The organism is Mesobacillus sp. LC4, from assembly GCF_053543455.1.
In genome coordinates this window covers 861,947-919,617 of sequence record NZ_JBGCUB010000001.1, presented here as the reverse complement: position 1 = coordinate 919,617, position 57,671 = coordinate 861,947, and the positions used below count along the sequence as shown (strand labels likewise).

Genomic DNA, 57,671 nt, shown 5'->3' with positions numbered 1-57,671 from the left:
CAGATTTATTAATCGATGCTTCAGGGGCTGCCGCACTCCATAACCAATGGCTGCGGGACTCAGGATACAGCATTCCTCCCAAAACAGAAGTTAAGGTGGATTTATTTTATGCCAGTATGGTGTATAAAGGATTCTCTTCTGGATCAATGGATTGGCACAGTCTTCTCGCTTACCCTAATCCTCCCGAGACTAATCGCGGCGGGACGATTTCCCCTATTGAAGGGAATCGTATGTTGATAACCCTGATCGGCTATGGTACCAAGGATGTCCCTAATGATGCAGACAGTTTTATGCGATATGCAAAAACACTTGAACACCCTGATTTATATGAGGTGATAAAAAACGAACTACCATACTCGCAGAAAATAGAGGTCTATCGGTTCCCTGCCCTTCGCCGTTACCATATAGAGAAACTTAAGGATTTTCCTTCTGGCTTGCTTGTGATGGGTGATGCTGTTTGTCGGATTGATCCTGTTTTTGCACAGGGAATGAGCCTTGCTGCAATGGAAGCTAAGGCATTGAAGGAGCTATTAATGAAGGAGACAACCAAGAAACAGTTAACAAAAAGCTACCATAAAAAGGTCGGCAATATCCTTGAAATCCCCTGGCTAATTGCCTTAACAGAAGACTTTCGTTTCCGAACGACCGAAGGAAGAAAACCAATAGGTCTTTCGATGTTGCAATGGTTTGTAAAGAAAGTCGTGGCGGCAAGCTCTCATAATGAGGATGTTTACACTCAGTTCATCCAGGTTCTGCATCTAAAAAAGCATCCAATACACCTTGCGAGACCCGATATTCTTGCTAAAGTATTTAGAGCTTTAAAGTGATGTGAAAGGACCCTAGACTAAGCAGATAAGGTGGGGGTCCTCCCAGACTAAATTTTTCCGTTTTACATCAATGATATTGAGAAATTCTGCTTTTAGAAATTTGAAGGATTTCCCAAACCTTTTATGTCCTTTTACGCCCAAATGTATGTTACCATGAGGGAATAAGGAAATTCACCAGGGCTATTCGACTTTTCTTAGTCACCCCTTTTAGGGAAGGAGAGAAGAAATGGAGAAGATTAGTGTTTTCCTGGATGACTACCGCAAACCACCTGAGGGCTATGTATTGGCAGAAACGATTGATGAATGCCTCTATCTGTTGAAAAACTATGACATCGACCACCTTTCACTGGATCATGATCTGACCAGCCATGTAAGAAATGGCTTAATGCTTGTAGAAATTATGATTCAAAAACAATTGTATGCCAATCGGATCACTATCCACTCGGCAAACTCAACGGGTGGCAAAGCAATGTATAATAGTTTCAAACAAGCCCAACATGACTACCTTATGCCTCAGTCTATAACTATTCACTTACGCCCCCTGCCCCTAAATCCCTTTACTTCACGGATGTTGTCTATTTATAAAAAATAAATATTCTTTAGGCTAGTTCTCAATGCGTGATACATTGTGCAATAACAATGAATAACAAAAAAAGAGCAATGTTTTCACATTGCTCTTCTTTATTAATGAACTTTTAAAACCTGCGTACATACCATTCGCGTGCAGCTTCAACCTCATTTAGGGTCAATTGATGCCCGCTGTTCTCCCAATGCATTTCTATATGAGCATTAGCTTTAAGCAATAGTGATTTCAATTCCTCTGACTCGGCTGCTGGACAAATCGGGTCGTTCTTCCCGGCAGCTAAGAACACTTCTGTCCCTGAGAGTTCCGGCAGTTCAATCCCTCTTCTTGGAACCATTGGATGGTGGAGGATTGCTCCTTTGAGGGCATTCTTATAGTGGAAAAGTAAGCTAGCGGCGATATTGGCGCCATTTGAATAACCAACTGCAACAATGTTGCTACGGTCAAGTTCATATTTTTCCGAGGCATCATATAAGAACTCATGAAGTTCTCGAGTACGGAAGACCAAGTCCTCTTCATCAAAGACACCCTCAGCAAGCCTCCTGAAAAAACGAGGCATTCCATTTTCAAGGATGTTCCCTCGCACACTCAATACAGTCGCTTCCTGGTCAATCATATTCGCCAATGGAAGAAGATCGTTTTCAGTTCCCCCTGTGCCATGCAGCAGCAATAACGTTGGCTTCGTTGAATCTGTTCCTTTTTTAAAAATATGTTTCATTTCAAGTCTCCTTCCTTTTCAAAGATATCTTTACCTCTGGTTTATATATCTCGAAATCAAGATAATTGTATAAATTATAGTTCTTTCTGTCAAGGAAGTGGCTGTTGAATGGTGGTAGAAATAGTAGCTGCCATCTTAAATAGTATCAAAGGATAATATATAGGCGCTGACTGTAACAGCAACGATGATGAGGACGGCTGCAAGCCAAAATTCAATGTCTACAAACAAAATGGTCCCCGGGATTGAGATCCACATTAAGCTCAGGCTAAGCACCTTGTTTTTAAGCGTGATTCCGTTTTTCTCACGGAAGTCCTTAATGTACCTGCCTAACCATTTATTCTTGATTAATTTTTGGTACAAATCATCTGAAGCCTTCACATAACAGGCTGCACCCAGCAGGATCAGCGGGGTGGTCGGTAAGAGAGGAACAACAATCCCAATCACTCCAAGGGCTATTGAAAGTGTCCCTATGATGATCAACAAAGCTTTTAGAGCGAAATTCACCTTTTATCCCCCCCTGAATTTTTTCTGTGATTCCTTCACGAACATGTTAGTATCATAACTAGTAAATTGTAGATCTCCACTTTAATGGACAATGACAAAATTATCCTATAACACCTGCGTGAATTCAATACCTTTACCGGCAAAAAAATAAAAAGCTGCTCCCTCAGGAACAGCTTTTTAGTTAAGAGTTATAGAATGTCTAGTGTAATAGTGGCTATATCTATAGAAAAATTCCACTTGAGCCTCTTGGCTCCCGACAGTGAAAGTATAAATGGTTTTTGTGGGTTTCGACTGTTTTACGTAAGAAATACCTTGCTCCAATGCATATTCCTCTAGATACGTCTCAAGCTCCTTCTTCTTGATCGTATTAGGAGATTCCGCTATCGATTGTTGTTTTTCCAATACAAAAGTATCAATGCATGAAACTATATCTTTTTTGCTTATGTTCATTATAGTATATAATCATTCCTTTACAGTTAATAAATCCATTATTTGACAATAAAAAAAGTCAGAAAAGGATTATATATTCATTCATCCTTTTCTGACTTATGATTTGGTTCTATGCCCATTCATTGCTATCAGAATTAATGTATTTAATTGTTAAAGATTTTTCAATTAAGCAAGGTTAAGAGTTTTAACCTTTACCCTTATTAGTATAGTAACATCTTGAAATGGATTAATCAAGAAGAACTTCACTTTATGGCTTCAAGATAAATAATATAAAGCTCTTATCCTCATTGAAGTTCCAGTCAACAAAGCAATCAATAACCTTAGCATCTAGATAGGTTTCATAGGATTTTAGGTGTTTATTTATCACTTTCTTTTCAAGCTTCCTCTTAGCAATCTTCAAGGTTTCTGAGAAACCTAAATGAATGAATTCTTTTTCCAGGCTGATCAATATGCCTTGACGGACAACAATCAGTGTCCGCTCGTTAAGCAGCTTTGAATAAGTGCTTTCAGGAGTTTTTTGAATCTCCTTACTTAGCTCAATTGTTTTTTGCTCAACAAGATGTTTATTTACGTATGAGTGGGAATCCTGAAGGTGGTCTTGTTCAAAGATGAATAAGAACATTCCAGATTTTTCGTCTAGGTTCCAGTCATAGTAAAATTCCTCTATTTTATCTTTTGTGTTCGATTCAATATAGGACTTGATTTCCTCTTCGAGCGTTTCCATCATCAAGTCTCTTGTTTTTTGGACATAGACGCTTTGTTGGTTAGAGAGGAGAGTGTTCTCCATCGGGGATAGAAAGTTGGTAATGTAGATTGATACAAAAGGACTCGAGATTGTACAAAACACGTTACCGGGGCCGCGTCCAAAATTCTCTCTTAGCAACCTTCCTATATATCCGCTTATTTCTTTTTCAAGCAATGTAACTTCCATAATATACCTCGCAATGCAATTTACTCCTCTTATACTATTCCCCTATCCAGAAGTACAAAAACCCTCAACACATTGTATTTAATTTAAGAATAAATTGCAGATTTATGTATTATTCTTGTAGGTTTGTCGTTATATTTCATTTTGGCTTCGGGTATATTATTTTATAGTGAAGGAGGAGTTCCTATGGCGAGTACCCATGATACCATCTAGCTAACTGCAGCCGAAATTTCATATCTTTGGACAACATATTAATCGGATACGATGTCAATCTGTGTATTAAAGTATTTTCTTCAGCATATTGATGATCCTGATATTAAGGAAATCATAGACCATTCCCTCGATTTATTGACTCAGCATGTGAAAATCATTAAAGGAATATTCGTCCAAGAGTAAATAGCAGTTCCGCAGGGATTCACCGACCAGGATGTGAACCTTAAAGCCAAAAGGTTATTCTCGGATATCCTTTACTTGCAATACTTAAAAAACATGGCTGGTGGCGGTTTAGCCGGGTACAGCAGGATGCTTCCAAATATATACCGCAAAGACGTTAAAAGCTTTTACTCAGAAGCGTTGACATCCTCAATCGAGCTTGAAAATAAAGTGACCATGCTCTTACTAGAAAAAGGCCAGGCTAAACGTCCCCCATTCATCCCTTATCCCAATAAAGTGGAATTCATCAAAAAACAATCCTTTTTCCTTGAGGGATTAGGACGCAGAGAAGCATTATCGGGTACAGAAATCACCCACCTTCACTTTAATATTGAGACAAACCAATTAGGTGCTGCTATATCGACAGGCTTTAGCCAAATTGCCCAGACCAAGCAAGCGCGGAATTATTTCATAAGAGGAAAAGAAATAGCATTTAAGCATGTAAGGACTCTTAGGGATTATTTAGAAAAGAATTCGCTGCCTGCGCCAGCTGGTATTCAACAGGAAGTAACTGAATCGACCGAATTTGTTTTTTCAGATAAATTAATGATGTTCCATTTCAGCATGATGATTTATGCTGGGATTGGGAATTATGGGGTCGCTATATCTGAGAGTCAAAGAAGTGATCTTGTAATTGATTATTCAAGATTGAATGCAGAGGTCCTCAAATATTCTGAAGATGGAGTCAATATCTTGGTTGCAAACGAATGGCTTGAACAACCACCATTATCAACTGACAGACAAAATCTTTCAAAGAGAAAATAATTTTAAAAAAGCACCCTGTGGGTGTTTTTTAAAAATGAAAAATTGATAGGGAAAGCCACTTTCCTATACCCATTAATAAAATTCGGTTTCCCCCTGCCACAAATACTCCTTAAGCGGCAAAGATCTTTCTGTGTTGAATTTAACTCCTTCTGATTCCAGCAAAAATCTCTGGGTATTGAATGATTCTTCGTCGCGAAGGCCGATTTCACCTTTTGAATTGATCACTCTATGCCATGGAAGGTTATATTTATCTGACATGGAATGAAGTATTCGGACAACCTGCCTTGCGGACCTGGGGCTTCCTGCACTCTTTGCTATCTGGCCATATGTCATTACCTTTCCAACTGGAATTGCTTGAATAATTTCAATGACTTTAATGGTAAAGTCCGTCATATTTTCACTTCCTTTTCTACCAACATAATATAACATAAAAATCCCTGGCCTTAGGCGAGGGATTTTCAAGTTTAAGTTGAATAGGATTTGAATTTATTAATGATGACCCAGCACATGATCCCTATTAACCAGTAAATCGGAAAAGAATAAATATGTTTCCAGGTAATTTCTTTATAGATGTCGAGATACACCATGAATGGTTCTGCTATAAAAGCCAGGAAAAGGGATAATACACCTGTTGCAGCAAAAAACTTTTTGAATGACATGCTGAATGCTTGATAAACGAACATAAAAGGAATGATGACAACTCCCACATCATATGGATATAACTGCGGATTTAAATATGGAGTGAGCCTGACCGGATAGGTCCAAACCATTGCGTTGCTTCCGATAGAATCAAGGAAGATTGCTGTTACTCCATAGAACAAACCGAACGCTGTATTTTCAATTAGCCTCGTTTTATCGACTCGCACCCACCAGATAATAGCCGGGACAATGGATAGAACCACCAAAAACCACCATTTATAAGTCAGGAAGTTATTCTCATGCCAATACGTCCTTAATACCTTATGGTACTTGGCTTCTGCATCTAATAGTTCCTGAAGCGAGATGGAGCTTAAAACCAGCAGATGTTCATTCAATTGGTATCCAATTGCACCTAAAATGGATAAAAGCACAAAATCACACCCTTTGTATATAGAGTGTGATTTTTGCTACTTAATATGTAAAATCAAGTAAATTTTTGATGTTTTATTTCTTTATATTTTGTGATGAGCTGATCCGGCTTTGCATTAGTAAAGAAGGAATAAACCCCTCTTGTTGTATGAAGATAAAGGAATCCTGTCATGCCTGACATTTTCTTGAATGTAATATCCAAAATATCATGCAAATAAAAAACGTCAGAAGCTGTGGTAATCCTGTCATGATACATTTGCATCAATTGTTCGTACTCTTCATAAACTTGTTCATTACCTTCAATTCTTCGATCCACTTTCAAGTATCTATGTGAACAAAGCATACCCAGCTTCCTCCCTTCTGATCACAATCCTACCTAATTTATTTTAATCATGTTGTTTAACAATAACCAATATATATAACAATGGTAACAGGTCTTCTTAAAAAGGGGGAGTTCTTTGATTTGTATTGGTGAACTTTTGGACCCGGATAAGTATCGTGTCAATGGGAGAATAGCGATTATCGAAAATAAGGAGGCCGTGTTAAAGGTATTTGGTTTTAAAAGTGGAAAATGGCTTGATCTATGGGATATCGATTCTCGAATCCTGACATTGTTTTATAAATCCTATGAAGAAGAATTTGATTGGTTCATTGTTGTTTATGATTACCAGGTCTTCTGTGATGACAGTGATATAAAAGAAGCGATCATATGGCACGAAATCGGCCACATTGAATACCCTGTTCCGGAACATCAGATGAGCATTGAAAGTGAAATCCAATGTGATCGGCTTGCAATCCAAAATGGACATATGGCTGGAGTCAGTAAAATACTCAATCTTACTATGAAAATGGCGTCATCACTTAATCATGAAATATTAACTCATATTACCCTGCAACGGCAATTAAAACTGCCTGGGTGAAAAGCTCATCGGAAGACTATAAACTTTATTCTAATTATTCCCGACTTGCATACATTCAATCGAAAGAAAAAGAAAGAAGTCCCAAAAAACACTTTTGGGACTTCCTTTTATCATCAGCCCGTATTCCTTAATCCTGCAGCAACACCGCTGATTGTTAATAAAACCTGGGTCAATAATTCATCATCTGGATTTTCATCCTGACGAAGCTCCTTAATCAACTCAACCTGAATGAAGTTTAGCGGATCGACATATGGATTCCGTCTATGAACTGAATCTTTGATATTTGGCGTATGATCCAGTAGTTCTTCATCTTCTGTAATTTCCAGAAGGATGTTCTTGGTTCTTTCGTATTCTTCTAAGATGTTGCCAAAGATACGATCAGCAATTTCTTTATCTTCTACAAGCGATTTGTATTCCTGAGCCGTAGTGATATCTGCTTTCATTAGTGCCATTTGCAGATTATCAACCGTACTCCTGAAAAACGGCCATTCTGCATACATTTCCTGTAAGACCTTCAAATTTTCAGGACTTTGTTGTACGAAGCTCTGCAAACCAGAACCCGCAGCATACCATGCAGGGAAAAGCTGTCTGCTTTGGGTCCACGCAAATACCCATGGAATAGCACGAAGATTTTCAAACTTACTGCTGTTCTTACGGCTCATTGGACGAGAACCGATATTAAGCTCAGCAAGTTCCTTTAATGGTGTTGCTTGGTTGAAATAAGTGATGAAATCAGGATCTTCGAACACAAGCGATTGATATTTCCTCAAGGAAACAGCAGATATTTGTTCGATTGCATCAACCCATCTTTGGTCACGCAAATGGCCCTGCTCAGACTCCTTTAAGACATTAGCTGCGGCCTTCATCATCGTGGATGTGGCCTGTTCAAGGCTTCTATAGGCAATATCTTTCAATAGGTAGCGAGATGATAATACTTCACCCTGTTCGGTAATTTTTACTCCCTGCCCAAGTGTCTCGACAGGCTGGGAAAGCAAACTTCTGTTCAATGGTCCGCCACCACGACCCAAAGAACCTCCCCTGCCATGGAAAAACTTCAGTCCGATTTGATACTTCTTCGCCATTTCATTGATTTCCAGCTGGGCTTTGTAAAGTTTCCAGTTAGCCGTCAACGTTCCGCCATCCTTGCTTCCATCTGAATACCCTAGCATTATTTCCTGCTGGTCCCCCATCTTTTTCAAATGATTGCGGTAAACAGGCATGTTGAATAATGTTTCCATGATTTTAGGCCCAGCTGTTAAATCATCGATCGTTTCAAGCAACGGAGCAACATTCAAATCCGTCTCAAATGTACCATCAGTGTGGAGCCTGTAAATACCGGCTTCTTTGGCTAGGACAAGAACTTCCAGCAAATCACTCGCCGACTGAGTCATACTCACTAAATAAACAGAGATCGATCGCTTTCCGAACTCATTGTGTGCCCGTTTGATCATCTGAAAAACTTGAAGCATTTCCTGTGTCTCTTTTGAGTAGTCCTCATGAAGAAGGAGCAACGGCCTTGGGTCCGCAAGAATTTTTACAAGTAATTCCTGTTTGTCATCTTCAGATAATGATGGGTAATCCTGAGTGATCCCGACCTTTTTTAGTATTTCAGATATTGCCGCTTCATGTTCCCCGCTGTGGTTCCGAATATCCAGAGTGGCAAGATGGAATCCAAATAACTGTACTTGCCTGATCAACTTCTGTAAACTTTTGAGTTCATGGTGCACAGGGTGGTGCTGATAGATGCTTCGTTTAATGACAAGAAGATCTTCAAGCATTTCCTCTGATGATTTATAGCCTATTTCTGATTTCCCGGCTTCCTTCAGCCTTTGAATGATGACCGCGAATTTACGGCGATACACTTCGCCTTCAATATTCCACTTTTGATCATCTGTTAAATACCTTTCTTCATCCTGAAGCACAGATGCCATTAACTCTTCACTAACAGCTGCTCTTGTGATTGAATGGCTGAAACGCTTCATCAAGTCCACTAATACAGCTTTATATTTTTTTAGTACGAGACGTCTTTGTCTTTGCAAAGTTTCCCATGTAATATCTGGAGTCACATTTGGATTGCCATCCCTGTCACCGCCAATCCATGAACCAAATCGGAGGAAATGAGGCACTTTCCATTCATGTTCAGAATAGTGACCTTTCAGGCTAGTCTCTACTTCCTGATGGATTTCAGGGAGCACGTCGAATAAAGTCTGGTCAAAATAATAAAGTCCATTCCTTACTTCATCTATGACGGTGGGTTTACGATCCCTTAATTCATCCGTTTGCCATAGGACGGAAACCTCATTGAATAAGCTTTCCTCGACCCTTTCACGCTCTTTCTTGGATAAAAGTGGGTTATCCAGACTTTTAAGTATATCTGCTATCCTTTTTTGGATCTCCAGAATTGAACGCTTGGTGGCTTCTGTAGGATGGGCTGTAATGATCAATTCCAAAGAAATGGTATTCAATACATTTTGGATGATATCAGAGGATATATGATTGTCTTTCAATGAAAGGATGGCTGCTTCAATAGAGCCTGGCTGTGCGCTGATCTCGGACTCCAGCAAGTAATCACGGCGCCTGCGGATCCGATGGTTTTGTTCTGCTGCATTGATTAAATGAAAATATACAGAAAAAGCTCTGATTACATTCTTCCTCATGGGTACTGACAAACTAGCGATTTCCTCTTTCAAAGCAGGGTATGTATCGCGGTCATGTCCATTTCTAAGCGTTTTGCACATAGCGCGGATCTTTTCTACTTTTTCAAACAGTTCCACTCCGCCATGATAAACTAGAATATCTCCAAGGATGTTTCCAAGCATTTTCACATCCCGGCGTAATGGCAAACTGCTGTCATTTACTTCGATTCCTGATGTCATTTTGTCACCTTCCTAAAACTTGTGAGAATATTTTAAATATTAATATACCATAAAAGGATATAGATTGTGAAATAATATGCATATTGATAAATGATTCACCTGTAATTTCTAGGGGAATTTACTTTCCTAAAGTGTAAGTTAACCATAGTTAAATCCTATCTAAATGCCTTTGCACACTATCCAATTCATTATAGAGAAAAGGCTTCCCAAAAAGGAAAGCCTTTATCAATTCATATCCGTTTTTGTTAACTTGCTTTATCTTTATCTTTTTTCTTTGGTTTTCCTGTTACAATTACTTTCATTGTTTTCGCTGTTTTAGTTTTACCGGCGAAGTTCTCAGCTTCTGCAAGCAATGTATGTGATCCATTTGCAAGATCCAACTCCACTGAGAAAGTGCCGTCACGCCCGGTTTTAGCCGAATCAATCAGGATCACTTCATTCCCATGCTGTTCATAAATATTCACTGTCGTCCCCTGGGCTGCTGTGCCTTTTACTAATGCCGGTTCATCCTTCACCTTCAATTCTTCCAAATCCCAAGCTGGAGCTTCAGGGGTTTCTTGAACCGAATCCTTGGACCACCTGATGGCATTCACGAATATCTGTCGCCCATCCTGAGTCCACCCATAGTCAGGTCCGATGAGGTTCGTAACCGCAAAAGAAGACATCAGCAAGTGCATATGCTCCTTGCTCCTGAATTCAAAGCCAATTGATTCGCCTTTATCCTCCCCGTCCACTGAAAGGCTCGAAATCGCAATTCCAGTGTAGTCTTTAAAGGTTGAATATGGACTTTTTGCACTGTGGATTTTAACGCGGCCATTTTCATCCTGGGCGACTTCATTAAATATTGGATGCCCATCGACAGCTTGAACAAAGATTGCACCTTCATTATATCCCTGCTGATCCATTTCCGGACTTCCCGCTGCCTCTTTCAGTCTTTGAATGGAGCCCTCTCCAACGCCCCAAGTTCCCGTGAATACAAGGCTAGTCTTTTGTTCATCACTTTCTTTGATAAGCTGTTCAAATTGCTCTTTTGTTCCTTTATTTGTATTAACCAGGATGACATCATACTTTCCGACATTCCCTAGGATGTCCCAGCCTTTTTCTTCCGCAAATAGCTCCTGCTCGTTTAATAGAGCAGTAAGGTCACCGCTGACATCCCCTAACACTGCAGCCTCGAAAGCATTCAGTTCAAGGTTGAATACTTTATCCTCGGATCCGATCTCAACCTCAAAAGATTCCTGGACATATCCATCTGCCATTACATTGAACGTGTACTCGCCAGGGAGCAAATTTTGGAAATCATAAGAACCATTTTCCTGACTGGAACCTTCCATTTTAAAATCAGGTTCATCCTTGGGAACGAGCGTCAATGAAGCACCCGCCACAAGTTCTTTGCCTTTCTTTCCTGAAATAACACCCTTCAAATCAGATCCTTCAATCGCCTCCAGTGTAAAATTCAAATCGACACTGCTTCCTAACTCTGCAACTTTAGCAGGTTGGATTTGTTGAGCAAAGCCTCTTGCCTGGACTTTGACTTCATAATCACCGACACCAATTCCAAATTTGTATTGACCTGCTGAGTTGGTGGTTGTTTTGCTATTTGTTCCTTCGATAGAAACAAAGGCATTTGCAATTGGCTGTCCTTGACTATCCTTAACTACGCCTTTGATTTCACCCTGGCTTGCGGTCAACGCGTAATTAATTGCATTCAAATATATTTTCTTCGCATTTTCAGTCCATCTGTCATTCGGATGCCCATAGCTGCTGATTTGCAGGGCAGATAAAAGAATATGGACACTATTGGATGAACTGAACTTATAGGCAATGGAACTGCCTAGTTCTCCCTTAACCGGGTTAGTCAAACTCCCGAGAATCGTACCGCTATAGTTATCAAACACCGAATATTGCACGCTGCCTTTAGGGTTGAGGAGCAATGGAATTTCTTCACCTTTATTGAATCCCTTAAGGATTGGGTGGTTTTCATCTACCCGAAGATTTAGTTCCTTATCTACAAAACTATATTCAAACTCTTCAGGATCTCCATATACATCACTCAAATCTCCAATAGGCCCACCGAACAATGAAGTGAAAATAATGCTGACTTCATTTTCATTAGCTCTTTCCACCATTTCCTTAAACCTGTCGTCTTCCATGTACAAATCATTGACGATGATCAATTTATAGTTTGATATATTCTCTATCAATGTTTCAAATTCCTTATATGGATGCAGGTCAACGTCATACCCATTGTTCTCCAGGAATGGCATGATCCTGTCCTGTTGATAAGTGTTCGCAAGAAGAGCAATTTTTTCCGATACGACAAGCGGGACATTCAAGTCTGTCTGCTGGCCTGTGGTAATTTCTACGGACTGGTAAATCGGCTTATAGCCGGCCGCAATCACCCTGACTTCATATTGGCCTGCCGGAAGTGTGGCTTGATAACTTCCATCTTGGCTTGTTGTGACAGCTACTGGCGTCCCGATTATTTCCAGTCTTGCACCCTCGATTGCATCTTTTGTGGAAGCATCGATAATTTTTCCTGACAGGATGCCAGAATCGACCGGCTCTAGGACGAAGTTTTCATTTAACACCTCACCGTTTTCAATTGAAACGTGGAATTCTTTTGGAGCATGTCCAAAAGCATCAACAATCAAGGTGTATGTCCCTTCCTCTAATGCAGCAAAGAACTTTCCTTTTTCATCGGCTTGATAGGTTTTGCCTGTTTCACTTACAGTAATTGTCCCCTGCACAGCCCCGTTGACATTCTGGACTAGGCCATGGAGTTCACCGACAAGAGCCTCTTTCTTATCTAGTGCCCAGTTCAGCGCGTTATTCAACAGCCATTCTCTCGCGGGGTCAAAGGAGTCATTAGGCTTGAATACATGGCTGATTGTCATATTGGCTAAAAGAATCTCAACTGAATCAGTCGTCCTTCCTTTATAGGCGATCATGCTGCCCTTTTCATCGGTTTCTGAATGGGAAAAATCAACGATGGTTTTACCCGAATAGCCGTCAAAGCCGTAGTAATAGCCTGATTTTCCAGGTATTTCAATCGTATCTCCTGCTTTAAAACCTGCAGTAAGTGGATGGTCACCCACGACAGTTCCCTGCGCTCCAGGCTTGTTGTTATGTTCGAATATAGTTTTTGGTTCACCATTATATTCCTGTAAATATCTAATCGAACCGCGTCCTCCAGCCTGGCCTGTCCAAATGACTGATTTCCTGTTTTCATCCAAAGCTTTCTGGAATGCTAAAAACTCTTCTTTTGTCGGTTCAAGATTTCTGGCATAATCGGAATTCGCAAAAATAACATCTACTTCAGCCAACCTGTCTGTATCTTTATAGTTCAGGTAAATGACCTTATAGCCTCGTTCTTCCAAATATTGTTTATAGGTAGTTCCTGAAGCAGTCAGATCGACGATGATTCCTACTGTTGGTGATGGCTTCAATTTTACATTCAAGGTTGCTTTTTGGCCGTCTGTAATTTTCACTTCAATGTCCTGGCGCACATAGCCTTCTTTTTCTACGCGTGCTGTATAGTTACCTGGTTCCACTTTTGTTAGGTTGTAGAGGCCCTGGACATTTGTTACTGCCTCTTTTGGTGCACCTAGCAGTGTAACCTTCGCACCCTCAATTGCATTTCCATCCTTGGAATCTTCCACACTGCCAGTAATGGAGGCAACATTTTCAGCTACAGACAATGGAATCTCCTTTGGCTCACCGTCCATTTCTGCCGTTATTTTCAATATTTTTTCGGCATAGCCATAGGCACTGATTTCAATCTCGTATTCTCCTTCTAGCGTCGCGATAGTAAAACTTCCATCCTCACCGCTTGACTGAGTTTGATATGGCTGTCCCTTCACCTTGATATCTGCTATTAAGGGATTGCCTTCTTCATCGACAATCATTCCGCTGATCACCGGATATTTAACATTTGCTGCCCATAATACCGAGTTGATGAGAAGCTGTTTTCCTGTCTCTGTATAATCCTTGGCACTATGGTAATAAGCAAAACCGTGACCACTCAACAATAATTCAGCACTTCCAGCAGATCTTGGTTTATATGCAACCCCAAGTCCATGCGCGGCATCAGAACCTTCATGCTTGATTTCCGCAAGAGAAAAGCCGCTATATTCCTTGAAGTAACCAACATAGCTGGAGGATGGAGTGAGGATTTCGATGGACTCCCCGGCCTTTGCTCCATCAAATATTGGATGTTCCTCGATTACCTTGTACTGGGCAGATTCAGTGGTCTTCCTTATTGTTTTAAGCTCTTTCGGATCCTTTCTGTAATTCACCAACTGCTTGATGCCGCCTCCCCAGACCGCATCACCATAGATCAGGCTGGTTTGTGCTTTATCCGCTGCTTCCATCATTTCATCAGTTATGGCTGAAGAGCTTGGGTCATTGAAAAATATGACATCAAACTCAGGCATTTTCTGGACTAATTCTGCCGGTGCAACATCTAAAACACTTACTCCGATCTCATTAAAGAGAGCCTTGAAGTTTTTTTCAGAAGAATAGTAGTCACCTACTACCCCGATGGAAGGCATATTGTGCATCTGAATATCGAACTCACCTGAATGGCGCGCAACATCGACACTCTGAGTTTGTGCGATGTATCCCTCCTTACTGAAAATAAGGAGATATACTTCTTCCTCCAATCCGGAAACCTCATATCTTCCATTGGGAGAAGTTTTAACTTCTGCGATTGTTTCGCCTGCAGAGTTTTCAACTGCAAGATCGACTCCCTCGAGCTCCATGCCTGATATGGAGTCCGTTACAGTTCCAGTTAGGATCCCTTTTTCTGACTCACCTAAAGTAATTTGGACTTTTGCCGCCGTACCCTTTGCTACAGTAACAGTTTCTGCTTTGGAACCCAGGCCTTTCGATCTTACTTCTAGTTTGAATGTTCCTTCATCATGGAAAAGCGTGAAGTTTCCGTCAGCGTCAGTCTTCACTTTAACTCCTGTTTCAATCATTTCAATGTTTGCCTTTACAGGTTCCCCGGCTGCATCGGTTACTGAACCTGTTATTTTTCCGTATTGAGCGTTGTACAGATAATCAATACTGTTAAAAAGGATCTGCTGCTGGCCGCGAAGCCAAGCCTTGGAACTTTCCCAAGGTACTGTCGCATGGCTTGACAATAATAAATGGGCACTGTCTTCGGATACTGCATTATAAGCAATTCCTGATCCTACAAACCCTTGATCAGTGTTGCCGATTTTACCAATTGTCCTTCCGGAATATTGATTAAACCAGGCAAAATCTGCATTATTCTCTAAAACATTGATTCTGTCCCCAGGTTTATACCCCTTGAAAATAGGATGTTCTGCTTCAACCTGGATTCTTACTTCACCACCATCATAATCATGCCCCAGTTCTTTCGGATCCTGGAAAAAGTCTTTTAAATGATGGATGGACCCATAGTTCGCACCCCACTGATCTGTGAAGATGATGCTGACATTATGGGCTTTTGCATTTTCTACCAAATCTTTAAACTGCTCCTCAGTCGGCTTAATGCCTTCAGAACCATACCCGCCATTCAGGTAAAGTACTTTATAGCGGCTTATGTCCTCGACAACATCCCAGCCCCGTTCTTCTGCGATGAATCCATTAACATTCAGCAGGGTGGTGATTTCACTCTTATAATCATTTAGGACAGCAACATCAATTGGCTGCAATTCAAAGCTTAGGTCTGTATGATCGCCAGCCTTAACAGCGATTTCCAAGCTGCCGGTCTTGTAACCATCTAACTCTATAACTGCCTTGTAGGTTCCTTCATAAACGTCTTTAGAAAATTTCCCATTACTGTCCGTCTTCCCCTCGATCGGTGACTGATTGAGGCTGACAGCCGCTCCGTCTACCGGCTTACCAGTGCGCTGGTCTTTTACAAGGAGGGATAAAGAGCCCTGAACGGCTTCTTCAAGTTGATAATTCTTTATGAATTGATAGCCTGAAGAAAGCTTTACATTTTCAATTATTTGCTTTTTACCATAAGCAGAAATCCTGATCGTATAGTCACCAGGTGCATGCTTGAGCAAAAAGACTCCATTTTTATCTGTGCTGACAGCTTCTCCTGTTTCTACAACCGTCACAGTACCTTCGATAACATTGCCTTCATGATCTTTCATTGCTCCTTTAACAGAGCCAGGTGAGCTATAGCTCTTGACGCCAGTCTGGAAAGGTACGATTACCTGTCCTGAAAGGATAGGGATACCCGATGTACTGTAAACTGGCAGGCTGAAATCTTTCAATCTTTCACCGGTGTACACATCAATGACAGACAGATTTCCGCTTGTACCTGCAAAAAATAGTAATCCATTTGCAGAAACAGAACCATTGTTCAAAGTGGTGCCCACTGAGCGGTTGTTCCAAAGCTCCTGGCCAGTCTTTGCGTCGAATGCGCGCAAAACCGGCTGAACAGCTGAACCAACGACGACAAGATTTTCATAGACGATCGGTGAGCCAGCTTGAGTATCACCGATACCTCCTGCCTTCCATTTCTCTTCACCTGTCTTGCTATCCAGGGCATAAAGTGTGCCGCCTTCAGTGTTAAAGTTAGTGCCAGCAACATATAGTGTGCCGTCATCGAATACCGGCTTTGATGCAATACCCTCATTTACGAGTGTTTTGCTCCACACTTCTGTTCCGTCTTCAATCCTGAGGGCTCTTAGCTTTTGATTATCATAGCTTCCGATAAATAACATCCCATCTCCAGCACTAGGACCGAAATAGGTAGGTGCGCCAAGATTGACACTCCATTTCTTTTCTCCATTTTCTGCATTTAACGCCGTAACCTTTGCATCTTCTGAAAGATCAGATGACACAAATAGAGTTCCATCAACAAGTAATGGAGATTCATAGATTGCCATTGCCCCAACAACAGTGGTCCAAATAATGCTTCCTGATTTCAGATCCAATGCGTAGATCTTCCCGTCTTCTCCTCCTGACAGATAGACAGTCTCTCCATCTATTGTCGGTGAAGACCTGTTCGTGCTTCCAATTCTTACTGACCATTGCTCCTTGCCTGTAAATGCATCAAGTGCTACAACATAACCGCTGTCCGTGACAAGGACAACTTTGTTATTAGCTGCAGCCGGGGTAGAAAAAAGAATCTTTCCTTTCCCTGAAGTATTGTACTCCCATCCTTCCTCCAAGGCAGCCAGGTCAATTGCGTTAGAAGACACAGCATTTCGCTGATTGTTGCCGTTCGCCATAGACCAATCTTTATTTGAATTAGCTGAGTTGCTATTCACCTTCAAATTAATGGAAGTATCAGCGTCAACATTCAATTCTTTTGCCAGTCCATCTATCCCTTCACCGGATACCTGAAGGACATACTGGCCGGCAGGCAAATTCTTCACTTCAAATGTTCCGTTTGCATCAGTCCGATATATTGGCATCGGCGTGCCTTTAACCCTTATGAATGCATACGGTACAGATTTACCTGTGCTGTCAGTTACTTTTCCAGTTACACTAAATGTTTGTGCATGCTCCAATATCCAATTTACAGATAAAGTTTCGCCTTTATTCAGGTCAATAACTGTTTCGAAATCCTTATAGCCAAATGATGTAACCTTGACTTTATGGCTCCCTTCCCTGATTTTGTAATTGAATTCTCCGCTCTTCCCAATGGTAAAGGTAAGACCCTCTTCCTTTATTTCAAGTTTTCCTTCGATCGGCTCACCATCCTTATTGGTCAACTTGCCAGTAAGCTCACCGGCAAAAGCAGTTTCGGTGACAGCCTGGTAAATGTTCATGATACCCGTTCCATAGGAATCGTTGGGAAGCTTACCCATATGCGGTTCCACTCTGGAAGTCTGCTTCAGTGTTTCTTTTATCTGGTCAATTGTCAGATCTGGATTAGCCTGCAACAGTAACGCTACTGCTCCAGTGACATGTGGGGTTGCCATTGATGTACCACTGATTGTGTTGTATTTCCCTTCGTTCCTTTTAGCCGGCCAGGCTGAATAAATTTTGTGTCCTGGTGCAGAAATATCAGGTTTAATGATCCGCTTCTCATCACCGTTTTCATCCTTCCAGAAAACCGGACCACGGCTGGAAAAATAAGCAGCCTGGTCATACTCATCAGTTGCGCCAACTGCAAACGTCTCCGGAAAACTTCCCGGTGAGCCGATTGTCTGTGACCCAGGGCCATCATTCCCAGCTGCAAAAGAAGGAAAGATTCCTGCTGACACCCAGGCTTTTACATCTTCATAGAATTCAAGGTTATAAGCATTGGAGTTCCCCCATGAGTTGTTGACTACATGAGGAGCCTTTGATGGGTCACCACCAGGAGCCATGAACCATTGAAAAGCTTGATGAATGGCAGATAGAGTCGTAGAACCCCCATCATTGAAAATTTTTGCCGCTATCCATTCTGCTTCAGGAGCTACCCCGATTGGTTCACCTGTGCCGCCGCCAACTGCTGTTCCGGCTACGTGGGTTCCATGACCATGTCCGTCATTCGGTTTGTCATACCCCTGGCCAGATAAATCAATCCAAGAATATTGATGATTGCCATCTCGGCCGCGATAGTTATGTTTAAGTGCTTCATGATTTCCGTCTACCCCGGAATCCATGACCCCCACAACGATACCTTCACCTTTTAATCCGTATTGACCCCAAACCTTTGGAGCATAAATTTTCTCTAATCCCCACTGAGGCAGACGCGGTGGGTTTTCTTCAACTGTCACTTCAGGAAGAGTTAGTGTTTGATCGAGCGAGATATCCGCTACATCGTCACGTTTCTCAAGTTCTTCAAAAGCTTCTTTTGTGATAGAAGCAGTGATTCCATTGATAATCCAAAGAGAATCTTTCTTTTTGGCTTTTCCCTTTGTTTCTAAAGCATCCAGTGCCTGTTTGATTCCTTTTTGAGAATTGGCCGTTTTTTCTTTGAGGTGGTCTTGGATGGTTTCGATTCTTTCAGCGCGGTTCTTCTTAGCTTTCACTTGAGGATAAATCTTGTTGAAGTCTGGCTTATCTTTCATCCTTATGATGACATCAATTTCTTGATCCTTTTTAAATGCTTCAAGAAGAGCTGGCTCTTTTTCCTTTTCAACAGCTGCTGGATCTTCGCCTTTCAAAGGCGGCGGGTCGATTCCCAACCCGTCCAGCAGATTTGTCAGTTCGTTTATCTCTGCTGATGGAATTTCTTTTTCTCCTGCACTTTCAGAAGCTTGCTCACGCTGTTTCTCCAGCACGAGTTCTTCCTCTGAAAAACTCTTGGGTTTCTGTTCGGCAGCAAAAGACAGTTGGCTAGTAAATGATGAAAACACCATCAGGAACGCTAACATTACTGCCGAAATTTTTCTTACGGTAACCTTCTTTTTGCTTCGCAATTTCTTGCACCCCCTGATCATTTGATTACCGAAGAAATACTGCATAATTTTGTAAAAACCTTTTAATTTATTGAAAATTTATACTATTCAGATAAAAATGAATACAAAGTATTACTATATTTGTAATAAATAGGAAATAAGTTTTAGGAAATCCATATGAAAAAAAGACCATGGTATGGTCTCTGCATTAACCTTATTCAATTGTAGGAATGACTTTCGCGTTACACGCTTTTTCATAAAATCCGATTGGTCCGGCATGGTCGATGATCACTCTTTTATAACCCTTTCTTATCATCCCTTCCAGGCACAAATGCAGCAATGATTCTCCTATACCTTCAGCTCTTTTGTGTTTAGCGACACCCATCGGCCCAAAATGACCTGGTTGATGTATGTCATAAGCTGCAAAGCCAATTATATCCCCTGATCGATCTTCAGCGATAAAAATGGACGGAAGATTACGCTCAAGTGCCTGTTTGATTGTCTCAATCCAACGAGTGCCAAACTCATCTTTTATGAACAGGATCAGCCTCTCAGCATCTTCATGGCGAACCATTCTAATATTCTTGTAAAGCTGCTTCTGTACACTGTATCCTGATAAATCCAATTGCATATCCCGCGATACTGTTCCCAGACTTAGAAAGGTGTTTTGCTGTTCCGGAGTCAACATTCTATCAGTTTGTCCAGTTATAATTAAAGCCTTCAGGACATGTCCTTCATTTAGGAAAACCTGATTGTAGTTCCTCATATAGTTTATTGCTTGATCAATCACTAGTTTCGTTGATTGACAAACTGGAGTTTTAATTGGTTCACAGAAACCGAAAGGAAGACTTTCAAAAATCGGATGACATGAATCCTTCAAAGAATCAATATCGATGCCACTTTTTTGTATTGCCTCCTTTATAGGGTAAGACCCATCATCCAAGCATCCAATCAAAAGATGCTCAGGTGTCAAGCATGGACTTTTGTCATATTTACATGCATGTTCTGCTATGCCAAAAACTTTTGACATTTGCTTTGTAAGTTTTACTTCAATTAACTTCATTCAAACCCACCTTAACAATTTTATAGAGTTTGTGAGATTTATGAGGATAGATACGGTCATTCCTATGCAGTGTTTTTCATTTGCCCTTCTTTCCTCCTGAATGTTGAAAGGCTGTGAAGTGCCATACCTAGCATGACGAGGGTAATGCCGACCCAAGATAATGTTGATGGCAGTGGCATTGCCAGGATCAAAAATTCGCCTGCCAAGGCAAAAAGAACTTCCATGGCCTGGGTTGCTTCTACGGCAGCGAGTTTCTGCATATTGCCTCTCACTAAATCTGTCGCTTTGAAGAATAAAACAGTCGCGATCACGCCTGAGGTAATGGCTACTAAAAGGGACTGGAAGCTTTGGTTCGTGGTAGGAGGACCCACCGTCAACAGACCATATAAAGATAAGAGCAGCCAAAAAGGCAGACTGGCAAGAGTCATTCCCAGAACACGTTGATATGCGTCAAGATTTCCATTTGTTACTTCCATCATTTTTCTGTTTCCTAGAGGATAAGCGAAAGATGCGATCAAGACAGGGATGACCCCAAGTAAAACCATCTTAAACGGTAAATGTCTAGCATGTTCTAACTGCATTAGCAAGATTCCTGCTAAAATGATCACTGACATCCCAAGTCCCTTGAAGGGTATTTTAGCCCTCACAGTTACTAAACCTTCATTTGTCATGGTCCTTTCATAAAACAAGGGACTGAGCAAAGCACCGGATATAATTGTGATTTGCCAAGTCGCTGCAATTAGCCAACCCGGTGAAAAGGCAGCAGCATATGTAAGTGGTGCATAAAACAAAACAAATCCAACAAAGCTCCAAAGAAACCAAGGAAAAGGATTTTGTTTGATACTGTGAATTACAGGCTTTAAGTTACCCCTTGCTGCCACAATGGCCAATAGAAAGGGAACCATGAATAGGTATCTAAGGGAGGCGCTCCATATCCAGCTTCCGCCAGATAACTCCATCGATTGATTCAAAACAAAGGTGAACGCAAAAAAGAAGGCTGCTAAAATGCCTATTAAAATCGGTCCCATTCACATACTCCCCCTTAAAACAATAACACCTGCATACTTGATGCTTTACAATCAGAAAACAAATACAAAGTTCAATAGTACAAGTTAATAAGCATTAATATACCATAACAACAGTTTAGAAATCACCAAGTTTTTCCACGTAATCAAGAGATGGAGATTAATGTTTATGATTCAAATTGTTTAAATTTTAGCATTAAAAAAACACCTGGAATGCCAGGTGTCATAAATCTTATTGTTCATAGTGTATTTCGTTTGGTTTTTCATAAGTTACATATGTGCCTGCGATGAAATCATGGATTGCTCTTTTATCCTGTCGAATCCCTACCATGAAAGCACTGACAATAGCAGCAAGACCTAAAGTAAGAACATAAACTAGTCCGCCGACGAGAGTTCTCAAAAGCATCGTGCCGAAACCTAGTTTCTCCCCGTTTACTTTCGCGATTCTTACACCAACGATTTTCTTGCCTACTGTATATCCTGACCACACTACTGGAACAAGCACAGAATAGAGCAGGTTCACTGAGGAAGTAAAAGCATTGTCTTCAGTGTTACCTGTTATTAAATAACTGATAATTGCAAGTGGCACTCCGATGATTAATCCGTCTAAGATTGCTGCACCCAGTCTTACCCAAAAACCAGCTGGTCTGTTCATTGAATTTTCCTCCTAGTTGTCTCTAATTTATTTTAATAAATCTGCGATTTCCTGCTCACCTGATTGCAAGGCATGCATTCTCGCAGTCATACCCGAATAATCTCTTAGCTGTGTGTCTGCCCCCAAGTCTATCAACAGTTTGACCGTGTCGATTTCGCCACTGAATACTGAATAAATCAATGCTGTATACCCAGAGCTCATTTCTTGGTAGTTAGGATCACCGCCAGCTTCATGCAGCATTTTGATCATTGATGCATTCCCTGTTTGGGCAGCAGTCATAAATGGTGTCATGCCATAATCCGATTCGAAATTAGGATCTGCCTTAAGATTCAACAGCAATTGAACCATGTCGGTATTCACATCCATAACAGCCCAGTCCAATGCTGTGTATCCATTATAGTCTAATTGTTCAATATCTTCCCCATTCTCTATTAAACTTTCAACCTTCTTCGCATCCCCACTGATGACTGCTTCGATTAATGGAGAAACTTCTATATCTTCTTCATAATATTCATCATCTGCAAAGATAGCTGAATTCACCTCATTATAGACCATGTATCCGCCAACCAAAGCCAAACCTGTAAGCATGATGGAAGCAGCAACAAATGCGACAAGCCCTAGTGATTTTTTGGAAGGGGCCATGGCTGAATCTTCTCCAAAAAAGATACTGATTTCATTGATTCTTTTTGGAAGCGGTGGATGCGTTGATAAGATTTCTGCCAGCCATACCACCAATCCTTTTTCCTTATTGATTTGGTCAAGGTATTCTGCTTTATTCACCTTTCTATATAAGGATTTCCCAATGGCCAGCATGGTAAGTCCGTTATTCGCCGCTGCTGGATTACCTGTATAGAAGGCCGCATAGCGATCACAAGTATATTCACAAGCGCGCAGGTACATTTCTGCAATACCCGGAATCCACATAGAAGGAAGGATGAACATCATTTTGCCGAGGTGATTTCGTTTAATATGAGCCAATTCATGTGCCAGGACAAACTGGAGTTCCTCTTCAGCATTTTGTTCGATAAGGTCGAAAATTTCGGAGTAGACAACAACCATATTCCTTCCGAAAAAGCGTGTTGCAAAAGCATTCATTACTCCGCCTGATTGCATCACGTAAATATCAGGTATGGATTTGATTTCCATTTTGACACATAAATCTTTGACCGTCGAATGGATTAACGGAAATTGATTGTCGCCTATTTTCACCGCATTGAGCCGTATCTGGCCAATCATCAAAGCATGAAGCACCAATGAAATCATCAAGAATCCTGCAATGATAAATATTCCCACTATGGATATTGCAAACAAAATGTAAGAAGCAATACTAATACTTAATACGATCCAGAAATATTTATTCTCATTTTTATGTACCAGGTTTTTCTCAGTGAAATTTTTTTCTGTCATTCTCAATATCTCCTTAATCACAATTAAATAGATTATAGGAGATTTTTATAAATTGGCATAGATGTTTTTTATTGGAATAATAAACTTGTCTATTATTCCCTAGCAGTTCCTTTTAAAAAAGCTTTTTCACCGCTTTTTCTGTGTCAGTCTTTCTGTTTTGATATTGGTCAATCAATTCATTGAGTCGATGAAGCTGAAAAGCGTAGTCATAAATGGCTGATCCGATTATGATGAGACGCAGTCGATCATTCCGTTGAATTGAGGTGTCCTCTAGGATTGATTCAAGGAATAGCCCGCTATTTTTAAAAAATTCTTCCGAATCTAGTTCTCTGATTTTTCCTGAATATTTAAGCAGGATCATTTCATGATATTGAATCAGTTCTTCGAATTGATCATCAAATTCATTCGTCTCTTGCTGTTCAGGACGGCTTTGAAAAAAATGATCTTCTACGATATCCAGCAATCTTAAGCCTTGTTGAAGACAGGCAAGCATCTGTTTGAACAATACCAGTTCCCTGATATCAAAGGGTTTTATCTTTGATATCTTCATTCTTTCTTCATCTAGTATTTTATAGAGCTCTTCAAGCTTGGCGATATCTTTTCTAAGCTGACTCCATTGGTCCTGAAATGTCTTTTCAGTCAGCTCATTCGATATGGCTGTCCTGATTAGCAATGACATGTTTCTAAAAGTGCTGTCCATTTTTTCGGTGAAATTTTTATTGAAATTTGGCGGCGAGATGATTAGATTAACAAGGAATGCTGAACCCATCCCTACAAGGACGATGAGGAATTTGTTTGCAGCTGCTACTACTCCATTAAATTCTTGTGAGCTCATCATAATCAAAACGGTAATAAGCGTTAAGGATAAAGAACTTTCCATTTTTAGCTTCAAGCTGATGATGATGACTATCACTGTTACAAGCCCGATTACAATCGGGTTATTCCCGAATAAAAAAATCGATGCAATCGCGATGATCGCGCCGAGAGTATTCGCCTGAAACTGTTCTAATACTTGTTTCCACGAACGATAGATCGAAGGCTGGATCGTAAATGTAGCGGCAATAGCTGCAAAAACGGCTGGCTCCAACCCTATCCAGTTTGTTATGTATAATGCCAGTGCTACGGCCAATCCAGTTTTTATTACCCTGGGACCTAAAGTAATCATTAAAATCCCTCACTCTCTATGGAGAACGATTTTATTCTAACATATTCTACTTATAAGTGATAAAACCTAACTGATAAAAGGTATTTTTAAGCACGAATAGATTATCTTTCCCTATAGCGGGAAATAATATGCAAGCAGCTTTTTTACAAGAGGTGGGAACAATATGGTAAATATCGACCGAAAACATGATCCAACAAAAAATGCTGAATTGATCTCCCGTTTATCAGAAGAGAATCTTAATATATTTGAATTAGTTCAGGAGACAAATGAATTATTTAGGGAAGCAAGTGCAGATTACAAACCTATTAATGTAAAAAATAATACAAGCTTTTCTTCATTCCTCAGAAATCTCAGTGCAAGTTTCCGAAGAATCATCCAGACAAAATCAGCGTTTGACCATGGTAAACCATTCGGTACTGTTGTTGATAAGAACGGCAATGTTTTTCCTCAATGGCTTGAGGGATTGAATGAAGAGTACAAAACTTTACTGAAAGAAATTAATCGAGAGGTTCATATAGAGGATTTTGGCGCACTTGGAGATGGAAAAACTGATTGCACAGATGCCTTCAAAATGGCCCTTGGCAAAGGTCGTGTGAAAGTTCATATTCCGGAGGGAGTATATGTTGTAAAAGAAATCAAACTGCCGTCCTTCACCTATTTGCTTGGTGCAGGAAAAGGAAAAACAATCATCAAGCTTCATGATTCCGCCCCGAAAAGCAGGAGACTCATGACAAACAAAAACCATCGTACCGGAAACAGGAATGTCCATGTAAAAGGAATGACCCTGGATTGGAATGTCGAACGTTTGGGAAGTGTCGAAAAGACCAGTACCTGGGGAAATCATTCCAGCTGCCTGCTTTTGGCCAATGTAAAGTATGGCTGGGTAAAGGATGTTGAAGCAGTTAACCCAGGCTTGCATTGCTTTGACATCTCTTCTCCTTTGTACAATTACTATGGTGATGGTTATCGGGCCCGAGGTGGCAGTGAGTTTATCTGGCTGGACAATCTGAACGGACATGGTTTCGGGGATGACGGCATTACCACTCATCATAGTGATAATATTTTCATTTCGAATTGCCATATGTGTGATCCAAGCGGCAAAACACATAAAGAGGGATTCTCAAATTCAAATGGCATTGAAATAGACGATGGTTCCCGAAATGTTTGGCTACTGAACAACTCATCAGCAAGATGCTTTGGAGGAGTCGAAATCAAGGCCCATCATAACTCTTCAGCAGCCAGCAATGTTGTCATCATTGGCCATCTATCTGTCAATGACAATCGATCCTTCAATTTCAGGCATATAGGGCACCACAAGGAAAATGATCCCGAATCCAAAACAGCCATCAATATTCAGGCTGCCAATATTATCTCTTTTAAGCCAGTTCATACCAAGTTGTATGCAAATTCATCTCCCAGAGCGATGGTCGTGTCTGCTTATAAAAATGTAGCAGTAAACCATTTTACTGTGATTGGCGACCCTTCATATGACTATGGCGGTGAACCAGCAATCGCGCTTCAATATCGCTCTAGAAATATCATACTCAAAAATGTGAAAATAAGTGGGTTTACAAGTGCAGAATCAGATATTAAAGTATTTGGGGGCAGAAATCATGCTGACCATATTAAAATCAGGAACATGATTTCAAGACACTCGGCACCTAAAGCTATTCATATAGGCAAAGGAGTCGAAAGGGCTGCAATTGAGAAGGTTTATGCAGAGGCTGTAAACGGACAGGCGGTAGTTGAACTTGCAGAAAATAAAGCCTTGTTGAATGAAATAGACTCAAATGGGTTCAAGCAGGTGCTGTTAAAGCACTCTAGCGAAGAACAGACAACTGTTTAATATAAAGTTCTGTTAATACTGAATGTTGATTTAACATTCTTTAAAAAATAAACGGAAAAATTCCGCTTAAATAAAAATGGACCCTTATTTTCTTGAAAATAAGGGTCGTTTTTCCCGTTATTTAATCTAAATCGTTTTTTTATGTCTTTTTTGAAGCAGTTAACCGGAATACTTCCGCCTATTTATGCTTCAGAAGCATGCTTTGTATACAATAGCCGGAAATCCTCCGCTTATGAATTCTCATACGCACTCAAAATCAACAAGTGAGCCAAATAATTCAGGAAGCAAAGTGATCTGCTTCCAAAATTATGAAAGAACCCATTTCACGATGGCTTGTGCCACACCATTTTCTCGATTTGTACCTGTGATATCATCGGCAGATTCCTTTACAGTTTCCTGTGCATTTCCCATAGCAACGCCAAGGCCAGCTTCCGTAATCATGGCAATATCATTTAGGCTGTCACCCACAGCCATCACATTATTCATCGATATACCCAGAAGTTCGCATACCTTTTCCAAGCCCTTTGCCTTATTAATGCCGAGTGCGTTGACTTCTATATTTTTCAGGCTTGAATTGCTGATTTCAAATAGACCCTTGTCTTTTAACTCTTTGAGCACACTTTCTCTGATTTCGTCCTCTTCGATTTGGAAGCCGAATTTAAGCCATTCCTGGGAGAACAGGTCCTCTGGCATATTATTTCTCCAAACGTCTTCACTGCTTGTAGCCCAAAATCCAGTATTATGCTCTCGAGTTAAATCATACATCCACTGGATGTGCTCTGTATCCACCATGTTACGGGCCACTAATTCTCCGTTTGGCCCCCAGATCTCTCCCCCATTGACCGTTACAAGGTAAGAAGACAATTCCAGTGATAATACATAGTCCCTGGCCGTTTTAAGACTTCGCCCAGTACTAAGGACGACATAGACACCTCTTTTTTCCGCTTCTTTTATCGCCTGTCTATTTTCTTCAGAGACCTCGTGTCGCTCATTGAGGAGTGTACCATCCATGTCCAATGCAATTAGTTTTATATCTGGCTTTTGGTAATTCAAATCCATCCTCCTATCATCTTACAAGTCATGATTGATGCTATCAATTGCTTGTTTTACTGTAGCAAATGTTTTAATACTGGAAAAATCAACTCCACCCTCCACTGCAGCCTGAGCAAGGTCGGGCCTCATTCCAGTTGCTATTGAGTTTACTCCCAGCAGCCTTAGAACATTATGGATGTCAAAAATGTGTTTAGCAATGGTTGCATCTATCATAACAATTCCTGAAAAATCAATGATTAAACACTGTATTTTTTGGCTAGATACCAGGGGAATAGCCCTCTCTAGTATCAATCTGGCTCGATCATGATCCATTTTCCCTACTAAAGGCAATACTGCAACATTATCTTGGACTGGAACAACTGGGGTCGATAAAATATCTCTTTCATCCTGGACTTCCTTGATCTGATTCGAAGTCTGCCTTTCAAACGCAAATACAGTTTCATTAATGCTAATATCAAGCATATTGTTCACTCTTTTATTGATCCAAATCAAATCAGCGGTATTGACTCCATGCCTCAAACTAAGCTCAGCCATTTTATCGATAAAGACCATCCTTGTGGGAGGATATCTAAAGAGAATATCAGAAACCCTGCCGCCTTTGGCTGCTTCGCGTTCCCCATTTTGCTTGCTCCATTCAAGAAGCCCCTTGGAGGTTGTCTCATCTTTGTTTCTGATTGATTCACCAAGAAAACTAAAATATTCCGTATAGACAATAATTGCCTGCTCAATTTCCTGTTTTGGGATCTCCACCCCAATAAGAACAACTATGGAATCAACCATTTCCGTTGCGATTGTTTCGGCATTTTGTTGTAATTCATCTGCAACCGCATATGTTGGATTCACAAAGGTCACTTCCCTTTTCTTCATAATTGTCAAAAACACATACTTATTATCAATAGGATACACTTTAAGTCATAAATAATCTCTTTTCGAACTGCTAATTCCAGCGAATACATAAAAATAATCGGGATGACCCAGTTAATTAGACCCGTCTATTTTAAGTGAACTATGAATCTTATCATAAAAGAGTTGTTCAATATTCTTTAGAAATTCTAGTCAATTGAAAGAATTCCCTTTCAGGCTTCATCCATTTCGTCCCTCTTTCTGAGACCAAATAAATCCCCTTTTCAAGATCATAATAGACAGTAATCTTAAATGGTCGGAAGTCGATGACACTCTTCTCATTATAGTAAATCTGTTGATTTTCAGCTTCTTGGGCTGTATTGATTAATTCAATTATTCGTTTGATTACCTGCTGATCTGTCAAGGGAAAACAATCATCGGTTCTATCTGGCTGTTCATTTACACAGACTTCAGATACATCGGTTTCAATCCATTTGATTGCTTTTAAGGGTTTTCGCTTCTCAAAAATGACTTCTGTTTGGTCTGAGGCCTTAAAATACCCTCCACTTATGGATAATACCCAGCTTGTCCCTTTCTTTTCCCAGTTTGACATGAAGCCTGCTCCATCTTCTGTAGAATCTTGCGAGGTCTGCATTGTGATTTTACTCCATCCCATTTTCGGGAGTTCCTTCTCGTAAAAATCGATAATATCCATCCATCGATTACCTTTTATTTTATACACTGGACTCTCTGCCTTAAGTCCCAGATACAGCGGAATATCCTCTGTTTGTTCAGGAATCAGCTCAAGACCCTTATATTTTTCTTGCTGTTTCTGATGAAGATAACCAATTAAGAAGACAATCAATACTATGCATAATATTAACCATGCCCAATTCCCCAACTTCAAGATCATCCCTCTTTGCTTTTTTCTTTATAATAATTCAAATAATGGTAGAATTGAATACTCATCAATAGTTTTTATCATTCTTCAATTGAAAGTCTGGAGGCAGAATCATGGCAAACAGTAAAGATGGCAAAAATCGAAATCATATCAAAACTGGTTTGAAAGTAAATATAGTCCTTAAGTCCGATCAGAAAACCGGAAGACTTACTCAGGGAATAGTTAAAGATATTTTGACCAATTCACCTTCACATCCACATGGGATTAAAGTTAGGCTGGAGGACGGTCAGGTTGGACGTGTGAAGGAAATCTTGGATTGATATAGGAGCAACTGATGATCAAAAAGCATTAATGGGATCGCCCCTTTAATGCTTAACTCTTTTTTTCTTTCACTTTCTCAACAATTAACTTATTCAATCCAGGAGCCATCTGGAACAGGATGGTTCCAACGAAAGCAATCACCAAAATGTAGATACTGGCAAAAACCTTCAACTCTCCAGTCGCGAGCGCAGCGATGATTACGGAAAACTCTCCGCGCTGAGTCAGGGACAGGCCCGCTTTTAAGGAATAGCTTCTCGAGAGACCATACCATTGACCTCCAACATATCCCACAATCAGTTTATGAATCAAGGACCACAATACTAGCACAACCAATAAACCTAAATAAGGGATGTCACTTGTCAATTCAGTGTGAAGACCAAAATTCAGGAAGAAGAATGGGAGGAAAATGTTCCTTACTGGCAAAGCAGCTCTTTCAACCTTTTCCTTAATGGTCAGCTCAGAAAGCATCATACCTGCCAGAAGCGCCCCTATTACCTCAGATAAACCAAGCATCATCGCAATGCCTCCATAGGTAAGCGCAATTCCAGTAATCAATACGATGAAAATATCATTATTGATAATCTCTTTAAGTCCTGATTCTAGTTTTTTAAAGACAACTTTTGCGAAGAACACTGCATTCCCTGCGAGAATGGCAATTTTTAAAAGGATGATCATAAAATCTGTTGCTGACAAACCCTTTCCAGAGAGACCAATCAATACGGTAACAAGGATAGGTGCAATCAAATCTTCGAAAATCAGGATCAGCAGCATGAATTCGGATTCTTTGTTGTCGGTTCTATTCTTTTCCTCCAAAAGCTTTGCTGTGATCGAGGAACTGGTTGCATAGACAATTCCTCCAACAATCAATGAAGATACCCAATCCAGACCGAACAGAAGGGCTATTACCGCAGTTACGAATATCCCCAGGACAGCATCCAGCAGGCCGCCTTTCCACACCTTGGCACTGTTTGAAATCAACCTGTTAACCGGGAATTTCAGACCAAGAATAAAGAACAGCAGGACTAAACCAATCTCTCCTGCCATTTCAATTACCTTGGATTCCTTAATAAAGATGGATAAAAGAAGTCCAAGCAAAATATATAATAATATATCAGGTATTTTAATTAATTTGATGCCTATCATACCAATCAAAAAAAGCATCAGTAAAAAAAGTCCAACGACTAGGGTCAGATTCAAACTGCAACAACACCTTTTCAATTTTTATGAAATTAACTATCCTATTTACTACCCAATTCCCTTCTTTCCAACACTGGAAAATAAAATCATCAAAGCTCTATAATTCAGTATCGTTAAAAAATTGTGATAAAATAAACTATATTATATATATCGAAGGATTTATTAAGGGGGAAGGTATGAACAGCATGTCAGAAAAAGCCCTTGTTCAACAACAACATAAGGGCATTACGAAAACCAAACTCGCCAAAAGAATATTCTTCATAATATTAGGTGCTGTTCTCATGGGTGTTGGAATCGAGGAATTCCTTGTCCCGAACAGAATTCTTGATGGCGGTATTGTCGGTATCTCAATCATCCTCTCACATTTGACAGGCTGGCGCCTCGGCCTCTTTATTTTTGTTTTGAACATCCCTTTCTTTTTCATCGGTTATAAACAAATTGGTAAAACATTCGCATTATCCACTCTCTTGGGTATCACTGTTTTGTCATTGACAACCAGTTTCCTCCATGATTGGCCAGTTTTCACAGAAGATTTGCTTTTGGCAACCGTATTTGGCGGAATCGTTCTTGGTGCAGGTGTTGGAATAGTCATCCGGTACGGAGGATCATTGGACGGAACAGAAATACTCGCTATCCTGGCGAATAGAAGGCTGCCTTTTTCTGTCGGGGAAGTGATCATGTTCTTCAATATCTTCATCTTTGGTACAGCAGGATTTGTCTTTGGCTGGGATCGTGCCATGTATTCTATTTTGGCCTATTTCATCGCCTTCAAAACCATCGATATAGTCATCGCTGGACTTGATGAATCTAAAGCCGCGTGGATCATTAGCGACCAGCACAAGCAAATAGGAGAAGCTATACTGGCTCGTCTCGGGCGCGGGGTCACGTATTTAACAGGAGAAGGGGCATATACAGGAGATGACAAAAAAGTGATTTTTTGTGTTATCACACGTCTTGAGGAAGCTAAATTGAAGTCCATTGTCGAGGAATTGGATGAATCAGCCTTCCTTGCAGTCGGAAATATTGCAGAAGTACGTGGTGGCAGATTCAAGAAACGGAATATACATTAATTAGATGCTAACAAGACAAAAAGCTCAGATTCTGAGCTTTTTGTCTTGTTACATGTTTAGTTGATTAACTAAAAAACGATTCTATAATTATTTTCGCCAATTGTTCATTTTTGTGCTAATAAAGCGTACACATTTGTATCATAGGAAAGGCCATTTTGAATCATATAGTCCCTAAGAATACCCTCCTTGCGGAATCCAAGCTTGAGAAGCAATTCATTGGAAGACTTATTTTCAAGAAATACTACCGCGCCAATCCTTTTTAGCTCCATTTCTTCAAATCCATGTTCCACAATCTTCAGGATTGCTTCTTTTGCCAAGCCTTTTCCCCAATAACCTTGGTTAAGCTCATAACCTATTTCTGCTCTCCGATTTTTTTGTGAAATAGCATGAAAGCCAACCGTACCAATTAGACTATTATTATTCTTTAGTTGGATGCCCCATCGAATAGCTTTTCCTTCCTTTAACCCTATATGGAAAGAATGAATTAGTCCTCTCGCTTCTTCAATGTCATCCATCCGTTCTGAACCATAATATTTCATGACTTCTGGATTGGAAAAATTGATAAATAAATTTTCTGCATCCTCCGCTTTTATCTCCCTTAGAAGGAGCCGTTCAGTTTCTAATATAGGAAATTCCATATGTCCCCCAATTTAAAAGATATATCATCTAATTCTCCATTGTGGACATAAATCCCTTCAAGAAAGCCCCCCATTTTCAGGCGGCTTTTGCTAATCTTCGGCAGGTGCTGCATCAACAGCAATCTGATAAGCATCAAGCAATTGTGACTTTTCTTTTTCACTTTCCAAACCAACAAGGAATTGGTCATTGCCCTGCTCTTCCACCTTCATTAAGACTGTTCCATCTTCATTCCTAAGCATTGCATAGGACTCTCCATTCATCTCAAATAATGCTTCTACTTCAAATTGTTTTACGATCCCCATATCATCGGTTACTGTCACTAAGTCCCTGACTGAGTCATCCCTCAAAGCTCCTCACCTCCAGCATAGAGTCACATTATTTTCCCCTACCTTGGACTTAATATGATTAGACGCAAAAGAGAATTCTAATCAAAATACTTAATGAATTTTAAATAAACTTTTAAATTCAATTCTTTATTTTCATCTATATAATATTTTTTACACACTGTTTTTTGGAGGCGTTGCCATTGAAGTCAGCAGGAATCATCATAGGCTCAATTATAGTTTCATTTGCATTTAACCTTTTCTTAATTCCTCACGGTATAATGAGCAGCGGCATTAGCGGACTATCCATCATTTTATCTATGCTAACTTCCATCAATACAGGGATTTTCAATTTTCTTTTGAACTTTCCACTATTGATTTTAGGTTACATGAAATTGGGAAGAAAATTTATCTTTTATACAATCCTGTCTGTTATTACAATATCTATTGCACTTTATGCCATTCCGGTAATAAAGCTAGCAGAAAATCCAATACTTTCTTCTATATTTGGCGGAGCAATTGTCGGACTCGGGATTGGGATCATCTTCCGTTCATCAGGTTCATCAGGTGGATTCGATATTATCGGGATGCTTCTGGCAAGACGAAAAGATTTCCCTATGGGCACTCTATTATTCGCCATGAATTCTATCGTGATCTTGTTGTCGGGCTTTTTGTTCAGCTGGGATGCAGCATTAAATACGCTTGTTTCCATTTTCGTACTTGGAAAAGTGATTGATAAGGTCCATACACATCATGTCAAGCTTACTTTGATGATCATTACCAGAAAAGGAGAAAAGGTGAAGCAACACCTACTAGGAAATGTCTATCGTGGTGTAACGGTGATAGATTCTGTTGGAGGGTACTCAAACGAGAAAAGCAATGTCATCATTACTGTCATTTCACGTTACGAGCTCACAGAGGTCAAAACACTAATTGAAGAAATCGATCCTGATGCTTTCGTGAATATAACCGAAACACTGGAAGTTATGGGACTTTTCCATAAAAAACAGCATTAAAAGCATTCAAGAAGCCTGATAATCAGGTTCTTGAATGCTTTTTCAATATTACAGGAAAAATAATCTTGAATTTCCCTCTAATCCATCGTATAATTATTGAGTCGCTGTAATTAGATTATTCCTTCTAACATGTCCCAGTAGCTCAGTAGGATAGAGCAACAGTTTCCTAAACTGTAGGTCGGGAGTTCGAATCTCTTCTGGGACGCTTAAACCCTTGATTTAATATCAAGGGTTTTTCTATTTTATAATCTAAATTTATTCTTTATTTCTTTTGTGGCCCAACGTTTACTATTCTAACAGACTAATTTTACCCCTTCCTCATCTTCAAAAACTGGATAAGGAATCGTTTTTGTTTGTTTCATTGTGGTTTTGATGTATGAAACGCTATCGTATAATCCTCCCTTTTTCGTTGTAGATTCTGTTAATGGCACCAACATGTCACCCACCTTCTTATACGTATCCCCCATTGAGGTTGACTGATCTTCTTGCTGTTTATCTGGTTTTGCAGCTGATGGAACTTTTTCATCGTCGTTATTTAGTCCAATGGTAATGATTCCTGCTAAAATTAATATGGATACCAGAAACCAACGTATGCGGATACCCTTTATCCCATCATTTAATTTCTTTCCTGAAATATTTTCGGATATTCATTAATGCAATTTTCTCAGACGATTCGGATATCAAATCAAACTTTTGCCGCAGTCCCTCTCCAAGAAGATTAAATGAGAGGATGGTAAAAGTAATAGCAAGTGCAGGAAAGATGGGAATCCAGGGAGCTTTAATAAGATCACTCCTTGCTTTTTCCAAAAGTGCCTGCCAATCATAGGTAGCTGAGGAGATTTCGATTATTCCTCCTTCAAGCAACAAAGATTTAGATGCAATGAAATAGCCGAATAAAGCCAGTTGGCCAATTAACAATGTTACCCTGCTCAAATCGTTACAAAAATTGATGACTAAACTTTGAGAAAGGTTAGGAAGATAATAGTTTTTAAATAATTTTAAAGGTCCATTTCCGATAACAATTCCTGCTTTAACATATTCTTTTTCTGACAGGTCATGAATTTCGTGAGAAAGCAGTACGCTCACTCTTCCTACCTCCATTAATGCTAAAAGAAGGATTGACCAATACATCGGAAGATTTGAACCTGTTTGAGACTCCCAAACAGGTTTGGAGATCAAAATGATCATGATTGCTGAAAACACTGCTGGCACGCTGCTAAAAAATGAATTCCAGCCATGCGAAATGATATAGGCCAACCCTCGTTTAGGCGCTGAAAGATATGCTAGCGGAAGGGCAATCAAATATCGAAGAATCGTAATCAGAAATATGTAACGCAATGTGTCTCTTGTCCCGATAATCAACAGGCTCAGCAAATCCCTCCCGTCACTGTCAGTGCCTAGTGGATCTTCAAGAGAAGGAGGAAAGGGCGCCCTGGCCATAGAACCATCCTCGTAAAACCTCATGCGGCTGTCGGCTGGATTTGGATCGATAAAAGATAAATCAGAACCAAAAACAGCAAAAAATAATAGGAAACCAAACATTAATGACCCTAGCCAAATGGACCAATTTCTATTCATGGCTACCCCCTTGTTTTCTCTCTATTTATTTCAAGACTATTATTCTTCATATCTTTGGAGTCATATTGATTAGCAGAAAAAATAGACAAATAAAGATTGAAATAAAAATATATCTTAATATCGTCATTAATATTTGATATACAGGATTAGACTTTTCAGGAAGATATTTTTGCTGCAGAAGGATATTTAATGGCTGCGAAATGAACAAAAAAACCATAAAGCACATAGACAGCTCAATTGCCAGCCCCATTTCATTATGATTGGGATCATTGCTGCGCTGAATTGCATATAATAATCTCCATGCAGCTCCTTTATAGTCCATCAGCCACTCAACCATCAATAGATTCGATAGGATATATGTGGTCACAGCGGGAATGTGCTGAAAAATTGCTCCCATGCATTTTTTCAAGATATGTTTCTTAATTACAAGCCTTTCGGAAAGACCCATTGCCCTGGCTGTTCGGATATACATAGCACCGTCCTCATTCGATAATGCAGCGGATGTGACTCTTGCAAGATACATTAGTGGATATATAGCCACTAAAAGTGCAGGCAGCATGAAATTATACCATTGCTCGCTTCCAAACCAGTCAATGAAACGGAAATGGAATAGTATGATCCATTGAAGTGATAGGATGAGGAAAAAATCTGGCAAAGAAGTGATGAAAGACGTCAAACCTTGCCCGACACCTGTCACTGTGTTTTTTTTGCGGTAATCAAAGATTCCCTTTGCGATTCCGAGTGGAATGGCCAAAGCAAATGCCGTGATGATGATGGGAATACTCTTGTAAACATAGGTTCCTACTACAGCTTCAAAAGGCTCACCATTTCTAGTAATCCCTAATGACCCCTCGGAAGCAGCCAATAGGATCAAATCCTGCATTTTCCTGACAATCACTTCTGGTGGATAAAGGGCATATAGTTTACCCACGAAATCAGCCAAATTCCCTGAGCCAAAGTAAAAGCTAATGATCATAAAAAGCGTTAATAAATAAATGATGGTCAGCAAATCTCGTCCGATATCTGCCCTTTTCAACTTCTTCGCCTCCCTTATATACCATATTTCAGATTATGAAGAAAGCTCAGGTAGAATGTATGTATTTTTGTAAATATATGACTTTCGGATTAAGACAATATGAATATTTGAGTTGCAGTTTTTATTGATGTGAACGGTCTTTATGGATGGAATTTGGGGGAATTTCTTTAAAAGCAATTATTATGGGATAGGAAATGGGAACTAATGCCGCTTTTAATTCGTCTATATTAGTGATGGCAGGAAATGTAACGATTGGTCTGGGGTTAAAATATATTGTTTGTGGTATTTATACACCATAAGCAATTTAGCAGAAGGGGAAAGTGATATGAAAACTAAAAAGAGAGAATTGCCCTATTTATTATTTTTACTGGTTATGCCAATTTTAGGTTTGGTTTATAAAATTTTAAATAATAATCCCAGAGAGGCAGTAATCCTCTCTACTGAAGTGGACGGTATGATTCCTTTCCTTCCAGTCTTTATCATTCCATATATTATATGGTACGCTTTTATTTTCGGCTACCTGGTTTATTTTTGGTATAAAGATACCCGAGTTTATATGAAGACGTTGACGTTAATTGTTGTAGGAGAATTGATCTGTTTCCTGATTTATTTCTTCTTCCAAACAACAGTACCTCGTCCAAAACTTGTCGGAGATGGGATCTTTTTAGACCTTGTAGCAATGATATATAGCCATGACCAACCATACAACGCTTTTCCAAGCATTCATGTATTGACCACGTTCGCAATCATTCTGGGGAGTATCAATATCCGTAATAAGCACTTGTTTCATTCGATCTTCGTACCCGTGATGGGATCATTGATCATCCTCTCCACCTTGTTTGTGAAACAACATTATATCCTTGATATGTTCGCATCTATGTTCTTAACGTCATTCATTTATGGAATAGTTTTTGAGTTATTTGAATTCAAAGTTTCCAAGAAGCAGGATACTGTTTATGTAAAAGATTGAATCTTTTCTTCAGAAAAAAAGAGCTGTGGCTGCAGCTCTTTTTTATATCTTTAGTTATTTTTATTTGGCCATATTCGCAAACTTTTTTGTTTTTCAACACGATGTATTATCATTATTTGTTATCATGTTCAACTTGCTTTATTCCACACCTTTTTCTGTAAAACAACAGAGATCACCCCGATAAGCAAGACCACAATAAGGCTAATAAAGAAGCCCATTCGTATGCTCTTTTCCATGATCGTTCCGCTTACAGCCGCTAGAATAAGGGCAATACCTATAAAAGAAATCAATTTACCCCATGCTTTCAATTCCAGCAATTTCAAAGCTGAAATGATAATAAAAGTCCAATTGAACAAAATCAGGATTCCAGCGGCTGTGGTGATATACTCATAAATTTTACCTGGGAGCAGCAAGGCTGTAATGATTGAAGCAATTAATCCGACAACTGCCAGTCCTAATGATGGAAGGGGCACTTGTTTCAACTTTTCGATTTTCTTGGAGAAGACCTTGGGAGCATCCCCATCATCAGCCAGGGTTACGAGCAAGGTGGTGACCCCAAACAACGATGCTGTCATAGTCGAGAAACCCGCGACAATGATTGCTGCGTTGAAAACGTGAGGAAAAAAAGCTAAGTTATAAGATTCCAACGCTGTGACGAAAGGACTTTCTTTATGGTTAAAAGCACCGTGAGCTGCCATGATCACTGCGAGACCCAAAGCAAGTACATAGATGATGACTAGTAAGATCAGCATGATCACACCCGCTTTTGGTGCATCTTCTTTTTTCTTTAGACGTGTTGCCATCAACCCGATTACTTCGATCCCTCCATAGGCATAAAAGGCATAAATCAGTGATGACCAAAAGCCTTTAATCCCCTCAGGAAACAGTTTTTTTGGACTATTTGGCAGTATCACTTGTTTTGTTTCCAAATTAAACAGTCCAAAAAGAGCCGCGGCAGCTATTAAAATGAACATGATGATTGCTGCTGTTTTAATGATGGCCAATAGATCTTCTACCTTGTCAAATCCCTTGTTACCGGTAAATACCACACCGATCGAAAGGATGGCATAGCCAGTAGCGAAAAGCCATAATGGGATACTAGGAAACCAGAACTGGGATAAAATTGATAGCGCAGTAAGCTGACTTCCCATAATCAAAATATTGGAGCTCCAATAATTCCAGCCGCAGCTGAATCCAGCCCACTGGCCATATGCTTTTTTTGCATAATAGCAAAATGAACCATCTTGCGGATCCTCGGCTGTCATTTTCGCTAATAAGTTATAAACGACGTATGTGCCAAAAGCAGCAAGCATGAATGATAGAACGATTGACGGGCCGGTGACTTTGATTCCAATAGCTGAACCTAGGAAGAAACCTGTCCCAATCGTACAGCCAACACCAATCAGGGACAATTGCCACCATTTCAAATCTCCTTCAGTTGAACCGCCATTTCCGCATCCCGACTTTGATGATGGCAGAAAATAATCCATTGCTTTACCCCCTTCCTCAACAAATATTATCATTCGAGTATCAGCCGTATTTTATGTAATTTTTAATCAAGCAAGAAAAAAGTCGAGTCCATAAAGGATCGACTTTTTCGTTATTATTTTTTGTTTTTTTCTGATTCTGAATCTTTACTCAATCCAGTCATCGTTCGATACATCTGAGTGTACATACTTCCTTGCACGATGTTTTCCAGAAAGAACTCACCGATGAGCTTTTTATACTCCTCGTCCTCGAACATTTTTTTATTTTGAAGCTCCATTTCTGCCAGCCCTTCATATGTTGAAATTAATGCATAAGTATGGTCTTCACCTGAAATTGGCGACAAGAGCTCCACCCTATGATCATATTGTTCGTTTCGGAAATTTTGGATTAATCGTAAGTTCTTGATACCGTCTGGAAATTTATCTTGTTTCATCTCAAATGTTTGAATAACTATAACTGACATATCCTATCCCCCTGTAAAATAAGCGATAAGATTAGATTTTTCTAAAGGTCAGCAATCTATACATTTTCAAATCCGCTGTCTCGGTCTCACAAATTTACCAGTCAACTTTGCTCAAGCATCGAGCATGACTGTAAAAACTATATTTGCTTTTCAAATAAAGTATTTCGATCATTATATTTAGTCATGAATTTTAATAAGATAAAATTCAAAATCAATATAATAAGACCAATTAATGAAAGAAAGAGGGGATTAATGATAAGAAAACCCGTTGCCTGGCCTATGAAAAGACCCATGATAGGAAGGATTATGATTCCCCCTAGCTGCTGTGCCTCCTGAAAACCTTTTGCCCTTGCAGAAACAAACACGTTCACAAGGATTGTGAATATTGTAATCATCGGTACAACCCAAAACATCAGTGTAAGCCAATTTGCATTCGGGAAAATAAAATAGCCAAACATATTATAAGTCAAGCTTACAGTGATAACTCCAAACAGGAAGAAGCTTACCCAAGTGATAATAATAGAAGGAATGAATGCTGCAAGGACTTTCCCAATGAATAATTCCATCACAGTAATAGGTGAAAACAATAGTGTTTCCATTGTCCGTTTTTCTTTTTCACCAACAAAGCTATGAAGGGCAATCATCATTGCGTTAATGGTTGGTATAAGCAAGAAGATCGAACCAAGCAGGTAATTCACTATGACAAAAATAATTTGGTGTTTCATGCTTGGCAGTGTGGCTATCAATTCCCCGCTCTCTGTACCTCTAAGCCCCTGCAAAATGTTTGCAACTAACTCAGTAAAATCCGGGGAAGTTATTGGTACATTCTTTACCAAAAGAATAAAAGCTAACGGAAAAATCACCGAAAAAATCAGCGGCAATAAAATCAGACCAAGCCATACCTGAACGGAGCTCGTTATTCCTCTTATATCTTTAGCAGCTATAAGCCATATCAACTTTTTATTCATTGACCCCACTCCTGATTTTAAAATATAGTGATTCCAAATCGTTATTCTCAACCTCCACATGGTGTACCCAGAAATCACGGATGATTTTTTGGAGAAGCGGGGTTATATGTTCACTTGAAGGCAAAAGGAATTGCAATGTATTTGTATCCTTTATTAATACCGGATACCCTCCCCATTGAGATTCAGCAGGCTGTAAATTTGTAATAACTTTCAATTTAATCTGGCTTACATATCTTTGTTGAAGTTCAATTATAGTACCAAAGTCAGTTATTTGACCGTCATTTAGAAAAAAGTACTCTTTACATACATGTTCTAGCTGATGCAAAATATGTGAACAAAGAAAAATGGTGGTTCCTTCTCGCTCATTTAAATTCTTTAGAAATTTAAGTACCAATTTAATTCCCTCAGGATCTAGTCCATTCGTAGGTTCATCAAGAAAAAGAAGTTTAGGATTGTGCAAAATCGCCTTGATGATTCCCAGCCTGCGTTTCATCCCTGTACTATATGCACCTACTTTTTTATGCATATGTTCATACAGTTCAAATTCCTCCAAGAAAAGGTGGATTTTCTTTAAGTCGTAGTTTCCATAAAGCTTAGAAAAAAAGATAAGATTATCCACTCCCGACATCTCATGATACAGGCCAGCATTTTCAGTTAAAATCCCTGTTGCCTTTCTAACTGAATCTCCCTCGGACCCCGGGTCCATGCCGAGGATTGATAACTTTCCATCTGTTGGGTTGATTACTCCGTTCATGAGGCGGATCATAGTTGTTTTTCCAGAACCATTTGGACCAAGAAGCCCGACAATCTCTCCTTCTTTTACACTCATCGAAACGTTGCTTAGTACCACTTGATCACCGAAATGTTTTGAAACTGCGTCCAGTTCTATTACATTTTGCGACATTCTGCTACCCCCTGTTTGCTAACCGTTTTTCATAAGACGGCCAATGATTAAAAATCGTTCAATAAAGTTTGAGCAGATTTTTTGGATGTAGAAGACGTGTGGACCGTTGTTCTTTAGCCTGCTTCCAATACATGCGCCACTAAATAATGTAAAAAGGACCAGTATCCACGACTGGTCCTTACATTCTATAGATCCTTATACTTCCCGTCTCATTGCCTGCAGAACATCTACTTTAGTGGCCCGCTGTGCAGGACGAAGGCCAGACAGGATGGTGACAAGGTAGCAGATGATAAAACTGATCAGTGGCAAAGTATATGGAATGTAGCTGAATACCAATCCTTCCGGCGGTTCTTCACCGAAAGCTTGCTTAATGATCAGCGGCAGACCAAAGTTGACGATGAAACTGATCGCATAAGCGACAAGTGTTCCGATCGCTGCACCGATCAATCCGATATAACTGCTTTCGAGCAGGAAGATCTTTTTGATTGTCTTAGGGTTAGCTCCAATGGCTTTCATGATACCGATGTCAGGTGCTCTTTCAGTAACGGCCATGGTCATTGTGTTATAGATACCGATTGATGCGATAATGATGGCAATAGTGCCGATAAATATCAACCCTGCTTTAACAATTGTGAACATGACATTGACATCTTTAAGCTCATTAATGACCGAATAGGACGGATAATTCTTTTCTTTTAATTGTGCCGTAATGTCTTTTACTGATTCCATATCTTTTGCGTAAACATTTACTTGATCATACTGGTCAGCAGGGATAGCTGGCAGCTCCATGTCCGGATTGTTAGGATCTTTCATCATTCCCCTTGGTGTCCCTGTAAACTCCTCGACTTGCTTTAGTACTCCTTCGGAAACAAACACGACATTATCATAAATCCATTCCTTTGTCGGTTTCTTGCGAATTCCGACAACCGTTACTTCCAAAGGCTTTTTCACCTCTTTGCCGTCTTCGAACTTGATAACTTCCATGCTAATTTTCTTGCCGACCAACTCGCCATTATAGCGGAACTTTTCTTTTATTTGTCCCTTTTCATTATAAAGTTCCTCAGTTATCTCTTTATTTGGGCGAAGATCCTGGAAGAAATGATACCCAACGACCACTTCATTCTCTGCTTTTGGAAGCCTGCCTTCAGAAAGTTCAAGTCCTGCTTTTGTTTCAGAAGGCATATGAGCCACTACTGCCTGGGCATTTGTCTGGTGTTGGTCCACTTCAAACCTGTAATTCTGCAGGTTTTTCCTTCTTGTCACAGCCTTGACATCCTTTATGTCTTCAAAGTATGAAATATCCTCATTCGTCAGCTGTCTGAATCCGTTATTCGGCTCTTCTTTTCCGGGAACTTCAATCTCTGTGACGATCCTTCTCTCCAGCGTTTCCTTGACGATTGATTTATGAAGTCCAAACCCCACAGAAGCTAGTACAATCAGGAATGCTACACTCATAGCCGATGCTAGTATTGTCATAAACAACCGAGTACGGTTTTTTTTCATATTCTGCCTGACGAATTTAAATTGATCCTTAAGCCTCATTTGCATATACCTCCTCAACAACTTTTCCATCTCTTAATTCAATGGTACGATGGCCAATTTGGGCAACCTTATCATCATGGGTAATGATTAAAAATGTGATGCCAAGCTCTCGGTTTAATTTGATGATGAACTTCAGCAGATCTTCTTCTGTTTCCGAGTCTAGACTGCCAGTTGGTTCATCAGCAAGGATGATTGGCGGATTGACTATAAGTGCACGGGCAATGCTCACCCTTTGCTGCTGACCGCCGGAAAGCTCACCTGGATAATGATCTTGATAGTCTGATAATCCCACCATTTCAAGGATTTCATTAGTGCGTATTTTTCTCTCTTCCTCTTTGATTCCCTTGAGGATTAAAGGCAGTTCAACATTTTGATAGGCAGTCATGCTTGGAATTAGCTGAAAGCTTTGAAATATGAAGCCGAGGTGCTCAATCCGGAAATCTGCAAATTTCGTTTCATTTAAAGAGGATGTTTTCACTCCATTAATGATGATTTCTCCCTCTTTTGGTCTAATAAAACCGCTGACAAGGTTAAGAAGCGTTGATTTGCCTGATCCACTCCTTCCAACAATCGTCACTATTTCACCATTGTTCACTTCAAAAGAAACATTCTTCAAGACTGGGATGACTGTTTCCTTCCCTTTCTTTCCTATTTTAAAATCGTGGCTTAAGTTGCTGATTGATATCATATGACACACCTCTTTTTCAAAATTTTTGAATAAATTATATTTTTTTCCAACCATTAAGCCGAAAAAAATAGGCGATTGAACAATCGCCCGTATTTTACTATTAGGCTGGGTATTTTTCTGACATAACTTTTTTCAATTGTTTCCGAGCTCTATGAAGCCGAGTTTTGACTGTGCCTGATTTTATATTCAGCTTGCAGGCAATTTCATCTTCTTTTAAACCGTATTGGAATCTTAAAACCAATACTTGCTGATACTCATTCGTCAACAAATACAGCATATGCTGGATTTCTTCTTTGAAAAGAATGATTTCGACTTCCTTTTCAAGCGATTGCTCGGTATCATGATCACTGAAAATTTGCTCCATGATGGACTGGTCAGATGGAAGCCATTTTCTTCTTTTTTCTGCCCTCAAATAATCAATGGCCGTTCTTGCTGCGATGGCTGCTAACCATGAACCGATTTTATTCGTATCTACGATTGTATCTGCCTTTTTATATGCTTTTATAAAAGTCTCCTGGACAACATCTTCTGCCAGATGCCTGTCTTTTGTGATACTGAAAGCAATTTGACACAGCTTCTTTCCATGTATTCTATAAAGCTCGTCAAAATCAAGAATAGCCATACCCATCCCCCTTACCTTTTGCAAGCACCAATTGCTTACAACTTTTTCTATTGGTTTTCCTTAAAATGCTCCCTAATGAAGCCCGGCACCTTATTTTCGCTAAATGTGCGTATTTCCTTATAGCCCCCATTTTTGTATACAAAAATTGCTGTATAAGGCGCTTCATTAAACCAACCGTAACCTGCGCTCTCAATCGCTGATAGCACCTGGTTTCGTTCACTCAGTTTAAGCGCGTTTTTATCGTTCATAATTCGATTGGTGATTTCTTCTTCTGGATATTCCTTGAATTGTTCTTCTTTAATTGAGTCATTTGACACGACAATATAGTCAATATCGTCTGGTGTCACCATGGCTTCCTCAAGCATGTCGTTTTTCTCAAGCCATGCGATGAAGCTTTTATATGTCTGCTTTAGTTCTATATGGTCATAATTATTTATGCCCGACATAATTTCAATCGTTGACTGATTCCCTATCGGATAAGAGTCAATAGTAAACGGTTCTTGTTCAATTTCCTTTTTCAGGATTTCAAAAGCCTCGTTGATCTTGTTCTTATCAGTAATTGTCAATGGACTGCCAGTGAAGTGCTTGTTTATTCTAATGGAGGTTATATCTTCGGTACTGATTTTAAAAACAGGCTCATGTGCACGCTTATACTCTAATGATTCATAGATCTCCTTCAATTGTTTTTCATAGTCGAATCGGTCAATTGTGTATTGGCGAACTAATTTTTTTCCATTGTTCAGTTCATAGATAAACAGAGCGAATTCCTGGGATTTCATTCTTCGTTCATTCAATCTCTCATTCTTAAGAATGCTTTCATGGAGCATCCTGACAGCTTCAATATTTTCTTTCTTCAATAGTGGTTTAGGTGCAAGCCGGTCATCCTGGTGGATATAAATGTGATTAGCATAGGTGACACTTTTAATGTCATCAAGCGCAGGCACCTTTTTCTCGTAAGGAGCGAACGCTTGAGTAATCAAAATTAAGACCACCATTCCAACAGCAAAGTAGCCAAGACCCTTCACTCTTCCAAAAACCCTCCAAGTTTTCTGAAGAACCATTTCGGCAGCAAAATAGCCGATAATCCCCCCAGCACCGTATCCAAATATCAACCATCCAAATTCATTCTGCATAGCATCAAAATACATGCCACCAAGCAGCATCATACAGAAAGCGACTCCGTATTTAAAAACGATTCTTAAACCATTAAAAGCAATTGCTTCTGAGGCTGCTTCTATTTTCCTTTTTTTATAGAGATATAGAGAAAGGAAATATAAAACAAATATTAGAACTGAGTATATAAAATAGGACTTAGCAGTAATCATCTGACCCTCTAAAAAAGCCAGATGCGATATAGGCGAAAGATATTCTATATTCCTGATTTGATAATAATCACTTGGAAAGCCATACAGCATTAATCCCAGGTTATAGATAATCAGCAAAGTGAAACCGGCTGGAAACAATAACATGATATATGTCAGGACTCCCTGGACCACCGAAATTCCTGTAACCATTGCAATAAATACACCTGAAAGGAAAAATACAGAGTTAAATAGGATAACAATACCTGTCCATCTGAAAATATCTTCCAACTGGAAATATAGATTTAAATCATACACACCGTGAATGACGGCAGTAATCAATGCAACTAAGATCACTGGAACAATCAGAAACGCATAGCCAGTCAGAGTGTAAAAGTGGAAAATCTGCTGACGTTTCAATGGCAGACTATGAATTAAATCCGCTGCTTGCTTGACGTGCAGAAAGCGATAAAGAAAGATTGCCATAACCACTGGTACTGTAATGAACATAATGAACTGAATAGGAAACTGGAAATCAAATAATCTTTGCACCGGCATAAAACTTCGGTAATTTTCACCGGAATTGATCATCATAATTTGCAATGGTATCGCGAAAAATAAAGCCAGGAAGTAAATGGCAGAGATCCAGCCGACGTTTCTTCCCACCTGCAGCACCATCTCTTTGTTAAACAAGGATGTTTTTGATCGCATAGCCGATATCCCCCATCTCGTATATGAAAATTTCTTCTAAAGTCAATGGGAGGATATCAAAGATCACAGGCTCAGTCTGATTGATCACCTTTTCGATTTCGTCTTCTTTTCCCCTGATAATGCATACCATGACACTTCCCCTTCTTTCGCAGTGCAGCAATGAAAGGTGATTTTCCAGATGATTTGGAGTCTCTCCCCGGTACGCTACCTGGACCTTATGGATATCAGATTTAAGATCATCCAAGTCTTTTTCCATGAGAAGGGAGCCATGATGCAATATTCCGATGTGGTCACAGATATCTTCAATTTCCCGCAAGTTATGCGAGGAAATCAAAATCGTCATTTCCCGGTCCGCCACATCCTGTATGAGAAGGTTCTTAACCTTTTTCCTAGCAACCGGATCCAGGCCATCCATAGGCTCATCAAGGATCAAAATTTCCGGCATTGTGGATAAAGCGAGCCAGAAGGCAGCTTGTCTTTGAATTCCTTTTGAAAAAGAATGCAGCTTTTTGTTCATGCTGAAATCAAAGACTTGTGCTAATTTCAAGAATCTATCTTCATTCCATGCAGGATATATGCTTTTATAGAAGTTCGCCATCTGTTTGACGGTGTACTGAGGAAAGAAATATGGCTGATCGGATATGTAAAATATTTTCTCCTTTAAAGCCTGATTTTCAAAAATTGGTGACCCGTCCAGTAGCACCTGTCCTGTATCTTGTCTATAAATACCAGCAATCAATTTAATGATGGTTGTTTTTCCAGCTCCATTGGACCCAATCAGCCCATAGATCGAGCCTTTATTGATCGTCATATTGACGTTTCTGACAGCCTCTTGTTTTTCAAATGTTTTATTTATCTCTATCATTTGAATCATCCTGCCTGCTTCCCCCTTTCAACGCATCTATGTTTCTTATCATCTCATGCAATTCTTCCGCAGGAATGCCCAGGTATAGTGCTTCCAGCAGGAGCTTCTCCACTTCCTTCTTCACCTGCAGGATTTTATCAGCATCTTTGCCAGGATCCATAGGATTGACAAAGCTTCCCTTGCCCTTTAATGAATAAATGAAATTCTGAGCTTCAAGCTCCCTATATGCCTTTTGAATTGTATTTGGGTTAATTGTCAATTGCTGTGCCATTTGCCGCACGGATGGCAATTGTTCATCAGGTTTGAGCACTTCATTAATGATCAGCTCTTTCATCTTATCTACCAGCTGTTCGTATATAGGCTTTCGGCTCCTAAGGTCAAGCTCAAACATAATGACCCCCTATCTGTACTAAGTGTACTATTATTATTAATACAGTTTAATTATATGCCAGCACCTTCCTAAAAGATAGGGGATATTTTCTTAATAATTTCTTAAGAAAAATTAAGAAATGGTAAGAACACAGTAAATAGAACTCCTTTTTTTAATTTTATGTATAGTGTAATTTTACACAAAATATAACATAAAACTCAACGGTTATTTAGAAAATTTTGGACATCAGTCTATTACACAAAAAAAACACTCTAGAAGTGGACTAGAGTGCTACAGTATAGTGTATAAATTTATCCTTCTATACTGTATCTTTCTGAAAAGAACACCTTTCCAAAACCTTTTGAGAAGGTATATTATCCAGGGTTGTTTTCGCTTGTATCCTTTTAATTCCTAAAAGTAAAGAATCAGATTTAAGCATTTCAAGAGCTTGGACAGCTGATCCCTTGCCAATATAATTCTTTCCAACTCGATAACCTACTTCAGCTGTTTTGGTTGGCCAGTCAATATCTATTAGGTTAATCCGGCCTATGATCTCTCCATTTTCGCCTTTGATTAAAAAGAACAGAGACTTCTTATCCTTTTGTTCCTTTAACAGCATCTGCGTGGTATGGATGAATTTTGCATAAATGAAATAAGAATCAGGCCTGGGAGGTACAAACTCCTCAAAAAATTCCTTATTTGCTGTTTCAAATTCGAATAATGCTTTGGCATCATCCATTGATAACAATGATAAATTAATCTTCATACTTTATCCCTTCCTGCTAATGCATAATCATAATCCTATTTTTATTCGTTTAAAAAGGAAAAACTCCTTTTTTGCTTTCCATTAAACACCATCAATCCCAAAATACATTAAACTCAATCTCCTTATCCATAATATAACGGGAGGTGGAATTAATGAAATGGTTACTGACAATTGGATTTATTCTTTCTAGCAGCACTGCTAATAACCATGATGAAATCGATATGATATGGGATGATGAACCAGTTGCAGAAGTACAGCGCTCTGATTTTACAATTCCATGGTTTGGGTATCCAATCCTTAATCACACGATGCTGGAAACTTTAAATAAACAGCTGTCTCTCCAGATCAGGAAGGATCCGGCCAATGCCGGTCTGGATGATTACGGGAAGATCGTTCCAGAAGATGTAGGATACATACTCGATGAAAAAAGGTTCAAGAAGCGCTTCACCAAGAGTTTTTTCGAACAACACCACTCACGGATAGAAATCCCTACTTTACCTGTTTACCCAAAGGTCGACAGCGAAATTATCGCCAACATCAGGACAAATTTAATTGGCCATTATATAACCTATTTCAATAGCAGAAACAAGGAACGGACGCATAACATTAACCTTGCTGCCCAAGCGATTAATAACCATGTCGTTTTTCCCGGGGAAACCTTTTCCTTCAATAAGGTTGTCGGCAAACGGACTGCCCAGAAAGGCTACCAGCCTGCTCCCATCATTGTCAGAGGTGAACTGACTGAGGGCATTGGCGGAGGCATTTGCCAGGTGTCATCAACGCTCTTTAACGCTGCTGACCGCTCAGGTTTGAAAATACTGGAGCGATATTCCCATAGCAAACAAGTGCCCTACGTTCCTCCGGGCAGAGATGCAACAGTAAGTTGGTATGGTCCAGATTTCACATTCAAAAACAAATACAATCAGCCGATCCTGATCAGGGCAAAAGCCTATCCGGGAAAAATGATTGTGCTAATCTACTCCTCTGACGAAATAAATATAGAAAAACGAAAGATACCGAATGCAAACAGCAATATAATCATTCCGGAAGAACCTTTATAATTCATCAAGGAATCCTAATTAATAAGGATTCCTTTTATTTTGCAGGAAAACCTTTACAATTAAGTAAACCATTACGTAAACTTATGGTAATAGCTGGTTTTTATATTTTCATAGGATGTGAGATAAATTGCCTAAAAAAAAGAATACAACTCCTATAAGGGTTAATATTTTGTTCTTTTCAGTTTTTCTTCTCTTTTCATTGCTGGTACTGCGTCTTGGCATCGTGCAAATTGTCCATGGAGAAGATTATAAACGCGAAATTAACAGGAAGGAAGATGTGACAGTCAATAACCCCGTACCGCGAGGAAGAATACTGGACAGAGATCATAAGCTGATTGTCGATAACAAACCGCTGAATGCCATTACATATACGAACAATGGAGTCTCCCAAAAGGAAATGCTCAAGGTTGCCGCAAAACTGGCCAAACTCATTGACAAAGAAACTGATAAGGTCCGAGAAAGAGACATGAAGGATTTCTGGATGATTAAGCATCCTGAAGAAGCGCAAAAGCTAATAAAAGATAAAGAAATGGAACTTTTTAGAAATAAAAAACTCGAGGATAAAGATCTATATAAATTGCAAATTGACAGAATTACGAAAAAGCACCTAAATCAGCTATCTAAGCAGGAAATAGAAGAGCTCGCCATTTTCAGAATCATGAACAGCGGTTATAAATTTGTGCCGCAAATCATCAAAAACAAGGATGTTACCATAGAAGAATTTGCGGTGGTAAATGAAAATCTATCACTGCTCCCTGGTGTTAATGCTACTATGGACTGGGATCGGCAATATAATTATGAAGAGGCCTTCAAACCTGTCTTAGGAAAAATCACAACTAGCAGTGAAGGCCTTCCTGCTGAAAGACTCGATTATTTTCTGTCGCGGGGCTATACACTCAATGACCGCGTCGGGAAAAGCAATCTTGAAATGGAGTATGAGGATGTACTGCAGGGCAAGAAAGAAAGAGTAGTGAATGTGACAGATAAATCAGGTGAGCTATTGGAAAAAGAATTAGTTTCAGAAGGCCAGCGAGGAAAAGATTTAATTCTAAGTATCGATATGGACCTTCAGCTTGAGGTAGAGAAGATTATTGAAAAAGAATTATGGGCTGCCAAAAGGTCCCCGGGAACATCTCTCCTTGACAGTGCCTATGTTGTCTTGATGGATCCGAACTCTGGTGAAATATTGACAATGGCAGGGAAAAAAATCGTAAAAGATAAGAAAACAAAAGAAATATCTATGGAAGACGACGCACTTGGCAACATCAGTAAAACCTTTAACGTGGGTTCTGTCGTCAAAGGTGCGACAGTTTTGACTGGCTATAAAACAGGCGTAATCAATTCATCTACTAGGTTTGACGATCGGGCACTTACCATTAAAGATACACCAGTCAAAAAATCCTATGCCTATTTGGGAACGCCGAATGATATCGAGGCCTTGAAATTGTCATCGAATGTCTTTATGTTCCACACCGCAATCCGGATTGGAAATGGTGTTTATCGTTATCAGCAACCTTTGAGACTTGATCAGAAGGTTTGGGATACGATCCGCAATTCCTTTGCCTCTTTTGGACTTGGCATCAGGACAGGTATTGACCTGCCAAATGAACAAACTGGTGCAAAGGGAGCAAATAGTCCAGTTGGTAAAGTACTCGATTTGGTCATTGGGCAATATGATACGTATTCAAATATGCAGCTTGCCCAGTATATCTCTACAATCGCCAATGGAGGTTATCGCATGCAGCCGAGGATTGTAAAGGAAATCCGTGAACCTTCTGGGGATGGTGAAGAGCTGGGACCAATATATAAGTCCTTTTCGCCAAATGTACTGAACGATGCTGGCATTAAGAAACAATGGCTTGATAGAGTCCATACCGGTTTCAAAAAAGTTATGCAAGAGTCTGGAGGAACTGCCTATCGATACTTCAGCACAGCAACCTATTCCCCTGCTGGCAAGACAGGAACAGCAGAGGCGTTCTATGACGGACAGTACCGGGTGCCAGGTGAAAAACTAATTTCAACGATGAATCTTAGCCTTGTTGGCTATGCGCCATCCGATCATCCCGAAATCGCCATGGCAGTCGTTGTTCCCTGGGCTTATCAGGGCAGTGTGGACCACGGAGCGAATAAAAAGATCGGCCGTGCTGTCATGGATGCGTACTTCAACATGAAAAATGGAGTTAAAGAACCTGCTGATGAAACTGTTGAATAATCATAGTCAATATACTAAAAAAAGCTGTGCCGATGGCACAGCTTTTCTTGTGTCAATTACAGTTCCTTGGCAAGAGAAGGTTTTTTCATGTCAACGCTCTCAAATGCCGCGCCAATCTTTTCTTCCCCTTGAGTGAACTTTTCATCAGCAGCTTCAAAAGCTGGAGCATCCTTCTTAAGCTCTTCTGATTTAAGCTTGTATGACTCTGCAATATCGGAAAGTGCAGCTTCAAGGTCCGCTTTTTGATCCTTCAATTCAGCTGGGACTTCAAGTCCTTCAACCTTAGTAGCAACTGCAGCAGCAGATTCACTGGCTGCGGCTTTTAATTCTGCCTGTGCTTCAGGATCTTCTTCACCTTCGTATGCATTAAGATCAGCATCAGCCTCGTTGATAGATCTTACAAGACTCATGTAGAATTTGTACAAAACACTCTTTGGGTTAGCAGCTGGCTCTGCAGCCTTTTCTGCTTCTTTCTTCTCAGGTTGTGCTTCTTCCTTTTCCGCTGAACATGCAGTCAACCCGATTGCGAATGTGATTGCTGAAAGTAAAATCAAAAACTTCTTCATCTTTATTCTCCCCTTCAATCTATATATCGCTATATGTGAACCAGAATTTCACACAGCTTTTTCATTATATAGGGATTATTTAACAATTTCAAATTATTTATCGTTAACTTTCTTAAAAAGTCCCAATTCGCCCAAACGCATTGACGAATTACTTTTTCACCACTTTACCATTGTAAAGAATTCATTGTTTTCAGTTTTGAATTCGCATTCTATTTTAAAACCCATATTTTCATAAAGTCTAATTGCCCTTTTATTAAATTTAGCTACAGTCAGCCTAAAGGTCGAATCTGGATTTAAACCTTCCAGTTCATTAAGAATGAATGATAAGAATACAATACCATACCCCTGCCCAGTAAGCTTAGGATGCAATCCTACTCCTACGTCAACAGCTGGCTTAGAATACGCACCTGACTCTTTTAAAGCTGGAACCTGGGCAGCTTGCCCGCTGCAATAAAACCCAATCAATTCCTCTCGCCCATCCACTACCGCTGTATATCCCTCATTAAGTAATTCACTAATCGCTTCATCAGTAACCACATTATTATACAAATCATAAGGCGGCTCATAATACCAGTTTAAAACGTCAATTGCAGACTCTTTCGTCATTTTTCTGCTAGATAACTTCATACAACATCCTCCAATAGAATTAAATTTATTTAATTTAATTGTCATTTTTTCGTAATAATATGTTTAATAGCTTTTACTTCGGGAATATATGTACTAACAAAACAAAAACAATTAATGACAGGAGCGATTACATAATGATTACTACATTCGCATTACTTGGAGGGGCTTTCGCAATCGCCGCTGGACTAAATTTCTTCGCAGTTGATGAAAATGCCTTTATAGATGATGAAGCAACTAACTAAGAGACGCTAATTCCAGCGTCTCTTTTTTGTATGGAATTTGAACATTTTTTGTATTTTTGATTTATCGCAGGAAATACTAGAATAAAAGAGAATTAGAAACAATAAATGTCTAGCCTCACATCTATTAAGGAGGTACGGAAAATGCAAACGCCGAATCTATTATCAGGTGAACAGGTCATTTTGTGCAAAATTAAGGAACAGGATTTGGACACATGGTGGGAGTTGATCCACAATGACGAACATCCTGAATGGAAAAAATGGGATGCACCCTACTACCCTCTTAGACGAATACCCCTAGACAAGTTCAAGGAACAAATGTCGAACCTCATCGACCAGGGATATGACAGAAAGTACCTTATCAAAGTAGAAGATGAAATTATCGGAATGGTGACATATTACTGGGAACACGAATCTTCACAATGGCTAGAAATCGGAATTGTCATTTACCTTCCAGAACATTGGAATGGTGGCTTTGGAACAGATGCATTGAAATTATGGATTGCTCACCTTTTTGACACCTTTCCTATACCAAGAATCGGTTTTACAACGTGGTCCGGAAATTCCAGGATGCTTACGGTCGGCAAAAAACTGGGAATGGTGGAAGAAGCACGGATCAGGAAATGCCGACTTTATAATGGGAAGTACTATGATTCAATAAAAATGGGATTGTTGAGGGAAGAATGGGAAGCGCTGCAACAATAAACAATGTTTTATTCTTATAAAACCGTCTGGCCCTCCCTGTGGACCCAGACGGTTTTCATGCTTGTCCAGTTAGTATTTATTTGTGACCTATAGAATTTTCCCCATATAGTATTCATCTTTATACTGGCCATCCACTACCAATGAGTCTTTCTTAGTTCCTTCTATTTCAAAGCCCATCTTCTTGTATAACGCGATACCTGCCCTATTATCTGTCATAACCGTCAATTCAAGTCTGTGAAGCTGAATTTCTTTTCCCCATCTAAAAAGTTCTTCAAAGAGTTTTGTACCAATCCCTTTGCCTCGATGCTCTTCTTTTATTCCAATAACAAGATAAGCTGAGTGCTTATTTCGGATTGCACTTCCGCCTTTCGCAATGATATAGCCTGCCAATTCGCTATCCACTTCAGCCAGGAAAATAGTTGAATTCCCTTCCGCTGTAAAAGCCTGTATCATTTTCCTTTGTGCTTCAGGATTGTATTTTCTTTCACCTGGACCAAACAGCATGAATTTCGTTGTACTTTCAACATATTGAATGAGTTGTGCAAAATTCTCTGTATCTCGTTCTTCAGCTTGCCGGATATTCATATTAAGTCCCCTCGCTATTATATACGATTTCAAAAAAACAGAGGAAAATCCTCTGTTCTAAGAAAATATATTCTTGATGCTCTCGATGAGCTCTTTAAAGAAATTTGAGACTGATTCCAAAAACCCTTTGTCTCCAACCGCTTCTTCTATTCTTTTTTGAATATCAGTAGAAAGGTTTTCTAACTGAGTTTTAACATTGTCAAAATTGATGTTCAAATCGCGCATTTTATTGAATAAGTCAACTAGAAGCTGTCTGTCTTCAGGGCTGAGCTGAATTTCGAGCGATTTCAGCTTTTCATCGATAATCTTTTCGATTTCTTCTTTTGTGGCTGGATTTTGAGCAGCAATTTCTTTTTTGATTTCTGTCAACAGTTCACTAACTTTATCCTGATCGAGCCCCTCTTTTTTTGCTAGTTTTGTTGCCAGGTTCAATTCCTGATTGGCAACTTCTGTGCGATCCTTATCAAGGGCTGTTCCTTCGCCTTCATCATATGCTTTATAGATTCCCACTAGAGCAGAGTGTCCCGTTACCTTGACTGGTGAAACGACGTCTACAATGGCATCCTCGATTCCCGCTGTCAAAAGGGCGTTTGCGTACATTTCGTCCGTTACTTCCGTGATATTTTCTGGAGTGACCTGATTAATTACAAGCCCCTCTCCGGTATCTTTCCTGGTAATCTTGGCAGATGAATACATATTCGAATGTTCATCGCCGTCTATATAAGTTACTAGGTCTTTCCCAGTAACAACAATCTCCTTAACTTTTGAAGAGTCTTTGACTCCCAGCAAGTTCCTGACTTCATCTTTTTGCTTATCAGAAAGTGCTTCACCATAAACTACAATGGGTGGACCGTACTTCTCATTAATGACATCTTCGTCATTATCATTGGAAGCCAGTGTAGGAATAGTATTGATACCAAGAGCGAAAACAAATAAGCTTAGTAAAACTGAGATTTTCATCAAGTGCTTAACATTCATCAACTGTTTCTCCTTTATCACAATATTTTACATACTTACCCTTTTTACATCGTTTAGAACCTTAATATGATCTCCCTATCTATTCAGTTTAATTTTCAAAGGTTCCCCTATTAATACGAAGATTTCCGCAAAATGGTTTCATTTAAAGAAGAAACCTCCTGAAAAGGAATCAGGAGTTTCGTGTAACCACTCGAGCTTAATAAATCATTGAAATATATCATTTTCTCCTAAAAACCGAAGCTGCTCAGTTGATGAACCACCACGGCCAAAACCATTGTTGTTTGGGTAAGAAGGATACTCTGTGGACCCGTCAGTTCCTGTTGATTGCCAGCCAAAATAATGTTGAGGCGGTGGAAAAAAGTCAGCAAAAAAAGAATCAGGGACTATTGCTGCCATCATATTATTTTCTGCTTCCGTATACTTTTGCCAATCTAAGGGGATTGAAGTATAACCATATGACTTCTCACCAGCCTCTGCCCTGTATTCCATTTGAATACCAGGATCATACTGATGCTTTCCTTCACTGACTGAAAACCCACGTTCTTTCATCAAAAAGAATGTTAAATAATCCAAATTATTCTCCGGATGGAAATTCCACATAATATAATGTGATGACGGATCATCAGAATCTATCTTCCAGATTTGCGGCGTGCTCCCTGTAGAAAAGCTTGATAGTTGCCACTCATGCTTCTCCCACTCCCAAAAACTTATACCATGGCCTTCCTCTTCTGTAATGAAAGGGATATACACATGCTTATCATCAAGAAAAATCGTGTCCTGTATTTCCGCTATTCCAACTCCGTTTAAGGGATCATTCATAATTGCCTTTATTTCCTCCTGCTCAGGAAAGGCTGCTGGAGGAGATAGATAATACCAATATAAAAGTCCGACAGTTATTAGAAACAGGATAAGTAAAAGAGGCACAAACACCTTTTTGCGCATGAAGCTAATCCTCCTTCTTCAGCAAAGATTTTTCGGCACGGAAGTATACTTGCTTTTGGCCAGTTGAGACTAATATCCCTTTTCCATCTTGTTCAATAAAAATCATAGGATCGATACCGCTCCCCCATTTTGCTTCCGTTCCTGTAAGCTGATATGGGAACCTTTCTTCAGCTTTTGAAAGTTCACCGGCAGACTCAAAGGCTTCGTAGTACCATTTTTCACTATATACAGGTTCTTCCTTGAACCTGTCCATTTGAATACGGAGAGATTCCTTGTCTAATACCTTACTGTCCGCTGAGGGATGCGTCTGAATGATCTTCCCATTATTGATATCCGATAGATAGGTTGACATCTCATTTGCTGGAAATATAGCCGAATGAATTAGTGGACTGATAAGTGCAACTGCTAAAAAGATGAAATTCGCAAAGAATCCTAACCAGGCATATTTCCGATACTGATCCCAGCTTATACCTTCATTTTTCCGTGAATAGATTCCATATAAAATCCATACCCCAAGAGGCAGGATGGCTAGTTTAATCTGTTGGTCCATATATGGCAAATTAATAGAAAAAGAGAATAAGCCGACAAATATAACGATTACCAGCTTCCATATGATCGGTTTTACATCCTGCTTACTATATATCCGCCTTGCCAGAATAAGAATTGCACTCCAAGCCAATAAATTCAAAACAGACCCCAGAATGTTCATATATTCACCTCATTTCATTTTAATGCTTTTACTAGCTGAATAGACTGATGATATAATATTTCGTCAGTGCTAAGTATTCTCTTGTATAGGACTTCAATACTGCCTGAATCGGCGTCTTTGCAGGTAACCCCCCAATTTTTAATTCTTCATCATCTGCGATCATCTTTGCTCGGTAAATATGGAAGTCATTTGTCACTAATAACCCGCTTTCTGCTTCTTCAGGTATGAATTTCTTTGAAAAACGAACATTTTCATATGTATCAGTCGATTGATCTTCGAGCCGAATCCTTGATTCGTCAATTCCATATCCGATCAGTTCCCTTTTTATTGATTCTGCTTCAGATATATCCTCTCCTGGTCCCTTGCCGCCAGAGGCAATCGCAATCGTGTTGGGGTTCTCTTTTAAGTACAATGCTGCGTGGTCAATTCTGTATTGCAAAGCGAGCGAAGGAACTGTACCTTTTACACGCGCTCCAAGAATGATTAGATAATCAGCATTCTTTGGCACTTCCAGTTTAGAGTTTTCAACAATTTTGTAATGAAGGAAACCTACATAAAACATTGAAATGAGAAGGCATGCTGCCACTAGCTTTTTTAATAAAGATTTATTTTTCACAAATGTCCCAACCCTTCAAATCGCTAATCTAATATTACCATCGTTTACCATAAATAGTTTGCAATTTTCTTGAAAAAAGATAAGAAATATCAAAATTCGACTGTTTATCCGAATAATTTCACGGTCTCTATCCTTAAAAGGTACTTGGTGGTGTTTGAACACTTTCTTTGCCGAAAGTCAACTAGTTTTGTCATAAGGAAAGGAAAAGGACAAGATAAAGCGAATTTTTCACTATAACAAG

The 57,671-nt window shown here is 39.6% G+C and carries 51 protein-coding genes, 1 tRNA gene and 1 pseudogene (1 of these 53 cut by a window edge); 14 read left to right on the top strand and 39 right to left on the bottom strand.

What is annotated here, in order from left to right:
* Positions 1-827 carry the 3' portion of an FAD-dependent oxidoreductase gene (locus AB5I83_RS04775; RefSeq protein WP_448973214.1) on the top strand. Its footprint begins 505 nt before the window's first position, so only the last 827 of its 1,332 coding nucleotides appear in the window; its start codon lies beyond the left edge, outside the window; it ends in the stop codon at positions 825-827.
* Between the two features lie 226 nt (positions 828-1,053).
* Positions 1,054-1,419 (top strand): cyclic-phosphate processing receiver domain-containing protein, encoded by a 366-nt coding sequence (locus AB5I83_RS04770; RefSeq protein WP_448973212.1) that lies wholly within the window; start codon positions 1,054-1,056, stop codon positions 1,417-1,419.
* Between the two features lie 103 nt (positions 1,420-1,522).
* On the opposite strand, the gene AB5I83_RS04765 is transcribed toward AB5I83_RS04770, so the two are convergent.
* The 3 genes from AB5I83_RS04765 to AB5I83_RS04755 form a co-directional block, all read right to left on the bottom strand.
* Entirely contained in the window at positions 1,523-2,128 is a 606-nt protein-coding gene (locus tag AB5I83_RS04765; protein WP_448973210.1) for an alpha/beta hydrolase, read from the bottom strand.
* Between the two features lie 135 nt (positions 2,129-2,263).
* A complete protein-coding gene (locus tag AB5I83_RS04760) occupies positions 2,264-2,632 on the bottom strand; it encodes a YbaN family protein (protein ID WP_448973208.1) in 369 nt (122 codons plus the stop codon).
* A 697-nt stretch (positions 2,633-3,329) separates the two neighbouring features.
* Positions 3,330-4,013, bottom strand: coding sequence for a DUF2294 domain-containing protein (locus AB5I83_RS04755; protein WP_448973206.1), 684 nt, complete (start codon positions 4,011-4,013; stop codon positions 3,330-3,332).
* 261 nt (positions 4,014-4,274) lie between these two features.
* Here AB5I83_RS04755 and AB5I83_RS04750 point away from each other — a divergent pair.
* Both AB5I83_RS04750 and AB5I83_RS04745 read left to right on the top strand, forming a co-directional pair.
* Positions 4,275-4,670: pseudogene (locus AB5I83_RS04750) on the top strand (DUF3231 family protein); the annotation flags it as partial.
* Between the two features lie 9 nt (positions 4,671-4,679).
* Positions 4,680-5,207, top strand: a complete 528-nt coding sequence (locus tag AB5I83_RS04745) for a DUF3231 family protein (RefSeq protein ID WP_448973920.1) — start codon at positions 4,680-4,682, stop codon at positions 5,205-5,207.
* Between the two features lie 72 nt (positions 5,208-5,279).
* Here the strand turns inward: AB5I83_RS04745 and AB5I83_RS04740 are convergent, their stop codons facing one another.
* The 3 genes from AB5I83_RS04740 to AB5I83_RS04730 all read right to left on the bottom strand — a co-directional run bounded on the left by AB5I83_RS04740 (position 5,280) and on the right by AB5I83_RS04730 (position 6,618).
* Positions 5,280-5,600: an MGMT family protein gene (locus AB5I83_RS04740; protein WP_448973204.1), complete on the bottom strand. Its 321-nt coding sequence runs from the start codon at positions 5,598-5,600 to the stop codon at positions 5,280-5,282.
* 71 nt (positions 5,601-5,671) lie between these two features.
* The gene (locus AB5I83_RS04735) at positions 5,672-6,277 is read right to left on the bottom strand and encodes a CBO0543 family protein (RefSeq protein WP_448973202.1); all 606 of its coding nucleotides are present in this window, start codon (positions 6,275-6,277) and stop codon (positions 5,672-5,674) included.
* Positions 6,278-6,330: 53 nt separating this feature from the next.
* Positions 6,331-6,618, bottom strand: coding sequence for a hypothetical protein (locus tag AB5I83_RS04730; RefSeq protein ID WP_448973200.1), 288 nt, complete (start codon positions 6,616-6,618; stop codon positions 6,331-6,333).
* Positions 6,619-6,733: 115 nt separating this feature from the next.
* Between AB5I83_RS04730 and AB5I83_RS04725 the strand changes: the two genes are divergently transcribed.
* Positions 6,734-7,195 (top strand): hypothetical protein, encoded by a 462-nt coding sequence (locus AB5I83_RS04725; RefSeq protein WP_448973198.1) that lies wholly within the window; start codon positions 6,734-6,736, stop codon positions 7,193-7,195.
* Positions 7,196-7,308: 113 nt separating this feature from the next.
* On the opposite strand, the gene ppc is transcribed toward AB5I83_RS04725, so the two are convergent.
* The 7 genes from ppc to AB5I83_RS04690 all read right to left on the bottom strand — a co-directional run bounded on the left by ppc (position 7,309) and on the right by AB5I83_RS04690 (position 24,709).
* A complete protein-coding gene (ppc, locus tag AB5I83_RS04720) occupies positions 7,309-10,071 on the bottom strand; it encodes a phosphoenolpyruvate carboxylase (protein WP_448973196.1) in 2,763 nt (920 codons plus the stop codon).
* 245 nt (positions 10,072-10,316) lie between these two features.
* Positions 10,317-19,415: a carboxypeptidase regulatory-like domain-containing protein gene (locus AB5I83_RS04715; RefSeq protein WP_448973194.1), complete on the bottom strand. Its 9,099-nt coding sequence runs from the start codon at positions 19,413-19,415 to the stop codon at positions 10,317-10,319.
* 193 nt (positions 19,416-19,608) lie between these two features.
* Positions 19,609-20,457 carry a GNAT family N-acetyltransferase gene (locus AB5I83_RS04710; RefSeq protein WP_448973192.1) on the bottom strand — a complete coding sequence of 283 codons (849 nt, stop codon included), beginning with the start codon at positions 20,455-20,457 and terminating at the stop codon, positions 19,609-19,611.
* A gap of 62 nt (positions 20,458-20,519) precedes the next feature.
* Positions 20,520-21,485, bottom strand: a complete 966-nt coding sequence (locus AB5I83_RS04705) for a DMT family transporter (protein ID WP_448973190.1) — start codon at positions 21,483-21,485, stop codon at positions 20,520-20,522.
* 229 nt (positions 21,486-21,714) lie between these two features.
* Positions 21,715-22,137, bottom strand: coding sequence for an RDD family protein (locus tag AB5I83_RS04700; RefSeq protein ID WP_448973188.1), 423 nt, complete (start codon positions 22,135-22,137; stop codon positions 21,715-21,717).
* A 27-nt stretch (positions 22,138-22,164) separates the two neighbouring features.
* Positions 22,165-23,544 carry a M48 family metallopeptidase gene (locus AB5I83_RS04695; protein ID WP_448973186.1) on the bottom strand — a complete coding sequence of 460 codons (1,380 nt, stop codon included), beginning with the start codon at positions 23,542-23,544 and terminating at the stop codon, positions 22,165-22,167.
* Positions 23,545-23,656: 112 nt separating this feature from the next.
* A complete protein-coding gene (locus AB5I83_RS04690; protein WP_448973184.1) occupies positions 23,657-24,709 on the bottom strand; it encodes an FUSC family protein in 1,053 nt (350 codons plus the stop codon).
* Between the two features lie 163 nt (positions 24,710-24,872).
* On the opposite strand from AB5I83_RS04690, the gene AB5I83_RS04685 reads away from it, so the two are divergent.
* The gene (locus AB5I83_RS04685) at positions 24,873-26,555 is read left to right on the top strand and encodes a glycosyl hydrolase family 28-related protein (protein ID WP_448973182.1); all 1,683 of its coding nucleotides are present in this window, start codon (positions 24,873-24,875) and stop codon (positions 26,553-26,555) included.
* A gap of 306 nt (positions 26,556-26,861) precedes the next feature.
* Here AB5I83_RS04685 and AB5I83_RS04680 read toward each other — a convergent pair whose 3' ends face one another.
* From AB5I83_RS04680 to AB5I83_RS04670, 3 genes are all read right to left on the bottom strand, one after another.
* The gene (locus tag AB5I83_RS04680; protein WP_448973180.1) at positions 26,862-27,614 is read right to left on the bottom strand and encodes a Cof-type HAD-IIB family hydrolase; all 753 of its coding nucleotides are present in this window, start codon (positions 27,612-27,614) and stop codon (positions 26,862-26,864) included.
* 12 nt (positions 27,615-27,626) lie between these two features.
* Positions 27,627-28,451, bottom strand: a complete 825-nt coding sequence (locus AB5I83_RS04675; RefSeq protein ID WP_448973179.1) for an STAS domain-containing protein — start codon at positions 28,449-28,451, stop codon at positions 27,627-27,629.
* A 190-nt stretch (positions 28,452-28,641) separates the two neighbouring features.
* Positions 28,642-29,358 (bottom strand): hypothetical protein, encoded by a 717-nt coding sequence (locus AB5I83_RS04670; RefSeq protein ID WP_448973177.1) that lies wholly within the window; start codon positions 29,356-29,358, stop codon positions 28,642-28,644.
* Between the two features lie 107 nt (positions 29,359-29,465).
* On the opposite strand from AB5I83_RS04670, the gene AB5I83_RS04665 reads away from it, so the two are divergent.
* Positions 29,466-29,672: a YwbE family protein gene (locus AB5I83_RS04665; protein ID WP_226085051.1), complete on the top strand. Its 207-nt coding sequence runs from the start codon at positions 29,466-29,468 to the stop codon at positions 29,670-29,672.
* A 52-nt stretch (positions 29,673-29,724) separates the two neighbouring features.
* Here the strand turns inward: AB5I83_RS04665 and AB5I83_RS04660 are convergent, their stop codons facing one another.
* A complete protein-coding gene (locus AB5I83_RS04660; RefSeq protein WP_448973175.1) occupies positions 29,725-30,870 on the bottom strand; it encodes a cation:proton antiporter in 1,146 nt (381 codons plus the stop codon).
* A 185-nt stretch (positions 30,871-31,055) separates the two neighbouring features.
* Here AB5I83_RS04660 and AB5I83_RS04655 point away from each other — a divergent pair, with 185 nt between their 5' ends.
* Positions 31,056-31,940, top strand: a complete 885-nt coding sequence (locus AB5I83_RS04655) for a YitT family protein (protein WP_167832673.1) — start codon at positions 31,056-31,058, stop codon at positions 31,938-31,940.
* 104 nt (positions 31,941-32,044) lie between these two features.
* On the opposite strand, the gene AB5I83_RS04650 is transcribed toward AB5I83_RS04655, so the two are convergent.
* Together AB5I83_RS04650 and AB5I83_RS04645 are read right to left on the bottom strand one after the other, a co-directional pair.
* Positions 32,045-32,578 (bottom strand): GNAT family N-acetyltransferase, encoded by a 534-nt coding sequence (locus AB5I83_RS04650; protein WP_448973173.1) that lies wholly within the window; start codon positions 32,576-32,578, stop codon positions 32,045-32,047.
* A 90-nt stretch (positions 32,579-32,668) separates the two neighbouring features.
* Positions 32,669-32,926 carry a DUF1292 domain-containing protein gene (locus tag AB5I83_RS04645; RefSeq protein WP_226085054.1) on the bottom strand — a complete coding sequence of 86 codons (258 nt, stop codon included), beginning with the start codon at positions 32,924-32,926 and terminating at the stop codon, positions 32,669-32,671.
* A gap of 179 nt (positions 32,927-33,105) precedes the next feature.
* On the opposite strand from AB5I83_RS04645, the gene AB5I83_RS04640 reads away from it, so the two are divergent.
* Positions 33,106-33,918: a YitT family protein gene (locus tag AB5I83_RS04640; protein ID WP_448973171.1), complete on the top strand. Its 813-nt coding sequence runs from the start codon at positions 33,106-33,108 to the stop codon at positions 33,916-33,918.
* A gap of 131 nt (positions 33,919-34,049) precedes the next feature.
* Positions 34,050-34,123, top strand: a tRNA-Arg gene (locus AB5I83_RS04635).
* Between the two features lie 407 nt (positions 34,124-34,530).
* On the opposite strand, the gene AB5I83_RS04630 is transcribed toward AB5I83_RS04635, so the two are convergent.
* Together AB5I83_RS04630 and AB5I83_RS04625 are read right to left on the bottom strand one after the other, a co-directional pair.
* Positions 34,531-35,496, bottom strand: coding sequence for an ABC transporter permease (locus AB5I83_RS04630; protein ID WP_448973169.1), 966 nt, complete (start codon positions 35,494-35,496; stop codon positions 34,531-34,533).
* Between the two features lie 46 nt (positions 35,497-35,542).
* Positions 35,543-36,532: an ABC transporter permease subunit gene (locus tag AB5I83_RS04625; RefSeq protein WP_448973167.1), complete on the bottom strand. Its 990-nt coding sequence runs from the start codon at positions 36,530-36,532 to the stop codon at positions 35,543-35,545.
* Positions 36,533-36,857: 325 nt separating this feature from the next.
* Between AB5I83_RS04625 and AB5I83_RS04620 the strand changes: the two genes are divergently transcribed.
* A complete protein-coding gene (locus tag AB5I83_RS04620; protein WP_448973165.1) occupies positions 36,858-37,502 on the top strand; it encodes a phosphatase PAP2 family protein in 645 nt (214 codons plus the stop codon).
* 128 nt (positions 37,503-37,630) lie between these two features.
* Here the strand turns inward: AB5I83_RS04620 and AB5I83_RS04615 are convergent, their stop codons facing one another.
* The 11 genes from AB5I83_RS04615 to AB5I83_RS04565 all read right to left on the bottom strand — a co-directional run bounded on the left by AB5I83_RS04615 (position 37,631) and on the right by AB5I83_RS04565 (position 48,190).
* Positions 37,631-38,992, bottom strand: a complete 1,362-nt coding sequence (locus AB5I83_RS04615; protein ID WP_167832616.1) for an amino acid permease — start codon at positions 38,990-38,992, stop codon at positions 37,631-37,633.
* Positions 38,993-39,105: 113 nt separating this feature from the next.
* Positions 39,106-39,453 (bottom strand): hypothetical protein, encoded by a 348-nt coding sequence (locus AB5I83_RS04610; RefSeq protein ID WP_226085058.1) that lies wholly within the window; start codon positions 39,451-39,453, stop codon positions 39,106-39,108.
* Positions 39,454-39,590: 137 nt separating this feature from the next.
* Entirely contained in the window at positions 39,591-40,421 is an 831-nt protein-coding gene (locus AB5I83_RS04605) for an ABC transporter permease subunit (RefSeq protein ID WP_448973163.1), read from the bottom strand.
* Positions 40,414-41,325, bottom strand: a complete 912-nt coding sequence (locus AB5I83_RS04600; RefSeq protein WP_448973162.1) for an ABC transporter ATP-binding protein — start codon at positions 41,323-41,325, stop codon at positions 40,414-40,416. The genes AB5I83_RS04605 and AB5I83_RS04600 overlap by 8 nt, the downstream gene beginning before the upstream one ends.
* Positions 41,326-41,520: 195 nt before the next feature.
* A complete protein-coding gene (locus AB5I83_RS04595; protein WP_448973160.1) occupies positions 41,521-42,867 on the bottom strand; it encodes an ABC transporter permease in 1,347 nt (448 codons plus the stop codon).
* The gene (locus AB5I83_RS04590; protein WP_448973158.1) at positions 42,857-43,555 is read right to left on the bottom strand and encodes an ABC transporter ATP-binding protein; all 699 of its coding nucleotides are present in this window, start codon (positions 43,553-43,555) and stop codon (positions 42,857-42,859) included. The genes AB5I83_RS04595 and AB5I83_RS04590 overlap by 11 nt, the downstream gene beginning before the upstream one ends.
* Positions 43,556-43,655: 100 nt before the next feature.
* Entirely contained in the window at positions 43,656-44,177 is a 522-nt protein-coding gene (locus AB5I83_RS04585; RefSeq protein ID WP_167832610.1) for an RNA polymerase sigma factor, read from the bottom strand.
* A 47-nt stretch (positions 44,178-44,224) separates the two neighbouring features.
* Positions 44,225-46,189 (bottom strand): DUF6449 domain-containing protein, encoded by a 1,965-nt coding sequence (locus tag AB5I83_RS04580; RefSeq protein WP_448973156.1) that lies wholly within the window; start codon positions 46,187-46,189, stop codon positions 44,225-44,227.
* Positions 46,164-47,063 carry an ABC transporter ATP-binding protein gene (locus AB5I83_RS04575; protein WP_448973154.1) on the bottom strand — a complete coding sequence of 300 codons (900 nt, stop codon included), beginning with the start codon at positions 47,061-47,063 and terminating at the stop codon, positions 46,164-46,166. The genes AB5I83_RS04580 and AB5I83_RS04575 overlap by 26 nt, the downstream gene beginning before the upstream one ends.
* Positions 47,038-47,445 (bottom strand): GntR family transcriptional regulator, encoded by a 408-nt coding sequence (locus AB5I83_RS04570; protein ID WP_448973152.1) that lies wholly within the window; start codon positions 47,443-47,445, stop codon positions 47,038-47,040. Before AB5I83_RS04570 ends, AB5I83_RS04575 begins: the two co-directional genes overlap by 26 nt.
* A gap of 298 nt (positions 47,446-47,743) precedes the next feature.
* Complete coding sequence (locus AB5I83_RS04565; protein ID WP_448973150.1) at positions 47,744-48,190, bottom strand: GNAT family N-acetyltransferase; 447 nt, start codon at positions 48,188-48,190, stop codon at positions 47,744-47,746.
* Between the two features lie 152 nt (positions 48,191-48,342).
* Between AB5I83_RS04565 and AB5I83_RS04560 the strand changes: the two genes are divergently transcribed.
* Positions 48,343-49,251, top strand: coding sequence for a VanW family protein (locus AB5I83_RS04560; protein WP_448973149.1), 909 nt, complete (start codon positions 48,343-48,345; stop codon positions 49,249-49,251).
* A 127-nt stretch (positions 49,252-49,378) separates the two neighbouring features.
* Entirely contained in the window at positions 49,379-51,463 is a 2,085-nt protein-coding gene (locus AB5I83_RS04555) for a peptidoglycan D,D-transpeptidase FtsI family protein (RefSeq protein WP_448973148.1), read from the top strand.
* Positions 51,464-51,519: 56 nt separating this feature from the next.
* On the opposite strand, the gene AB5I83_RS04550 is transcribed toward AB5I83_RS04555, so the two are convergent.
* Positions 51,520-52,029 (bottom strand): hypothetical protein, encoded by a 510-nt coding sequence (locus AB5I83_RS04550; RefSeq protein ID WP_448973146.1) that lies wholly within the window; start codon positions 52,027-52,029, stop codon positions 51,520-51,522.
* Between the two features lie 156 nt (positions 52,030-52,185).
* Positions 52,186-52,656, bottom strand: coding sequence for an N-acetyltransferase family protein (locus tag AB5I83_RS04545; RefSeq protein ID WP_448973144.1), 471 nt, complete (start codon positions 52,654-52,656; stop codon positions 52,186-52,188).
* 383 nt (positions 52,657-53,039) lie between these two features.
* Here AB5I83_RS04545 and AB5I83_RS04540 point away from each other — a divergent pair, with 383 nt between their 5' ends.
* The gene (locus AB5I83_RS04540) at positions 53,040-53,600 is read left to right on the top strand and encodes a GNAT family N-acetyltransferase (RefSeq protein WP_448973142.1); all 561 of its coding nucleotides are present in this window, start codon (positions 53,040-53,042) and stop codon (positions 53,598-53,600) included.
* Positions 53,601-53,687: 87 nt separating this feature from the next.
* Here the strand turns inward: AB5I83_RS04540 and AB5I83_RS04535 are convergent, their stop codons facing one another.
* The 5 genes from AB5I83_RS04535 to AB5I83_RS04515 form a co-directional block, all read right to left on the bottom strand.
* The gene (locus tag AB5I83_RS04535; RefSeq protein ID WP_448973140.1) at positions 53,688-54,185 is read right to left on the bottom strand and encodes an N-acetyltransferase family protein; all 498 of its coding nucleotides are present in this window, start codon (positions 54,183-54,185) and stop codon (positions 53,688-53,690) included.
* A gap of 57 nt (positions 54,186-54,242) precedes the next feature.
* On the bottom strand, positions 54,243-55,163 hold the full coding sequence (locus AB5I83_RS04530; RefSeq protein ID WP_448973139.1) for a DUF1002 domain-containing protein: 921 nt from the start codon (positions 55,161-55,163) through the stop codon (positions 54,243-54,245).
* A 204-nt stretch (positions 55,164-55,367) separates the two neighbouring features.
* Positions 55,368-56,105, bottom strand: a complete 738-nt coding sequence (locus AB5I83_RS04525) for a hypothetical protein (RefSeq protein ID WP_448973138.1) — start codon at positions 56,103-56,105, stop codon at positions 55,368-55,370.
* 4 nt (positions 56,106-56,109) lie between these two features.
* On the bottom strand, positions 56,110-56,814 hold the full coding sequence (locus AB5I83_RS04520) for a hypothetical protein (protein ID WP_448973136.1): 705 nt from the start codon (positions 56,812-56,814) through the stop codon (positions 56,110-56,112).
* A gap of 31 nt (positions 56,815-56,845) precedes the next feature.
* Positions 56,846-57,430 (bottom strand): YdcF family protein, encoded by a 585-nt coding sequence (locus AB5I83_RS04515; protein WP_448973135.1) that lies wholly within the window; start codon positions 57,428-57,430, stop codon positions 56,846-56,848.
* Positions 57,431-57,671 lie beyond the last annotated feature (241 nt).

Bases quoted from the DNA above. Each gene is read 5' to 3' on its own strand.
- AB5I83_RS04540 (WP_448973142.1), top strand. From the start codon at position 53,040: ATGCAAACGCCGAATCTATTATCAGGTGAACAGGTCATTTTGTGCAAA.
- AB5I83_RS04665 (WP_226085051.1), top strand. From the start codon at position 29,466: ATGGCAAACAGTAAAGATGGCAAAAATCGAAATCATATCAAAACTGGT.
- AB5I83_RS04700 (WP_448973188.1), bottom strand. From the start codon at position 22,137: ATGAACAGACCAGCTGGTTTTTGGGTAAGACTGGGTGCAGCAATCTTA.
- AB5I83_RS04650 (WP_448973173.1), bottom strand. From the start codon at position 32,578: ATGGAATTTCCTATATTAGAAACTGAACGGCTCCTTCTAAGGGAGATA.
- AB5I83_RS04630 (WP_448973169.1), bottom strand. From the start codon at position 35,496: ATGAATAGAAATTGGTCCATTTGGCTAGGGTCATTAATGTTTGGTTTC.
- AB5I83_RS04535 (WP_448973140.1), bottom strand. From the start codon at position 54,185: ATGAATATCCGGCAAGCTGAAGAACGAGATACAGAGAATTTTGCACAA.
- AB5I83_RS04770 (WP_448973212.1), top strand. From the start codon at position 1,054: ATGGAGAAGATTAGTGTTTTCCTGGATGACTACCGCAAACCACCTGAG.
- AB5I83_RS04565 (WP_448973150.1), bottom strand. From the start codon at position 48,190: ATGAAGATTAATTTATCATTGTTATCAATGGATGATGCCAAAGCATTA.
- AB5I83_RS04755 (WP_448973206.1), bottom strand. From the start codon at position 4,013: ATGGAAGTTACATTGCTTGAAAAAGAAATAAGCGGATATATAGGAAGG.
- AB5I83_RS04705 (WP_448973190.1), bottom strand. From the start codon at position 21,485: ATGGGACCGATTTTAATAGGCATTTTAGCAGCCTTCTTTTTTGCGTTC.
- ppc (WP_448973196.1), bottom strand. From the start codon at position 10,071: ATGACATCAGGAATCGAAGTAAATGACAGCAGTTTGCCATTACGCCGG.
- AB5I83_RS04730 (WP_448973200.1), bottom strand. From the start codon at position 6,618: ATGCTTTGTTCACATAGATACTTGAAAGTGGATCGAAGAATTGAAGGT.
- AB5I83_RS04550 (WP_448973146.1), bottom strand. From the start codon at position 52,029: ATGAAGAAGTTTTTGATTTTACTTTCAGCAATCACATTCGCAATCGGG.
- AB5I83_RS04570 (WP_448973152.1), bottom strand. From the start codon at position 47,445: ATGTTTGAGCTTGACCTTAGGAGCCGAAAGCCTATATACGAACAGCTG.
- AB5I83_RS04620 (WP_448973165.1), top strand. From the start codon at position 36,858: ATGAAAACTAAAAAGAGAGAATTGCCCTATTTATTATTTTTACTGGTT.
- AB5I83_RS04580 (WP_448973156.1), bottom strand. From the start codon at position 46,189: ATGCGATCAAAAACATCCTTGTTTAACAAAGAGATGGTGCTGCAGGTG.
- AB5I83_RS04615 (WP_167832616.1), bottom strand. From the start codon at position 38,992: ATGGATTATTTTCTGCCATCATCAAAGTCGGGATGCGGAAATGGCGGT.
- AB5I83_RS04530 (WP_448973139.1), bottom strand. From the start codon at position 55,163: ATGAATGTTAAGCACTTGATGAAAATCTCAGTTTTACTAAGCTTATTT.
- AB5I83_RS04685 (WP_448973182.1), top strand. From the start codon at position 24,873: ATGGTAAATATCGACCGAAAACATGATCCAACAAAAAATGCTGAATTG.
- AB5I83_RS04585 (WP_167832610.1), bottom strand. From the start codon at position 44,177: ATGGCTATTCTTGATTTTGACGAGCTTTATAGAATACATGGAAAGAAG.
- AB5I83_RS04595 (WP_448973160.1), bottom strand. From the start codon at position 42,867: ATGAGGCTTAAGGATCAATTTAAATTCGTCAGGCAGAATATGAAAAAA.
- AB5I83_RS04690 (WP_448973184.1), bottom strand. From the start codon at position 24,709: ATGATTACTTTAGGTCCCAGGGTAATAAAAACTGGATTGGCCGTAGCA.
- AB5I83_RS04575 (WP_448973154.1), bottom strand. From the start codon at position 47,063: ATGATTCAAATGATAGAGATAAATAAAACATTTGAAAAACAAGAGGCT.
- AB5I83_RS04710 (WP_448973192.1), bottom strand. From the start codon at position 20,457: ATGAAGTTAATTGAAGTAAAACTTACAAAGCAAATGTCAAAAGTTTTT.
- AB5I83_RS04525 (WP_448973138.1), bottom strand. From the start codon at position 56,105: ATGCGCAAAAAGGTGTTTGTGCCTCTTTTACTTATCCTGTTTCTAATA.
- AB5I83_RS04520 (WP_448973136.1), bottom strand. From the start codon at position 56,814: ATGAACATTCTGGGGTCTGTTTTGAATTTATTGGCTTGGAGTGCAATT.
- AB5I83_RS04590 (WP_448973158.1), bottom strand. From the start codon at position 43,555: ATGATATCAATCAGCAACTTAAGCCACGATTTTAAAATAGGAAAGAAA.
- AB5I83_RS04605 (WP_448973163.1), bottom strand. From the start codon at position 40,421: ATGAATAAAAAGTTGATATGGCTTATAGCTGCTAAAGATATAAGAGGA.
- AB5I83_RS04655 (WP_167832673.1), top strand. From the start codon at position 31,056: ATGTCAGAAAAAGCCCTTGTTCAACAACAACATAAGGGCATTACGAAA.
- AB5I83_RS04695 (WP_448973186.1), bottom strand. From the start codon at position 23,544: ATGACAGAAAAAAATTTCACTGAGAAAAACCTGGTACATAAAAATGAG.
- AB5I83_RS04765 (WP_448973210.1), bottom strand. From the start codon at position 2,128: ATGAAACATATTTTTAAAAAAGGAACAGATTCAACGAAGCCAACGTTA.
- AB5I83_RS04610 (WP_226085058.1), bottom strand. From the start codon at position 39,453: ATGTCAGTTATAGTTATTCAAACATTTGAGATGAAACAAGATAAATTT.
- AB5I83_RS04560 (WP_448973149.1), top strand. From the start codon at position 48,343: ATGAAATGGTTACTGACAATTGGATTTATTCTTTCTAGCAGCACTGCT.
- AB5I83_RS04740 (WP_448973204.1), bottom strand. From the start codon at position 5,600: ATGACGGACTTTACCATTAAAGTCATTGAAATTATTCAAGCAATTCCA.
- AB5I83_RS04600 (WP_448973162.1), bottom strand. From the start codon at position 41,325: ATGTCGCAAAATGTAATAGAACTGGACGCAGTTTCAAAACATTTCGGT.
- AB5I83_RS04680 (WP_448973180.1), bottom strand. From the start codon at position 27,614: ATGGATTTGAATTACCAAAAGCCAGATATAAAACTAATTGCATTGGAC.
- AB5I83_RS04545 (WP_448973144.1), bottom strand. From the start codon at position 52,656: ATGAAGTTATCTAGCAGAAAAATGACGAAAGAGTCTGCAATTGACGTT.